The 43463-nt window shown below is 41.3% G+C and carries 37 protein-coding genes and 1 pseudogene; 20 read left to right on the forward strand and 18 right to left on the reverse strand.

The annotated features are described in order from the left end of the window. Window positions 1-245: 245 nt before the first annotated feature. The 7 genes and pseudogenes from RRG12_RS30605 to topA form a co-directional block, all read right to left on the reverse strand. Window positions 246-329: pseudogene (locus RRG12_RS30605) on the reverse strand (toxin-antitoxin system HicB family antitoxin); the annotation flags it as partial. An 86-nt stretch (window positions 330-415) separates the two neighbouring features. Next, a complete protein-coding gene (locus RRG12_RS30610) occupies window positions 416-3028 on the reverse strand; it encodes an HD family phosphohydrolase (protein WP_420761800.1) in 2613 nt (870 codons plus the stop codon). A 58-nt stretch (window positions 3029-3086) separates the two neighbouring features. Next, window positions 3087-3212 carry a hypothetical protein gene (locus tag RRG12_RS30615; protein ID WP_256090762.1) on the reverse strand — a complete coding sequence of 42 codons (126 nt, stop codon included), beginning with the start codon at window positions 3210-3212 and terminating at the stop codon, window positions 3087-3089. A 420-nt stretch (window positions 3213-3632) separates the two neighbouring features. Then, entirely contained in the window at window positions 3633-4577 is a 945-nt protein-coding gene (locus RRG12_RS30620; RefSeq protein ID WP_420761801.1) for an ADP-ribosylglycohydrolase family protein, read from the reverse strand. Window positions 4578-4669: 92 nt separating this feature from the next. Continuing rightward, complete coding sequence (gene aroQ, locus RRG12_RS30625; RefSeq protein WP_069067805.1) at window positions 4670-5137, reverse strand: type II 3-dehydroquinate dehydratase; 468 nt, start codon at window positions 5135-5137, stop codon at window positions 4670-4672. Window positions 5138-5144: 7 nt separating this feature from the next. After that, complete coding sequence (locus RRG12_RS30630; RefSeq protein ID WP_012410890.1) at window positions 5145-5285, reverse strand: hypothetical protein; 141 nt, start codon at window positions 5283-5285, stop codon at window positions 5145-5147. Between the two features lie 250 nt (window positions 5286-5535). Then, window positions 5536-8187 (reverse strand): type I DNA topoisomerase, encoded by a 2652-nt coding sequence (gene topA, locus RRG12_RS30635; protein WP_420761802.1) that lies wholly within the window; start codon window positions 8185-8187, stop codon window positions 5536-5538. Window positions 8188-8688: 501 nt separating this feature from the next. Between topA and RRG12_RS30640 the strand changes: the two genes are divergently transcribed. Together RRG12_RS30640 and RRG12_RS30645 are read left to right on the forward strand one after the other, a co-directional pair. Beyond that, a complete protein-coding gene (locus RRG12_RS30640) occupies window positions 8689-8982 on the forward strand; it encodes a hypothetical protein (protein ID WP_069067803.1) in 294 nt (97 codons plus the stop codon). After that, the gene (locus RRG12_RS30645; protein WP_420761803.1) at window positions 8969-10057 is read left to right on the forward strand and encodes a DUF6745 domain-containing protein; all 1089 of its coding nucleotides are present in this window, start codon (window positions 8969-8971) and stop codon (window positions 10055-10057) included. Before RRG12_RS30640 ends, RRG12_RS30645 begins: the two co-directional genes overlap by 14 nt. A gap of 33 nt (window positions 10058-10090) precedes the next feature. On the opposite strand, the gene RRG12_RS30650 is transcribed toward RRG12_RS30645, so the two are convergent. Next, window positions 10091-10783, reverse strand: coding sequence for a Uma2 family endonuclease (locus RRG12_RS30650; protein WP_420761804.1), 693 nt, complete (start codon window positions 10781-10783; stop codon window positions 10091-10093). A gap of 666 nt (window positions 10784-11449) precedes the next feature. Here RRG12_RS30650 and bchB point away from each other — a divergent pair. The 5 genes from bchB (at window position 11450) to RRG12_RS30675 (ending at window position 19071) form a co-directional block, all read left to right on the forward strand. Continuing rightward, window positions 11450-12976, forward strand: coding sequence for a ferredoxin:protochlorophyllide reductase (ATP-dependent) subunit B (gene bchB / locus RRG12_RS30655; RefSeq protein ID WP_069067799.1), 1527 nt, complete (start codon window positions 11450-11452; stop codon window positions 12974-12976). A gap of 517 nt (window positions 12977-13493) precedes the next feature. After that, a complete protein-coding gene (locus RRG12_RS30660; protein WP_420761805.1) occupies window positions 13494-15356 on the forward strand; it encodes a response regulator in 1863 nt (620 codons plus the stop codon). Beyond that, window positions 15353-17905 (forward strand): ATP-binding protein, encoded by a 2553-nt coding sequence (locus RRG12_RS30665; RefSeq protein ID WP_420761806.1) that lies wholly within the window; start codon window positions 15353-15355, stop codon window positions 17903-17905. The genes RRG12_RS30660 and RRG12_RS30665 overlap by 4 nt, the downstream gene beginning before the upstream one ends. 59 nt (window positions 17906-17964) lie before the next feature. Further along, on the forward strand, window positions 17965-18342 hold the full coding sequence (locus RRG12_RS30670) for a response regulator (protein ID WP_420761807.1): 378 nt from the start codon (window positions 17965-17967) through the stop codon (window positions 18340-18342). A 309-nt stretch (window positions 18343-18651) separates the two neighbouring features. After that, window positions 18652-19071 (forward strand): response regulator, encoded by a 420-nt coding sequence (locus RRG12_RS30675; protein WP_069067796.1) that lies wholly within the window; start codon window positions 18652-18654, stop codon window positions 19069-19071. 817 nt (window positions 19072-19888) lie between these two features. Here RRG12_RS30675 and RRG12_RS30680 read toward each other — a convergent pair. From RRG12_RS30680 to RRG12_RS30690, 3 genes are all read right to left on the reverse strand, one after another. Then, window positions 19889-20503: a hypothetical protein gene (locus RRG12_RS30680; RefSeq protein ID WP_420761808.1), complete on the reverse strand. Its 615-nt coding sequence runs from the start codon at window positions 20501-20503 to the stop codon at window positions 19889-19891. Between the two features lie 275 nt (window positions 20504-20778). Continuing rightward, entirely contained in the window at window positions 20779-21279 is a 501-nt protein-coding gene (locus tag RRG12_RS30685) for a DUF1772 domain-containing protein (RefSeq protein WP_420761809.1), read from the reverse strand. Beyond that, window positions 21280-21474 carry a hypothetical protein gene (locus tag RRG12_RS30690; RefSeq protein WP_069067794.1) on the reverse strand — a complete coding sequence of 65 codons (195 nt, stop codon included), beginning with the start codon at window positions 21472-21474 and terminating at the stop codon, window positions 21280-21282. Window positions 21475-21920: 446 nt separating this feature from the next. Between RRG12_RS30690 and urtE the strand changes: the two genes are divergently transcribed. Then, window positions 21921-22619: an urea ABC transporter ATP-binding subunit UrtE gene (gene urtE, locus RRG12_RS30695; protein WP_109007390.1), complete on the forward strand. Its 699-nt coding sequence runs from the start codon at window positions 21921-21923 to the stop codon at window positions 22617-22619. Between the two features lie 32 nt (window positions 22620-22651). Here the strand turns inward: urtE and RRG12_RS30700 are convergent, their stop codons facing one another. The 3 genes from RRG12_RS30700 to RRG12_RS30710 form a co-directional block, all read right to left on the reverse strand. Then, window positions 22652-23458 (reverse strand): hypothetical protein, encoded by an 807-nt coding sequence (locus RRG12_RS30700; RefSeq protein WP_420761810.1) that lies wholly within the window; start codon window positions 23456-23458, stop codon window positions 22652-22654. Window positions 23459-23466: 8 nt separating this feature from the next. Then, entirely contained in the window at window positions 23467-24780 is a 1314-nt protein-coding gene (locus RRG12_RS30705) for a cytochrome P450 (protein WP_420761811.1), read from the reverse strand. Between the two features lie 308 nt (window positions 24781-25088). Beyond that, a complete protein-coding gene (locus tag RRG12_RS30710; protein ID WP_420761812.1) occupies window positions 25089-25871 on the reverse strand; it encodes an ABC transporter permease in 783 nt (260 codons plus the stop codon). Window positions 25872-26148: 277 nt separating this feature from the next. Between RRG12_RS30710 and RRG12_RS30715 the strand changes: the two genes are divergently transcribed. Further along, window positions 26149-26772 carry an exopolysaccharide biosynthesis protein gene (locus RRG12_RS30715; RefSeq protein WP_069067790.1) on the forward strand — a complete coding sequence of 208 codons (624 nt, stop codon included), beginning with the start codon at window positions 26149-26151 and terminating at the stop codon, window positions 26770-26772. A 148-nt stretch (window positions 26773-26920) separates the two neighbouring features. Next, complete coding sequence (locus RRG12_RS30720; RefSeq protein ID WP_420761813.1) at window positions 26921-27460, forward strand: hypothetical protein; 540 nt, start codon at window positions 26921-26923, stop codon at window positions 27458-27460. Here the strand turns inward: RRG12_RS30720 and RRG12_RS30725 are convergent. Next, window positions 27450-28007 (reverse strand): hypothetical protein, encoded by a 558-nt coding sequence (locus RRG12_RS30725; RefSeq protein WP_420761814.1) that lies wholly within the window; start codon window positions 28005-28007, stop codon window positions 27450-27452. The two genes, RRG12_RS30720 and RRG12_RS30725, sit on opposite strands and share 11 nt — an antisense overlap. Window positions 28008-28437: 430 nt before the next feature. On the opposite strand from RRG12_RS30725, the gene RRG12_RS30730 reads away from it, so the two are divergent. Beyond that, complete coding sequence (locus RRG12_RS30730; RefSeq protein WP_420761815.1) at window positions 28438-28899, forward strand: tellurite resistance TerB family protein; 462 nt, start codon at window positions 28438-28440, stop codon at window positions 28897-28899. A gap of 270 nt (window positions 28900-29169) precedes the next feature. Here the strand turns inward: RRG12_RS30730 and RRG12_RS30735 are convergent, their stop codons facing one another. After that, window positions 29170-29769, reverse strand: coding sequence for a hypothetical protein (locus RRG12_RS30735; RefSeq protein ID WP_420761824.1), 600 nt, complete (start codon window positions 29767-29769; stop codon window positions 29170-29172). Between the two features lie 213 nt (window positions 29770-29982). Between RRG12_RS30735 and dacB the strand changes: the two genes are divergently transcribed. Both dacB and RRG12_RS30745 read left to right on the forward strand, forming a co-directional pair. After that, window positions 29983-31452: a D-alanyl-D-alanine carboxypeptidase/D-alanyl-D-alanine endopeptidase gene (gene dacB, locus RRG12_RS30740; protein WP_420761816.1), complete on the forward strand. Its 1470-nt coding sequence runs from the start codon at window positions 29983-29985 to the stop codon at window positions 31450-31452. Window positions 31453-31482: 30 nt separating this feature from the next. Continuing rightward, window positions 31483-32388 (forward strand): S66 peptidase family protein, encoded by a 906-nt coding sequence (locus RRG12_RS30745; RefSeq protein ID WP_420761817.1) that lies wholly within the window; start codon window positions 31483-31485, stop codon window positions 32386-32388. 228 nt (window positions 32389-32616) lie between these two features. Here the strand turns inward: RRG12_RS30745 and RRG12_RS30750 are convergent, their stop codons facing one another. Continuing rightward, on the reverse strand, window positions 32617-33396 hold the full coding sequence (locus RRG12_RS30750) for a class I SAM-dependent methyltransferase (RefSeq protein ID WP_420761818.1): 780 nt from the start codon (window positions 33394-33396) through the stop codon (window positions 32617-32619). Window positions 33397-33790: 394 nt separating this feature from the next. On the opposite strand from RRG12_RS30750, the gene RRG12_RS30755 reads away from it, so the two are divergent. From RRG12_RS30755 to RRG12_RS30770, 4 genes are all read left to right on the forward strand, one after another. Beyond that, window positions 33791-34897: a class I SAM-dependent methyltransferase gene (locus RRG12_RS30755; protein WP_420761819.1), complete on the forward strand. Its 1107-nt coding sequence runs from the start codon at window positions 33791-33793 to the stop codon at window positions 34895-34897. Between the two features lie 32 nt (window positions 34898-34929). Next, complete coding sequence (locus RRG12_RS30760) at window positions 34930-35898, forward strand: glycosyltransferase (protein ID WP_420761820.1); 969 nt, start codon at window positions 34930-34932, stop codon at window positions 35896-35898. A gap of 112 nt (window positions 35899-36010) precedes the next feature. Beyond that, on the forward strand, window positions 36011-36664 hold the full coding sequence (locus tag RRG12_RS30765) for a glycosyltransferase family 2 protein (protein ID WP_420761821.1): 654 nt from the start codon (window positions 36011-36013) through the stop codon (window positions 36662-36664). A gap of 18 nt (window positions 36665-36682) precedes the next feature. Continuing rightward, window positions 36683-38002 carry an ABC transporter substrate-binding protein gene (locus RRG12_RS30770; RefSeq protein ID WP_420761822.1) on the forward strand — a complete coding sequence of 440 codons (1320 nt, stop codon included), beginning with the start codon at window positions 36683-36685 and terminating at the stop codon, window positions 38000-38002. A 183-nt stretch (window positions 38003-38185) separates the two neighbouring features. On the opposite strand, the gene RRG12_RS30775 is transcribed toward RRG12_RS30770, so the two are convergent. Beyond that, the gene (locus RRG12_RS30775; protein ID WP_420761823.1) at window positions 38186-38923 is read right to left on the reverse strand and encodes a hypothetical protein; all 738 of its coding nucleotides are present in this window, start codon (window positions 38921-38923) and stop codon (window positions 38186-38188) included. Window positions 38924-39570: 647 nt separating this feature from the next. Between RRG12_RS30775 and RRG12_RS30780 the strand changes: the two genes are divergently transcribed. From RRG12_RS30780 to RRG12_RS30790, 3 genes are all read left to right on the forward strand, one after another. Beyond that, window positions 39571-40257 carry a PEP-CTERM sorting domain-containing protein gene (locus RRG12_RS30780; RefSeq protein WP_420758827.1) on the forward strand — a complete coding sequence of 229 codons (687 nt, stop codon included), beginning with the start codon at window positions 39571-39573 and terminating at the stop codon, window positions 40255-40257. Between the two features lie 665 nt (window positions 40258-40922). Continuing rightward, on the forward strand, window positions 40923-41984 hold the full coding sequence (hemE, locus tag RRG12_RS30785) for a uroporphyrinogen decarboxylase (protein ID WP_420758826.1): 1062 nt from the start codon (window positions 40923-40925) through the stop codon (window positions 41982-41984). A 189-nt stretch (window positions 41985-42173) separates the two neighbouring features. Next, window positions 42174-43130, forward strand: a complete 957-nt coding sequence (locus tag RRG12_RS30790) for an NAD-dependent epimerase/dehydratase family protein (RefSeq protein WP_069073091.1) — start codon at window positions 42174-42176, stop codon at window positions 43128-43130. Window positions 43131-43463: the final 333 nt, after the last annotated feature.

The raw sequence follows: 43463 nt of genomic DNA on the forward strand, positions 1-43463 counted from the left end.
TAATGTGAAGTTGCACATATCTCGATCCCCCTAAATCCCCCTTTTTAAGCTACGGTGTACACACAAGTCCTAAAAACCTAGCTTGATAAGCATTTCCTCGTTCCTATGCAGAGCATAGGAACGAGATAAAACGAGATAAACGAGAGAACAATGAGAAATTGATCTTTTTTCGACTTGTGTGTACACCGTAGCCGAGTCGGAGAGGGAAAGACTTGAACTTTAGTTCAAAAGCTAATTTAAGTCAGATTTACACTTATACCTTTGGCTTGAGCAAGTTCTTTTAATCTGTTGTGTTTTTCGTCTGGTAAACAAATAGTTAAAGTAGCCATTTTTGTTTAACTCCTAATAATCTCTTCAGGTTTTAAGATTGATTATCAACAGATATGCGTAGGTGTAGCCAGTCGGAGAGATCGCATTACGAATTACGCGCAGTGCTACCAGCCTTCAACTTCGGATAAGCAATCCGTTTGTGATGAAATTGCTGCCAAACATCCACAAATATTTGAGCAATTTGTGACATTTCTTCTCGTGTTAGCCCTGAATCTACGAGTTGATTATCTTGCCATTTGGCACGCAGGATATTATTTAGCATTGTTAAAGCTTGTTCACTGGAGACATCTTTAACTGATCGCTTTCCTTCTCCAGAGAGAGACGAGCCGCGAAGGGGACGCTTACCTGAATCTGACCCTTGGAGCGATCGCAGCGCCGCTTCGCAAGAATCTGCTAACATCACAATTCCGGTTTCCCGTGATTGGGGAATTGGGCCATCGTAGCGAAAATCTGCGTCGTCTACCGTTAAACTTGGATCTTCCTGAGCCATTTGCTGGGCTTGGTGATGGAAATAGGCAATTAGCATCGTTCCCTGATGCTCTGGAATAAAAGCTTGAATCGCTGTCGGTAAAAGGTGTTTTCGCGCCATCACCAACCCTTCAGTTACGTGCTTTTTGATAATTTCTGCACTCTTCCAAGGATCTTTAATCTCTGTATCATGTTTATTCGGCCCCCCCATTTGATTTTCAATAAAGCCAAGGGGGTCGTGCATTTTACCAATATCGTGATATAGTGTGCCAGCCCTGACTAGCTCAACATTGCAGCCTAGTTCTTTGGCAGCAGCTTCCGCAAGGGTAGCGACAAGCAGTGTGTGCTGAAAAGTTCCGGGAGTTTCAGTAGCAAGTCGTTTTAATAAAGGGCGGTTAGGGTTCGCCAGTTCTGCTAGGCGGATTGGGGTAACTAAATCAAAAACTTTTTCTAGATAAGGACTCAACCCTAAAGCAACAACACTCCAGCCTAAACCGGATAAAGCAAATAATCCGGCTTCCCGGAGGACGATATACCAAGTTGAACCAAATGCTTGACCAATTAAGATTTTAACAGCCAGGTAAATACCGCCCTGAGTTAAAGCGATCGCAATACCCAATAATGCCAATTCTTCACGCGATCGCAATCGTTGTGCAATGTAACTACCTAATATTCCTCCGCCTACACCAGCTAAAAGGGCAGCCTTGCTCATATCCAAGCTAATTCCTAATATCGGCAACAGCAGTCCGACAACTGTCAACCCTAAAGTGGGGCCGTAGAAACTGCCCAACAATAGACCAAGGGCGCTCCAGGTGGTATAGGGCAATCCGAGTGTGATTACTCCTGGCACACTTAGAGTTAGCAATAATACTAATAGGCGATCGCGTTGTCGCAATTCGTGATCAATATGCCGTTCTACCCAGACAAAAATGCCAATAGCGATCGCAATAACAGCTGCTAACTTCACTAACTCGTGCCATTTTACCTCCCGACGAATTAGGTGATAATGCTCCAGCACCTCAAAGTTCCATGCACTAATCTGCTCTCCTTTTTTGACAATTACCTCACCACGCTGTACTTTTACCATCACCGGTGGGATACCCGCAGCAGCCTTTTGAGCATTTTCTCTCGTTTGTTCCTCATCGTTTTGTAGATTCGGCTTGAGTACAGCTAACAAAAGTTTGCTTGCTAAAGGTTCAGCGGATTCTGGTACAAAAGTCTGCACTTGTAAGCTCACCGCATCTTGTATGATATTTCGTGGCAGTCCCAGTGGGATGCCTTGGGTAAGAATTCGCTCTATACTCTGATAAATTCCCATTTGTGTTTTTTCCCACTCCGCATCTGACAAATCCAAAAGGAGAGATTCTTCATATACTGCTTCTGGGCTAACACTCTCCAACTGTAAAAGTTTGGCAGTGGCTTGGGTAAATTTTTGGCGGGTTTGGGAAATTTTGGCAATCAGTAAAGACAAGTTTTTCTCAGAAGTGGCGATGCCGTAAGATTCTAGTTCTGCTTTTGCTTGAGCAAAGTTAGTGTTTTGAGAAAAATCAACTGTCTGTGTCTCTTCTGGACTCTGGGAATCAGATTTAGGTGGTGTTGTGTGCGGCTGGCGTTCCTGATTAGGAGCGGCTATCAATGATGAACGGAATGAGGTGGTAGTTTGTCCTATTCCTTTCTTCTGCTGATTTTTACTATTTTCTAGAGCCAATAGCAGTGCTTGCCATTCTGGGTTAGGACAGGAGCGGAGGTAATTCTGGATAGAGATGGACAAAACTAGAGGATCAAAAAAAGGAAAAGCTCCAGCAACGGCACGAATTTCGTTGCCATCATTGAGAAATTGTTGCAATTTTTCCTTGATTTGTTCGTTTATTCGCACATTAACCATCAACACTTGTAAGGAGCTTTTACTGATGGCTTTACGCTCGGCTTCTGTTTGTTTCTGATCTTCGATGCTAGCTGTGTAAGGCGCTGTAAATGTTTGGGGCGCGGGACTTCCTACTTGGAGTTGAGTTTGATTGTATAATTTATATCCAATAACCCCTGTGAGGGACACTACAGCGATCGCTAAAATCACCAAGGAACGCTGTTGATGTAACCATTCTAAACCGACTGTATAAATACCACTCTTAGTTTTGAGCGATTTTGCCTTTAACCTTAGTGCTCTTTCTTGTTTTCGGCGTTCACTTTTTTCATTGGTTTTTGATAAGAACAGGAATAAATTTGTGGCCATAGTCCTGATAAGTTCCCTTCTATGGCTTTTACTTTTGGGACTTCTCATTAACTTTCCCTTACGGCGTAGTGCTTTGTACTGTCGCCGCCAGTGAGTCAATTGCTGGGTCAATAACTGCAAAAATTGCTGCATTTTCATCATCTTTGCCTGCAATTGCCGACTTTGATAGCTCAAAAAAAGACAATTATCAGGGAAGTTTGCTCTGTGGCTGCTGCAACTATGGTGGTGGGGCTTTTTTGTTGCCGATTTACCACAATAGCTACCTACAGAATCAGTCCGAGAGTTTACTGAAAAATTCTAGTATATAAGACTAGTGCACTATGGCAGAAATTTGCTTACCTTGAATAAGGTCTTAAGCCCCTTATTTGTCATTGAAGGAGGCAGGAGGCAGGAGGCAGGAGGCAGAAGGTTTTTTCACTTATAGGATTCAAACCCCTCCTGAAAAAGAGCCACCAAATTGAAAATTTGGAGTTCTTGTCTTAAACCCTTGCTCCATTAGGTCGCGGGCTGTTACAGATAGCGCAGCGGTAGCGAGTCTGCGAGCGTCGGGCAGTTTTCCTCCTGCCTCCTGCCCTCTGCCTCCTGCCTTCCTCGATAATTGAGATTAACGCGACCGAATAACGCGAGGAGCTGCATAAACTGAAAGCAGAGCCACCTCACATTCTTCCTCTGTTAACTCCGTTGGATTTAGAGCTAGATTATACACTCCTGACCACACCGCCACAAATGCATCGGTCAATTCTAACATTTGAGAAAAGCTAGTTAGTCCCCATGCTGGAGAATTCCTCTGCAAGAGCAAGACTTGCCAATTTACGGGAATTCCACCTGTACCATTATATGCTCCTGATAAAGCACCAGTAATTGCACCTGTAGCCTGTGAGATTAGAGGCGTAGCATCTTGCATTTTAGTATTGCCATTGTGAGTAGCCTGCAAAACTGCAAGGCGAAAGTCTTCCAAGGTACTTAAAAAGCAGTAAAACGCCATAGCAATAGTGTTACTGAGTTTTTCTTTCTTAGCAAACTCAGCTTGCGCCCTTGACAATCCAGCCCCTTGTTGCAATAAATTCTGAACTCTTAATAATTTTGTTGGTATTGATGTCGGTGTTTCTCCGAGAAAAGAAACCGTTTGCGGGATTAGGGTTAAGGGGTCGAGTTTTTCGGTTAGGGCAAGAGCGATCGCATATCCTACTGCTAGTGTTCCATCCCTTACTACTGGGTCATCATCCCAGATTTTTAGCACACGCAACAAGTTTTGTCGTAGCTTAATTGGATTTTCGTGAAAAAAGAGTGCTACTGGTAGTGTGGAAATAATTATTTTTATTGATATGTCATCAGTTTCTAGTAAATGAGGAGATTCTTGTTGCTGACGCCTTATCCAATCATCTAAATCTAACCTACCCAATGCTATCAAACTCTGGGTACCCAGAACCGCCATTCTGCCCAAATCTAGGTAATTCTCAAACTGTACTTTACCATTAGAGACTAAATTTCCCCCCAGGAATGCTCCGAGTAAAGTACCTTTAAACCGACTTATAGGAGAGTAACGCATAGAATTTTGGATTTTGGATTTTGGATTTTGGATTCTGTATTGAAGAATTTAATCCAAAATCTAAACTCGAAAATCGATTCATTTTTCATTCTTTACGTTTTGTCTTTTCTTAAATGATTCACTAAAGCTTGTAAGCCCAACAAGTAACTTTGGACGCCAAAACCACTTATTTGCCCAATCGCGACTGGAGCGATGTAAGAATGATGGCGAAAATCTTCCCGGCGGTAAATATTGCTCAGATGTACTTCTACTGTGGGCAAGTTAACAGCAGCGATCGCATCTCGCAATGCCACACTTGTATGGGTGTACGCCCCTGCATTAATCAAAATTCCCTGATATTGCCCTAATGCCTCATGAATAGTATCTACTAAAATTCCTTCATGATTTGACTGCAAAGGAAAAACTTTCGCCTGTAACTTGAATCCTTCTTCTTCTAACAGGCGGTTAATTTCGGCTAGTGTCAAGGAACCATAAATTCCTGGTTCTCGCTGTCCTAGCAAATTTAAGTTTGGCCCATGCAATGCCAGAATGCGTAAGGGTTGTAACGTCGAGTTTACCACTGTGATTTTAGTGGCGACGACGCGAGCGATCGTTTACAGGAATCGGAATCAGTTCCGGTTCCGGTTCAGCCTCTGGCCCTAATAGGCTCTCAATAAGCCTACGAGCTAATTCCTTAAGCTTTTCCAGCACCTTTTCTATATAGTCCATGAACTGACCGCTCCTGAGATACTACCTCAATTTTGATTAACAGGTACGCAGAAAATAGTATACTTTCGCACCTCTGGCTTCCAATCGGGCTGATACACAATCCCGCATTTGGGACATAAACCACTTCTAAAATTTGGCGTTGTGTTTTCCCTTACCTTTTAGACTATCACACTTGCAACCTATCGAACTGTATCCTATCAAGGATGAATATTAAGGGTCAAGAGTCGGACTTTGGACTCTTGACTTGCAACTAGCTTTCTGTCGCCTTTTTTTTCGCAGCAGTGGTTGATGATTTAGCAGTTGACTTAGATTTGGAACTCGTTGATTTACTCGTTTTACGAGTCGATTTTCCAGTCGATGCCTTAGCTGCTAACAAGTTCAGCGCCTCAGCCAGGGTTATATCTTCTACTGTTTGACCTTCTGGGATACTGACATTAGTTTTGCCATGCTTGATGTAAGGGCCATAAGGGCCATCGTAGATGTTAACTATTTCTCCGTCCTCTGGATGCGTACCCAATTCGCGTAAGGCTGCCTTGGACTTGCTGTTGGTGGAACTGCGCCCTTTTTTTGGTTCGGACAATAATTCTAAAGCCCGTTCTAAGCTAATTGCCAATACATTATCAGCAGCTTTCAGGGAGCGGTAATCTTTCCCCTCCTTACCTTGGTCATGAACAACATAAGGGCCAAAGCGTCCCAAACTTGCTTGGATTTTGCCGCCTGTAACTGGATGAACTCCCAATGTTCGGGGTAGTGCCAACAGACCAACAGCCATTTCCAGGGTAACGGTTTCTGGGGTGACACCTTTGAGTAGGGAGGCTTGTTTCGGCTTGGGGTTTTCATCGGTTTTGTCACCCAATTGGACATAAGGCCCATAAGCGCCAATTTTTACATAAATCGGTTCGCCAGTTTCGGGATGCCTACCTACCTGGTCAGGGCCAGTGATTTTTTGCCGCAGCAATACTTCTACCTGTTTGGGGTCGAGGTCAGATGGTGTCAGGTCTTTGGGAATTGAAGCGGTGATAACTCCTTCACCATTTTCGACTTCAATATAAGGGCCATATTTCCCAATGCGGACTTTGGCATCTAAATTTTCCAGTTCCACAGTCCTAGCTTTGGTGGCATCAATTTGACTTTCCCGTTCTTTTACCAGGGTTTCTAGCCCTTTTTCTCCCAAATAAAATTGCTGCAAGTAGGGCAGCCATTTGGCTTCACCTGTGGCAATGTCATCAAGGGTTTGCTCCATCTTCGAGGTGAAACTGGGGTCAACGATGTCTGGAAAATGTTTTTCCAGCAAGTCGGTGACGGCGAAAGCAGTGAAGGTGGGAATGAGGGCGTTAGTCACCAAATGGGCATAACCCTTGTCGATGATTGTGCCAATGATGCTGGCGTAGGTACTGGGACGACCGATACCTTCGCTTTCTAAGGTTTTCACCAAAGAAGCTTCGGTGTATCTAGCTGGCGGTTGAGTTTCGTGCCCGACAGCTTCCAATTCTGTACAATCGGGATGATCTCCGACTTTCAGATTTGGCAAAATTACTTCCTGGTCTTCCAGTGCTGCTTCCGGGTCGTCTGAACCTTCGACGTAGGCGCGTAAGTATCCTGGAAATTCAATTCGTTTGCCAGAAGAACGGAATCCAGCATCCTCGACTTGCAATTGCACGGTAATTTGAGTTTGGCGGGAATCAGCCATTTGACAGGCGACAGTCCGCTTCCAAATTAAATCGTAGATAGCAAGTTCTCGACCGCCCAATGCAGTTTCTTGGGGTGTGCGGAAGGTGCTACCCGCTGGACGAATTGCTTCGTGCGCCTCTTGTGCGCCTTTGGATTTGGTAGTGTATTGCCGGGGTTGGGGACTAAGGTATTGTTGACCGTAGAGCTTTTCTACACAACTCCGAGCAGCTGCGATCGCTTGATCTGACAAATGTACCGAATCTGTCCGCATATAGGTAATATACCCTTGCTCGTACAAATTCTGGGCAACCCGCATTGTGTCACGGGCTGAAAGGCGCAGTTTCCGGTTAGATTCTTGTTGCAGTGTCGAGGTGGTAAACGGTGGCGACGGTTTGCGCGTCACTGGGCGTTCCTCAATGTCGTTAACATTCCAGGTTTTCCCAGTTAGGCGTTCCTTGAGGGCTACCGCTTGTTCTTCATTGAGCAATAAGACATTGCGACCTGCGGTAATTTGTCCGGTCGTCGCGTCAAAATCGCTACCGTTAGCGATTTTGGTTCCTCCCAGTGTGATCAACTGGGCAGCAAAGGGGGTTTTTTCCTTTGACAAACTGGCTTTCAAATCCCAGTACGTACCTTCATGGAAAGCGCGGCGTTGGCGTTCTCTAGTGACTAAAAGTCGCACGGCTACAGATTGCACTCGCCCAGCAGATAATCCCCAGGCGATTTTTTTCCATAGCAGAGGAGACAAGGTATAGCCCACCAGCCGATCTAAAATCCGCCGCGTTTCTTGGGCGCGAACCAACTGCTCATCAATATTGCGGCAGTTTTTCAGAGCTTTTTTGATCGCTTCTTGGGTAATTTCGTGAAACACCATCCGCTTAGTGGGAACTTTTGGCTTCAGCAATTGGTATAAATGCCAACTAATGCTTTCACCTTCCCGGTCTTCGTCCGTTGCCAGAATCAGTTCATCTACATCTTTAAGGGCTTCTTTAAGCTGGGTGACAATTTTCTTTTTGTCTTTCGGGACAACATACACCGGTTCAAAGTCGGCGTCCACATTTACCCCTAGCTGCGCCCATGTTTCCCCCTTGACGGCGGCGGGAATTTCACTAGCCGACTGGGGTAAGTCACGCACATGACCCATAGACGCCTCCACCCGATAGCCTGCTGGCAGGTAGTTGCGAATGGTACGAGCTTTGGTTGGAGATTCGACGATGACGAGAGTTGACATGGAAATTTCAATAAAAAGAAGAGCTACTAAGCCAAACAGTCAAATTGAGTTAACTTTTGCAAATTGTCAAGATAAATGGTCACGCTTAGGGCGGTGATTTAATCCTCACATAAACTGCCTGCTTGGGAGAAAATCCGCTGAACTTAATGCCCAGTCTGTCCCAGAGGATAAATGAGGGTACGCTGGGTCTGAATTTCCAGCTATTTCAATCTTTAACTTATCTAACGCATAATTGGCGACTACAGTTTTTAAAATATTCCAATTGGGTATTGGGCATGGGGCATGGGGCATGGGGCATTGGGCATGGAAGATGAGAAAGCAAGGAACAGGGAGACAAGGGGACTTGAGTGAGTACTTGTAACAAGTCTTTCTCCTTGTCCTCTTCACAATGCCCTATGCCCTATGCCCAATTCCCAACTTTAATAGAGCTTGTGCCAAAATTAAATCAAACTTGAGAGCAAAAGCGAAGTGGGTTTGTACCCATGTCAGGAAAGCAAAACTATGCAACCAATTCGTCAGGGTGATGTTATCTTACTACCTGTGCAGCAGGTTGAAGGACAAAAAATACCTCATTTAACTTTGGCAGAAGGCGAAGTTACGGGTCATAAACATCGTATCACTGAGGGTAGAGCGGAATTATCTGAAAAAGATGGCACACTCTATTTACGTGTTTTTTCAGAATCGGCATTGCTAGCTCATGAGGAGCATAAAGCTATTTCTATTCCCCAAGGTGACTGGATGGTGAAAATTCAGCGAGAATACGAGCCTGAAGGTTGGCGTTATGTCGCTGATTGAAAAGTTAACGCCTGAGCAAGAGGCTTTGATTCCAGTTTATCGGGACAAGTGGAGAGCGATCGCGCTTTCAACTGAGCGAATTGATAGAGAGAAAGCAGGGGAAGCTGTAAAAATAGCTTACGAAGTTCTAGGCTTACCTAAGCCGAAAATTTTATTTTTTGATAGCCCTCTTGCAGCTTTTAAAAGTGTTAATACTAATTTAAAAAATAGCTACAGCAATCTTGAAAAATATTGGTATCGATGGAATTTACCAGATAATCTGCTAAAAACATACCATGACTTGTTTAATAAAATACTTAATTTTTTAGGAGAGTTATTGTCTGAAGATTTATTTTCCTCTATATCCAATGAACTCTACTTTGACTTAGATATATGTTTTTTATTCTGGCAACAGATCATACAGCATTTAATCACTCAAGAAGATATTCCTAATGAAGTTTTGAGCTTCTTAGAGAGCGATATGCGAGTGGAGCCTGAAGAATGGATACAAAGATGCTGTTTGATTGAAATTGGTTTTGTTTTATTCAATGCACCTTACAATTCCAAAGGATGGCAGTTATTGCGAGGACTGGTTGAGAATTGTGGTTGGGTTTATCCTTTTAAGGAAATTTGTATAGTATGCGATCGCCCCCTTCACCTGCGCTTCGACAATGAAAACCGCCTCCACGCTGAAGGCGAACCCGCCATTGAATTTACCGATGGATATAGCCTCTACTCCTTCCACGGTGTAACCTTACCTGAAAAATACGGTAAAATCCACCCGAAGCAATGGCAAGCTAACTGGCTTTTAACAGAGCATAATGCCGAACTACGCCGAGTGTTAATTCAAGGTATTGGTTACGCCCGAATTTGCCAAGAATTACAAGCTATTGAATTAGATGGTTGGCAAGAATACACGTTATTAAAAATTGATGCTGATGTTGATGAAGAATCAATTTATTTATTAAAAATGACTTGCCCTAGCACAAGCTTTATTCATGCCTTGCGAGTTCCACCAAATATGAATTCAGCGCGGGAAGCAATTAGCTGGGTAAATTGGGATGTAGATCCAGAAGAATTTGGTGTGCAAACATAATTACTTAAGAGACTTTTCCCATTTATAAATTGTTCAGCGATCGCTACCTAATTTCTTGATAAAATCTTCATGTTCAGCAGACTGCAAACCTGCTTGTAAAACCTTCAAGACACCCTGCATATTACCTGCTAATAATTCTGTCGCCGCTAACCACAACCCTGAAAATACCCGACTTCGCAAAACGCCTTCATTGTCAGGTACTAATTCTAGATATTCACCCTGTTCCAGAGAAAACCAAGTCAATTTTTGGTCTAAAACTTGCCAAACAATATATTCTTTGACACCGTTGCGACGATAAGCCTGTTTTTTGCCATGAAGATCGATAGCCGCACTACTAGCAGCAATTTCCACAACTAACTCTGGCGCACCTTCAATATAATCATCTTCACTCAGCCGCGTTTGACCACCTGCTTCCGGTTCAATCAACAGAACAACATCGGGTTGAGGTTCGTTATCTAAGTCTAAGCGGACGGTAGGTTCAACTCCCAACGCTACACCAGGAGTTGCAGCTTCGTAAGCAACTAACCAACCAATAATCCAACCATGCGGTTGACCGTGACTTCGGAAACGCAGAGCAGCAGGCATAATATAGACAATCCCTTCGGTTAATTCAGCTTTTTTTAGGTTAGGGGTGGCATTATAGCGACGCTCAAATTCGTAGCGGGTGAGTTTGTCGCCATTTTCCAAAGGAGGAATTGTCGAAGGCTGGGAGGGTGTTTTCACCATAATTGTTGTGAAAATGAGCTTGTGTACATCTTAGCGAATTAGGTAAAAACGCAACCGACTAGGGAATGAGGGACTTCTGATCTCTCTCCTAAAAGGCTACGGTGTACACATAAATAGAATCACCCCCCTTAATCCCCCCTTGTCAAGGGGGGAAACCGGAAAATCTTGTTCCCTCCCCAATGCATCGGGGAGGGTTAGGGTGGGGTAAAACCTTGCTTAATCAGCTATTTCAGATTTGCGTGTACACCGTAGCCTTTCTAAGGGGAGGGTTAGGTCTAATTTCCCGAAATATTAAGATTTTTTTACAAAAATAACAGGTAATGTTGTTTAAATTTATAGCTGCATCCAAAGTAGGAAATAGGTTTCAGCTATATCGTCTCTCCTAAAACCCGCAACAAACCTTATTTTTTTTCAGCCAGTATGTTTGAGAAAATCAGAAACGATTTAATAATTAAAGACTTATAAGTAGATCGGCTGAATTAAATGTAAGACCTCTCTCCAAACATCTCTCCTTGGCTTTAATCCTATTCCCCTTTCCCTGCCAACGGCAGCTGTGCGATGCCTACGGCGGTAAACTACGCACCGAAGGGGTTGATGGTGAAGTCCATCTTATATTTTTTTACGCCCACTTACTTAGTTATTTGAGTTGAAAAGGGAGACACAAACATGAAATTGGCTTACTGGATGTATGCTGGCCCAGCCCACATCGGCACTCTGCGAATCGCTAGTTCTTTTAAAAATGTTCATGCGATCATGCACGCTCCCATTGGCGATGACTACTTTAACGTCATGCGCTCCATGCTATCGCGGGAGAGGGATTTTACTCCGGTGACAACCAGTGTTGTCGATCGCAACGTTTTGGCACGCGGCTCCCAAGAGAAGGTGGTAGATAACATCGTCCGCAAGGATGCCGAGGAACACCCAGATTTGATTGTGTTAACTCCCACCTGCACCTCCAGCATTTTGCAAGAGGATCTACACAACTTTGTGGAACGGGCGCAGTTGGAAGCGAAAGGAGATGTCATGCTGGCGGATGTGAACCACTACCGCTACAACGAACTGCAAGCCGCCGATCGCACTTTGGATCAAATTGTCCAATACTACATCGAAAAAGCTCGGAAACGGGGCGAATTACCAGAGGGCAAAACAGCAAAGCCCTCGGTTAACATTATCGGTACTACCACCCTCGGTTTCCACAATAATCACGACTGCACCGAACTGAAACGGCTGATGGCTGATTTAGGAATTGAGGTAAATACCTTAATTCCTGAAGGTGCTTCGGTGAATGACTTGAAAAAGATGTCCCAAGCCTGGTTTAACCTAGTGCCTTACCGTGAACTCGGTTTGACTACAGCTCGTTACCTGGAAGAACAATTTGGCACACCTTATATAGACATTACTCCAATGGGTGTAGTGGAAACTGCCCGTTGTATTCGCAAGATTCAGCAGGTAATTAATGCTCAAGGTGCAGAAGTTGACTACGAAAACTTCATCAATGAGCAAACCCTCCATGTCTCTCAGGCTGCTTGGTTCTCCCGTTCGATTGACTGTCAAAACTTGACTGGCAAAAAAGCTGTGGTTTTTGGTGACAACACCCACGCCGCCGCCATTACCAAGATTCTGGCGCGAGAAATGGGGATTCATGTTGTTTGGGCTGGTACTTATTGTAAATATGATGCCGATTGGTTCCGCGAACAGGTGAGCGAGTATTGCGATGAAGTGCTAATTTCCGAAGATCATGGTGAAATTGGGGATGCGATCGCTCGTGTCGAACCCTCTGCCATTTTCGGTACGCAAATGGAACGTCACGTTGGTAAGCGTTTGGATATTCCCTGTGGCGTAATTGCTGCACCAATCCACGTCCAAAACTTCCCCATTGGTTACAAACCATTTATGGGTTACGAAGGCACAAATCAGATTACAGATTTGATCTACAATTCCTTCACTTTAGGAATGGAAGATCACCTATTAGAAATCTTCGGTGGTCATGATACCAAAGAAGTAATTACTAGAGGAATTTCGGCTGATTCTGATTTGAATTGGACAAAAGATGGTCAAGCAGAATTGAATAAGATTCCGGGATTTGTTCGCGGGAAAGTGAAGCGAAATACTGAAAAATTTGCCCGCGATCGCGGTTTCAAAGAAATCAACGCTGAGGTGTTATACGCTGCGAAGGAAGCTGTCGGGGCGTAGATTAACAGGTTAGAGATTTTTAATAATAAAGGGCATATCTTAAGGAATGCCTTTTATTATTACTTATTCTGACTTCAGCAGACCAAGAAAGCCAGCTTGTTCATAGCAAGTGGAAGAAAGCCTTTGTCTAGCTTGAGAACAATCACAACTATTTGTAAAATGTGAATTATAAGTTTGTACGTGCTATTCAGTAATAATTTCAGTTAACAGAATATAACTCTAGTGCAGCACTAATAAATTTAATTGCGATCGCGGTTTCAAAGAAATCAACGCTGAAGTTTTGTACGCCGTGAAGGAAGCTGTCGGGGCGTAGGTTAACGAGTTAGGGATTTTTAATCATAAAGAGCATATCTTATATGAATGCCTTTTATCAAGATTTGTAAAAAAAAATATCAGACTGCAAAAAAATAATGAACTTGTTGTAATGTTTGTAACAATATATTAAAATTACACAGGAGTTTGACCACGCAGATAGTGTGCGCTGCGATCGCGGAGGTGTCATAAGCATCTTCTTTAGATGCAACTTATGAAAATTTTGTTGGTAGAGGATGACGTATTATTGAGTACAGCACTCTTCGAGTTGTTGAGTGCAAATCGTTATACTATCGATATCGCAAGCAATGGACAAGCTGGATTAGAACTAGCACTATCGACTGAATATGAGTTGATTTTGCTGGACTGGTTAATTCCAAAACTGGATGGCATTAGCTTATGCCGGCAACTGCGAAAGCAAGGCTACCGTAAATCTATTCTGTTGCTAACTGGGAAAAATTCTAATGCAGACATTGTTGCTGGGTTAGATGCCGGAGCAGATGATTACGTCATTAAGCCATTCAACTCAGAAGCATTACTAGCCAGAATTCGCTCTTTATTACGACGCAATGAGGCAATCTCATCATCCACGTTAACCTGGGGAAATCTCTGTTTAGATCCACATGCTGGCAGAGTAACTTGTAATGATCAGGAAATTCCCCTTACCGCCACTGAATACAAACTGCTGGAATTGTTTCTGCAAAACCCAGATCGGATCTTTAGTCGTGCAGTCATTCTAGATCGGCTCTGGGGATTTGGGGATGCACCAACTGAAAGTGCAGTTACGACTCATATTAAAGACTTGCGAAAGAAGCTGAAAACAGCAGGACTAGCAGAAGAATTTCTAGAAACTATATATGGTATGGGCTATCGCATCAAGCCTGCACCTAATCATTCCATCTCTGTTATGGCAACAAATCCCGATGGAAAGAAAAAAACCGGCTCCAAAGATATGACTTCTGTAAATCGGGTGCTGGAGCGATTTCGTAATTCCTTTGTTGGACAGGTTGGAGTGTTGGAACGGGCAAAAACTGCACTCTTAGCCGGGAATTTTAATGAAGATTTACACCAGCAGGCATTGCATGAAGCCCATAAGCTAGCAGGTTCGATGGGGTCGTTCGGTTATCCAGAGGGTTCCCGGCTAGCACGAAAAATAGAGCATTTACTGCTTCAATATTCCTCGCTATCTCCAGATAAAATCTCTGATTTCTCGCAACTGGTAACAGCATTACAGCAAGAGTTAAGCAAGCCTGTTGTTACTTCCACCGCTCAAAGCGTCCCGATGAACCAAACTTATCGTCTGTTAGTCATCGATGATGATGCGATGCTGACGGAACAGTTGCAGGCAGAAGCCGACTCATGGGGAATCAGAATGAAGGTTGCACCAAATTTAGCAACAGCCCGATCGCTTTTTTCCTTAAAAACTCCTGACGTAGTTTTACTGGATTTGAGTTTTCCTGGAACCGAAGAAGATGGATTAGTATTGTTGAGCGAGATAGTACAGCGATCGCCAAATATCCCAGTGATTGTTTTTACAGGAAGAGATACCCTAGTAGATCGACTGGCAGTATCGCGTTTAGGAGCTAGACAATTTTTGCATAAACCGGCGACAACCGAGCAGATTTTTCAGGCGATCGCTCGTGTCTTACCTCAACCTAAAACTTCCGAAGCCAAAGTTTTAATCGTAGATGATGATCCTGTAATCCTGGCTGGACTATCGGCGTTACTAACTCCTTGGGGGCTGGAAGTAACAACTCTCTCTCTATCACAACAATTTTGGAAGGTGCTGATTGCAACATCTCCAGATTTGGTGGTGCTAGATTTAGAAATGCCGATAGTTAATGGTTTAGAGTTGTGCAAAGTTGTGCGCCAAGATGCCCAGTGGGGAGATTTACCGATTTTAGTAGTGACAGCCCATACTGATGCAGAATTTCTTCAGCAAGCTTTTGCTGCCGGAGCCGATGATTTTATCAGCAAGCCAGTGCTAGGGCCAGAACTTGTGACACGGGTACTGAGCCGCATTCAAAGAACGCGCTGGCGCTCTCAGCTAGGCAGAAGTCAAGCATGATCGGAAAATCACGATTATTGAAGTACGGTGTGGCTATTGCCTCAGCTGCGATCGCCACCTTCTTGTCAGTCTGGCTAGAACCGCTGATTTCTCGAACCATTGGTGGATTTTTCTACATAGCGATCATCGCCAGTACTTGGTATGGTGGCTTTCGACCAGGAATTGTTACAGTTGTTCTTTCCACACTGGCAATTGATTATTACTTGATTCCCCCTCGATATCAACTGGGGATTAATCAATCAGAAGATGTATTGCGGTTAGGAATTTTCTTATTGGTTGCCTTGATAATTAACTTGGTGACAGGCAATCTTCAATACAGCAGACGGAAGATTCAACAACTCAACCAACAATTGTCTCAGGAAAATGCCGAGCAATTGCGGATAACTCTTGACGATCGCAAACAAGCACAAGAAACGTTGCAACAGCAATTTGAGCAACAGCGCTTAGTGATGGAAATGACTCAGCGTATCCGGCGATCGCTGAATTTACAAGATATCTTGCAAACTACTGTCGATGAAGTGCGGCATTTTCTAGAGTGCGATCGCGTCACTATCTTTCAATTTTATCCAGGTTGGGGTGGAACAATTGTTGTTGAGTCTGTTGCACCGGAATGGATGGCTCTTTTACCACTCCAGATTTACGACCCTTGCATTGGTGAAGAGAACGTTGAACCCTTTAAACAAGGCTTAGTCACTGCGAAAACTGATATTTATACTGCCGGAATTAGTCCCTGTCACGTTCAATTTTTGGAAAGTCTCCAGGTGAGGGCAAATCTCGTCGTTCCCATTTCTTTGGGAGATGAATTGTGGGGATTAATGGCAGCTCATCAATGTGCGGCTCCTCGTGAGTGGCAATCTTCAGAAATTACTCTGTTGCGGCAGTTAGGAGCGCAGGTAAGCATTGCTATCCAGCAAGCAGATTTGTTTAAACAGTTACAGATAGAACTAACGGAGCGCAAACAAGCAGAAATTGACCTACAACAACTAAATGCCGAACTTGAGCAACGGGTGCAAGAACGCACTGCACAACTGACAGAGACGAATGATCGCCTGCGAAAAACAGTGATAGAGCAGCAACAAACCCAACTCACACTTTTAGAACAGGCGCAAAAGCTGGAGCTTCAGGCTGTAATCACCCGAAATATGGGGGAAGGCATTTGCTTAGTGAGAATTGATAATGCAGTCATTATCTATGCCAATCCTAAATTTGAGCAGATGTTTGGCTATGACTCTAATGAACTCAACGGTCAGCACGTTTCGATTGTGAGTAGTGTCACCAAATCGGTAAATACTGAAGATGTAAATCAAGCCACTTTGTCTGCTGTCTTACAAAATACTGAAGCCAACTACGAAGTCCAGAATCTTAAAAAAGATGGTACACCATTTTGGTGTAGTGTGACGACTTCTGTATTTAGGCATCCCGACTACGGCGACGTTCTGGTTGCGGTTCACCAAGATATCACCAAGCGTAAAGGCATCGAAGAAGCTTTACGCGAGAGCGAAGAAAAGTTTCGTCAGCTGGCAGAAAACATCCAAGCAGTATTTTGGATGACCGATAATCAAAGTCAACAAGTTCTATATGTGAGCAACGCATACCAAACCATCTGGCAAAGAAATTGTGAGGACTTGTATCACAACTATTCAAATTGGTTAGATGCAATTCACCCAGAAGATCGCCAGCGCGTCGAAACTGAAGTCATTGAACAGCTTAAACCAGGGCAATACGATAAAAAATATCGGATTATCCGCCCTGATCGTTCAATCCGTTGGATTCGCGATCGCGCATTTCCAATCAAAAATGAATTAGGCGAGGTAGTTCGGATTGCTGGTATTGCCGAAGATATTACTGAACTAGAGCAGATTAACCTGATGAAGAGTGAGTTTATTGGCATCGTTAGTCACGAACTTCGTACTCCCTTAACTGCTATTCGCGCCGCACTCGGCTTACTACAAACAGGTATCTACGACAAAAAACCAGACAAATTCAAGCGGATGATTGAGATTGCAGCCATCGACAGCGATCGCTTAGTGCGTCTAGTTAACGATATTCTCGATTTGGAACGCTTAGAATCGGATCGCGCTGTCCTAGAAAAAGCCACCTGCAATGCAGCCGATTTAATTCAACAAGCAGTAGCAGGAGTGCAGGCGATCGCTAATCAACAAAATATTATCTTTAAGATCCACCCCAGCAATGCTCAAGTTTGGGCGGCGGCTGATGCCATTGTGCAAACACTCACCAATTTGTTAGGTAATGCGATTAAATTCTCGCCTGCCGATTCTACTATTACCCTGAGTGTCCAACAGCAAACAGACCGCGTACTTTTCCAGATCACGGATCAAGGACGAGGTATCCCAGCAGATAAGTTAGAAGCAATCTTTGGAAGATTTCAGCAAGTAGATGCATCTGATTCTCGCACCAAAGGCGGCACAGGCTTGGGATTAGCAATCTGTCGTAGTATTATTGATCAGCACGGTGGGCAAATCTGGGCTGAGAGTACTCTTAGTGTCGGCAGCACGTTTTTCTTCACTCTGCCATTGCCGAGAAATTAGGCAGAGGGCAGGGAGCAGGGGAGAACAATTAATGACAAATGACAAATGACAAATGACAAATGACAAAAAGATTGTTAGTTGTAGATGATGAAGAACGAATCCGCGAATTAGTACAAGCTTGTTTAGAAGATTTGGGAGGATGGGACACCCTGACTGCTGCATCAGGGGCAGAAGGACTAAAAATCGCCCAGACAGAACCCATTGATGCCATTCTACTTGATGTCTCTATGCCTGATATTGATGGCTTTGCAGTATACGAAAAACTTCAGGCAGATTCAGCAACCCAAGCTATACCAGTGATTTTGTTAACAGCGAAAGTCCAAGGGAGCGATCGCGCCCGTTTCGCCCAGATGGGAATTGCCGGGATTATTACCAAACCCTTTGAACCCACCTCTATTTGCAACGAAGTTACTGAGATTCTGGGGTGGGACAATTAATTCTTGAAGAAGAATTCAGAATTCAGAAGTCAGAATTCAGAAACGAAGGCTTAAGAGGACTTTTCAAACATCCTCTAAGGAAGGAGTAGAGAGTAGGGAGTAGGGACTTAAACCCATTTATTCATGCAGCGATCGCACAGAATTCAATTCTGTTAGCGGATAGCTAAGGTTTAGCCCATTCTGGCTCTTGACTCCTGAATTCTATTTTTTAAGATTTGTAACAATTTTTATATCTTTATTAGTTTTTTATTTTTGTAATATATATTTTTTGTTTGCAGATAAAAATAATTTATCTCACTGAAAAAGTGTATGAATATGCTATTGGAGGTAAATATAACTGGCAAAACGATATTGCTCATTGACGATGAACTGAATGTACGTGAGATAGTAAAATTTTGCCTCCAAGATTTAGCTGGTTGGGATGTGGTGACAGCAGATTCTCCATCAGAAGGATTGCAGAATGCAGTACGCCATAGTCCTGATGCGATTGTATTAGATATCTCAATCCGTGACATGGCTAGTTTTGAGTTTATGAGTAAGCTAAGAAATAATCCAGAAACTCAAGCTATTCCAGTAGTGCTGCTCAGTGCTAAAGCGCGATGGCTCGATTCGCAAATTTTGCAACAGTATCAAGTTGCAGGTGTAATCCTCAAACCCTTTAATCCAGTTACCCTCCCGGCTCAAGTTGCTCAACTGCTGGGTTGGGATTTTACTTCACTAATGGAGTGAACCAGTCACCAGTCATCAGTTATCAGGCGTATAAGCGTCGGTTTTAAACCAGCCACTAACGCCTACCACTAATCGTTACACTCTGTTAACACGCCACTACAAGACTACTGAGATTTTTTAAAAGTTGTTAACTACTTTCATTTCTTCATTAGTTCTTTATTTTCTATTTATAAATTAAAACTGTTGGTAGTAAAGCCAAGAGCAAACTACTTATTTCTGTTTAACTTTTTTAATAAAACAACAATTTTATGACAAACTGCCCTTGCTGTTCAAACCAAATGCTCCGTCACATTCGCTTACAAGAAACCTACTGGTTCTGCCGCCACTGCTGGCAAGAGATGCCTAACCTAAGTTCAGAAAGGAACAGGAGTAGTTTAAATTTGACGAGAAAAAGCCCATCATTAGTTAAACAGGCAATTTACTCATTTTGAAATCTCAAAATCGCTGTTTTTATATTACCAATTTAACTCGCAAATTAACTCATTAGGTTATCCATCGTCATTAGTCATTTGTGTTTACAGAGGACAAAGGACTAATGACGATGTTCATTCAAAGCGGCGTGAAACTCCATCCCAAGATTTGGTAGGTTAAGGTTGCTTAGTTAGGGCATTGGTAGCTTTTTCCCCATATTTTCCCCATGCCCGAATTTCACGCTTGTAAAGCTGAAACATCGTCAGGGCAGGGTGTGGGAGGTGTGGCAGGTTTGCTGCTTTTTTCTATCTCCCCACACCCAAAAAGCCAGTTATATCAGGGCTTTGTGATTAACTTAGTGCCATCCCGCAAGTGGCGTGGAGTTTTTCATTACAGCTATACATCCTTACTCACAATAGTTTTCGCTTAAGGGGGAAAAGGGAACTATGGATGGTGAAAACATTTTCAGTGATGGATAAAATTCTAATCTCGCTGCATAATCATCTGTTTGTGATACTTCCAGTTCAATTGTTGGCTGCTCTTTTTCATCAAAAAGCAACTGGATTTGATAATGTGTCCAGAATTGCTCACCTAGTTCATCTTCTAATTCAAGAAGACGTTCTTCATCACCCCATATATTCGACCAAAGAACTATCTTATTAGCCCGAAAATGATTTTGACCTGTTGTATCTGTAATTACAAAATACGCTTCGACATTTAAATCAAATCCCAAGTCATCGACCTCTACCTCTGCTAGCTGACAGTTAACCACTATTAAGGTATCTGGGTTAACGTTTATTACCTCCTCTTGGCGCTTTAATAATTCTTGAAGCACGAAATCAGGCAACAACTGGGAACTCTCCTCAAGTAGGATTTTTTGAGTTTCTGGGGAATAACGAGTTTTTAATTCTTGCGTGATTAAAGTTAAAATATCTTCACTAGCTAAAGTGACAACTATATTTTTATCTGCGGGATTGAGGAAACTTCCTTGATTCAGATTAATGTGTTTTTTAATTGGCATAGTTCTGTTAAATCCTTTTAATACTTTCCATTGCAGTTTAACTCTATCATTCGTTAGCTTATTGTGTAATTATGACCAATTATCGTATGCGGATCTAACACTAATATTGACTCAAAAAAATACCTACATTTTCATGAGTAGAATTATCCTATTTTTACTCTGATACTTAACATTCCTATAGGACTCATATTTGATTTTTGAACAAAACTCAGTACAACTAAGAAGCCTTCTTGACTGTTGCCTGTTGCCTATTGCCTGAAATCAAAGCGGATTCCTTATTGCACTGTTTGTTTACAGAGTGCGATCGTCAACAATGCTGCTGCCCCAAACGCTGCTATCGTCCGAACATGGTTCCAGAGCGTCCAGTTGGTCAGATATCTAGCCCACAAGTCTGCGCCCTCAGTGCTATCTGCTTTGGCGATCGCCAGAGCATCATTCAACGGCACATTGAAGGCGATCGTCACCACAACAGTGCCAACGAGATAGAGTAGGCTACCAACTAGTAAGTAAACAGCATCGGGTTGATGCCACTTTGACAGCGAAGCGATCGCCAGAAAGAGGCAAGCCAAAGCGGTTCCAAAGAGCGCCATCATAAATAACGGATTGATCGCTGTGATATTAATCGACTGCATGGCGGACATGCCTTCTCTTGGCTGAAGTCGAGCAAGAGCATTCATTACAAAAGTCGAGAAGGCAAAGAAGACTCCCGCCACAAGTCCGCAGCCCAAGGCAGTAAAAAGTTTCAATGCAAAAAGTAAGTGGTCAGCAGTTGTCATCTAATTCGTAACCTTACTAATCCACAAATCGTTAAAATTACTTGTTAATACTTTTGAAGATTTAGATTTCTTGCCTGAAAAATATTTTTCTTGCTCATTATTATACACTTGAATGTTGCGATCGCTTTGCTCATCATGGGTCAACTCTGTTACTTCAACAGCACTAACCTTGACACTATCCGTAGCTTTAGCCACGGAGATTCTTGGATCTATGACAGAACTTGCTCAAGCAGGTTTTCACCAACCGGATTGAGGTTGCATTTTAAATGCTGATTAGCTGATCACACCCCCAGAGGTATTATCACGGCAAGAGATGTCAGAGAAAGATGCTCAAAGAGCGATCGCTGTACAAGATTTTATAGCTCTGCATTCAGATGCGCGTGAAGTCAAGAAACAACAAAATTGAATCCTAAAGCTTTATAACAAATTGAATAAATAGACGGATAAGTTCTGGTATATTTCAATATACTTAGAAAAGTTTTGTATGTTATAAATTTAAGCAATATATTACAAGTGATGCAGAGATCATCAGTATAATTAGTTATCTTTTTGAACAAGAAGGTTTTACTTGTTTGTTGCGGTCAGGAGGCTAATATTACTCTGTAGCTCTGCGTGAAATTTTAATATCTAGGTAATTTATAGTGCTAAAAATCTCTAACCTCAACGTTTACTACGGCGAAAGCCACATTCTCCGCAATGTAGATTTAAGCGTACCATCTGGGCAAATGGTTTGCCTAATTGGACGCAATGGCGTAGGGAAATCTACTTTACTCAAAACAATTATGGGTTTACTCAAACCCCGTAGCGGTACTATTAACTTAGCTGAAGAATTAATCAACTCAAAATCCCCAGACCAAAGGGCAAAGTTGGGAATTGGTTATGTCCCCCAAGGACGAGAAATTATCCCCCGGTTGACAGTCAAAGAAAATCTGCTGCTGGGATTAGAGGCTAGACGCAAACCAGTAAAAAAAGCAGAAATTCCAGAGGAAGTTTTTAGCTTATTCCCGGTGTTAAAAACCATGCTTTCGCGGATGGGTGGCGATTTGAGTGGTGGACAACAGCAACAATTAGCGATCGCACGTGCTTTAATGGGAGAACCTCAATTACTCGTCTTAGATGAACCCACGGAAGGGATTCAACCCTCCATCATCCTAGAAATTGAAGCCGCAGTCCGTCGCATCGTCGAAACCACAGGTATTTCTGTATTATTGGTAGAGCAACATTTGCACTTTGTCCGTCAGGCTGATTACTATTACGCCATGCAAAAAGGTGGTATTGTCGCCTCCGGTTCCACAGCCGAACTCAGCCAAGATGTGATTCAACGCTTTTTAGCTGTTTAATAAAATAGAATTCAGGAGTCAGGAGTCAGAATTCAGAATTGAATTGGAATGTGACTGGCGGATGTAGCTTGCTTCTCTATAGGAGTATAAACGGGTTTAATTTCTCCACTTTCTTGTTCTGAATTCGGAATTATAAATTTTGTATTGTCTCTATCAATTGTGTCAGAAGCAATCAAGTCTGCTGCTTCTTGTAAAAGCTCATGCTGTTCCTTTTGAATTGCTTCTAATCGACTAGAAATTTCTGCTAATCGTTGTTGTTTATGTGGTTGAAAACTTTCAGGTAACAAAGCTGGCAGATTATCGGTTGTTTTAGTCGCTGTAATTTGTTGAACAGCAAAACTGCCAAATTTAGTTAAGGATAGAAAGCTAACTTTAATAAAAGCCTGAAGCAATTTTAACGGAACTTGGAGTATTGACCAACTAGCTGTTTCAATCAACCGGACAATTGCTTTGATGATGCTCCAAATAAGAGCGATCGCAAACACCAAAATCACTATACTAATAATTGGGTGATTAGTCGCCCAACCTAGTATTTGAACTAACCGAAAAAATATCGGGTGTTGTGTCAGCCAATCACTTACAGAAGATGCCATTACATCTTTAACTGCTCCCGATGTTGTACTTTTAAATTTATCAGCAGTTTGCCAAGTTTGCTCTAAGCTTGTCGTAACTGTATTAATTGCTTTATCGGTCGTTGTAGTTGCTGTTGCCTTCAAAGATTCTCCAGCTTGTTGTGCTGAGTTACTTAAAGAGTTAACGCTTCCACCCACAAAATCTTTCGCAGTTTGCAAACGTTCTAAAACTCTGTTAGGCAAGTGTATGTCTATTTGGGATGCCATAAAACATTTCACCGAGGTTGAAATCTAACCCGTAACCCATCTTTAGGGCGATTGCTAGGAACTAACACTGTTTCTAAACTTTGATTGGGTAATATCTCCCAATGATAATCGCGTAGAAGGTGGGCAGCAATAATCTTCATTTCCATTTTGGCAAAGGCTATACCAATACAGATGCGTGGCCCACCACCGAAACCAACTAAACTAAAAGGATATTTTTTATGTTCTTGACGCTGGGGACTGAAACGATCTGGATCAAAACGCTCTGGTTCAAGGTAAATTTCTTTTAGGCTGTGAGTGATCATAATTGAATACAACAACTGCCAACCAGCCGGTACGTGATAGCCTTTAAACTCAAAGTCTTTAATTACACCACGAAAACCACCTCCGACAGGTTGATGCAATCTTTCGACTTCCCACAAAACCTGCTCTAAATAGGGCATTTTGCCCAATTGTTCTAAATCTAAATCACCTTTACTTGCAAGTTGCAATTGTTCAACTCTTGCTTTTTCGAGTACTTCTGGATGACGGGCTAACTCTACACACAACCAAGTCAGCATTGAAGTAGTTGTTTCATGTCCAGCAAAAAGTAACAGCACCGCTTGGGCAATAATTTCTTTTTCACTTAAGCTATTACCATCTTCATCTCTAGCTTTTATTAACAAGCTGATGGTATCTTGAGTTGGGTTTTGCTGACGTTCTCTGACAACTTGAGTTAGATGTTCTAAAATTTCATTACGAGCGGCTATAGCTTTACCAAATGTAGTAAATGGTAAAGACAACGGGTTAATAGCAAACAGCCCATTTGTCAAGGTTGTAAACAACTGACTAAGGCGCACACATTCAGGCCCAGGACTCGTACCCAACAACAATTGACTAGCAATATCAAATGTCAGCTGTTTAAACTCTTGAAACCAAGTAAATTCCTGTTTTTTCTCCCACTTTTGGAGATAGCCGCGCGTAATATCTTCCATTGTGGAGACATAATTCGCCAATGCGGGCCCATGCAATGCCGGCATCATTAAACGGCGATTTTTGCGGTGTTCCTCTCCATCTTGCAAAAAAAGTGATTCACCCAGTAATGTCTTGAAATTATCAGGCCATCCTTCCCGCCAAGAAAAATTCTCGATATGGCTGGACAAAACAAACTCTAATGCCTCCGGTCCTGCCATTACCACAGTTGGTCTGCCAAGAAGATGGGTTTTGAAGATAGGCCCATACTGGTGATAGCGCTTTTTAGCAAAATCGCGGTCGAAAACAAAGGAAAGTGTTTCACCTAATACAGGTATACCAAAGCTTCCAGGAGGAATTTGATTACTTTTCATAAGTAGTCGGACACAATTAAATTCATTGGTGGAGATAGGGAACAGGTTACAGGTTACAGGAAAAAACTTGTGTAATTAATTCTGTCTGATTACCAAATAATTGGGTCTATAAAGCCCCGTGCTTCAAGCAATGCTTTAAAGTAATGAGTAATGAGTAAGTAGTAATGAGTGGATGAAAAATGGGTATTTACTCATTACTCATTACTTATTACTCATTACTTATTACTTATTACTTATTACTCATTACTTATTACTCATTACTCCTTCTTAAGAGCGCCTTTAAGTCGGTGAGGATGTCAATTATCTCGTTAACTCGAAGCGCTAGTATAAAACCGCAACGCAAACCGCCAAAACCAAGTAGAAACAAAAAACAGCGCTACCGCTAATATTGCTGCACCTATCAACCAGCTAATTTCACTCCGACCCAACAACACTTGGGCTGGTACGGTTGTTAAAAAAGCTACTGGAATTACAAAGGTGAAGAAAAAGCGGTAAGCCGTGGGATATGCGGCAATGGGATATCTTCCAGCATCCAATAAACCACGCAACACTTCAGTAACGTTGTATATTTTGACGAACCAAATACTTGTCGCTCCCAGCATAAACCACAGGCTATACAAAATCACCAAGCTGAACAATAACGGCAGCACACCCAGTAAATAGCTGTCTATTCCTACACCCAGGCGTTGACCTGCGTAGCCAATAATAATACCACCAAAAACTAGATCCGGCATTCCCCAAGGTGAAAGGGTATGAGTGGAAAGCCAAAACTGACTGCGGATAGGTTTTAATAATATAAAATCCAAAGTGCCTTCCTGGACATGGCGGACAATACGATTTAAGTTCGATGCCAGAAAAGTAGCAGAAAATCCTTGCAGTAAGGTAAAAATTCCTAGAACTACTAAAGCTGCTTCCCATGACCAGCCACTAAAAGTATAGCCAGTGCGGTAAAACAAGAATAGTCCAAAGAGGCTACCGGCAACATTTCCCAAGCTGCTGAGGGTAGCTATGAAAAAATTAATCCGATATTCCAACTCAGCTGCGATCGCAGCACCCCAAAATAGTCTTAGTACTTTCAAATATCTTTGCATCTTGCACCCTTAACTCAAAACCTGCTATCTGTCACTACGTTTCCCAGGATTACATCATAACTTTATGTAAATTTAATATTACTTTTTATTCAGGAAAATTGCTAAACGTTAAGATGTTGTGGATCTACTGTTGAGAGGTAAGAAGTTCTATACATCTGGATTTACCAGAACTGATGAAATCACTTCGCTACTTTGGGGTATGAGCAATTGTCTTTACTGAATCTGGCTTTTTAATTGGTATATTTATTTACTTAATTTTGCGGAATATTGGTAATCTATGGCTAAACTGTCTAACGAATTACAACGCTATTTTTTTGAGGAAGAACGACCCTCAAAGGTAACATTGGCAGAGATTTTACTGTTAGCAAAAGAAAGAGTTTTTGGATTTTTGCTAGTTATTTTGTCTCTACCTTCCGCTTTGCCAGTTCCAGCGCCGGGATACTCAACTCCTTTCGGCATCCTGATTTTTCTATTGGCTATACAGCTGATTGCCGGTGCAAAAATCCCCTGGCTACCCAAGCGGATGATGAATCATCCTATGCAACTTACAACAGTTCAGGGGTTTTTGAAGGCAGGAATTCCTTGGTTAAAAAGAATTGAAGCGATCGCTCGTCCTCGTTTGAGCTATATCTGTACTACTTTACCAGGTAGAGTGACCATTGGAATAGCGATCGCCTTGATGGGAATTTCCATGATGATTCCCATTCCAGGAACTAATACCCTGCCAGCAATGGGAATTTTTGTAACTAGCTTTGGCTTATCGGAAGATGATGGTGCTATCAGCTTGGGTGGTCTAGTTATGTGTGTGATGGGGGCAGTTTTAACTACTTCCATACTAGTGGCACTGGTTTGGGGAGGTTCTAGTCTTCTTGATATCATCAAGACTTGGTTAGGTCGTTGAAGAAGGCAGAAGGCAGGAGGCAGGAGGCAGAAGGCAGGAGGCAAAAGGCAGGAGGTCGAACGCAAGAACGTGTCGTAGACAAGGCAGGATAGCAAAAATACTACTTCAGGAGAATGACACACGAACACCAGAACTTGATAATACCCTCATGACTTCCTTAAACATCAACCTCTATCTGCTCCTAGAAAATCTCCTCTTTTTCCTAATTGCCACACTTTTTATTGTGGTTGTTAACTGGGGATGGAAAAACACCAAGCCCTACACTCTACCTTTACCATTTCCCGGTTGGTATAAAATTTGGTTTGGCTCAGTGCAACTGCTAGGAGTATTGCTGCCATTAGTGGTCATGCTATTGTGGGGTGTATTGTGGGGCGATCGCAGTGTATTAACTGTACTTGGTTGGTATTTTATCGTATTAGGGTTGCAAATCATCTCTGAAAGAGTGACACTTAGGCAGTTGCAAAATGTCGTATGGGTAATGGTTCCTTATATATATCTGCCTTACCGCTTCTGGCAGTTATATGAGGGTTTGACACTTTTGGATTCTACAAGTGAGTTGCAGTGGGTACGATATTTATTGATTTTTGAATTAGTGCTATGGATTGTTAACTACGCCATAGATGTATCTCAATTGCCACGGCTGTTTCGCTGGGAAGTACAATCAAACTCTGACGTTGCTAGGGATTAATCGCAGAATTAGCCATTTTTACTAAAGAAGTGCGATCGCCTGCTTTTAGCCCAACAACATATTGCACACCCTGTTGTCTCCAAGTCAAGGTAGCATCTGAACAATTAGCACCACAACTAAAATCCACAAAATAGCCAGTAATACCCTTAGCTAAAGATACAGGTTTACCAGTCAGGCGCGGTGTTTTGCGCGTTACTGCTTCAGCAGAAAGCACACCCAAACGACAGGCAGTTCCACCCGTACAGTCAGGACTGAAACCCAGTAAAATATCGTACTTCTTTGGCGTAGCAGCTTCTATAATTGCGTAAATTGGATTTTCCCCATCCAACTCAGGAATAAACTTTGGCAATAAAATCTTAATCTGAGTCTTTCGCTTTAATTTAGGCAGAATAGATTTAAAAATTGGGTGTGGCTGGGTTTGACTCTGCTGTGCTATCAGTTGGGACTGGTTGTTGATAGTAGCTATGGCTGACTTGTGAAAGCTGCTAACGCCGACTGATAAAAATACAGCACACACAACACTGATATTTCTGAAACTTAAAATCATCTTTAAAAACCTATTTTATCTAAAGTACTTATTTGTAATACCCAGTTTGGGTATCAAATTACGCATTTAATAGAAGAAGCGATCGCTGGTATGCAGCATCAAGCATCAAGCGCTACTTTATCCTTCTTCAAAACTATACATATCAAAGGTTTCAGTCTGCTGAATTTTTATTGAACAGAATTCAGGAGTCAGGAGTCAGAATTCAGCAATGTTTTCTGTATGACTGGCGGTAGCGAGTATTTTCGAGTCGCGTCTTTATTCTGACTCCTGTTAGCGGATAGCTAAGGTTTAGGCCATTCTGACTTCTGAATTCTTCTTCAATCATTCCAATGTATATTTCCGCATTCTTTTGGGAATCATAAATCGAGGAAGAATTATACACCACAAGGTATTACTTCCTGAAATATCACGTAACTTTTAGAGGATAATTATGTCTAAACGCAAGTTGCCCAAAGGCCGTAGTGTTAGTTCAGTTGCTCTAGAACCAGAAGTTGCGATCGCAATTCTTGGACTTTTCTCCGCTGCGGCTGATGGTGAAGGTATTTCTTCCACAGAAGAATATGCTTTGAGTGAATTTCTCGGTCGGGTTGACTTATTTGAAGATTACTCTGAAGAAGACTTTGAAGAATTGACCGAAAAAGTCGTCAGCTTGATTGAAGAAGAAGAACCAGAAGATTTAATCGCTCAATCCATCGAATCCTTACCCAATAGAGGTTATCGTGAAGCTGCATACATCACAGCTATCTTAGTTGTGGGAATTGACGAAGAAGTACCCGAAGCAGAACAAGATTATATCTCTGAGCTTCAGGAAGCCTTAAAAATTTCAGACGAACGCGCACAAGAACTTATAGATGCAGTGTTCGGAGAAGACGAAGAAGAGGAAGAGGAGTAATCTTTATTGAATTGCAACCTCAGTCATCTACCATCATTAATTTGGGGTTGCTAATTTAGAGGATTAAATAATTTTGTTTGAGTTAAGTTGTACAGATTCCCGACTTCATGAAGAAGTTGGGAATCTTGCACATTATCAAAATTAATCCGATAGAGCAATACAGTTCAGAATGAGCAACAAAACCCTTATTGTAGAGACGCGATTTATCGCGTCTGAATTTACCGCGTCTCGATTTATCGCGTCTTCTGAACCGTATTGTCCAATAGAGTACTAATTAGAAATTGGTACATTTTTAAATGCAGCTGTATCTGGCACAAAAATGTCCAAATTATTGATACCGTCGGGAACTCTTAGCCAGATATAAGCATCTGCGGAAGCTTGTGGACGTACTTGGAACAAAGAAACGCTTCCTGTTGAGCGATTAAGAGCAACTCCTTTGTAGGTTACGCTAGTCTCAGGATTGCGGGCTGTTGTACTAGCAACCGATATAATATCGCCACCAACAACTCCGTCTGTGGCAAGGCGACGAATTCGCATTTGCACATTCACCACATCACGGTTTCCGGTTTCTGGATCTTTAATTCGTTTTGCTGAAAGTAACTCAACTTCTGCCTTTTTGCCAAAAGCAGGCTGCACAAATTGACCAGGGCTAATTGCTGAAGTTGTAGCACTGACTGGGGATGGTGAGACTGTTGCTTGTGGAGAAGTTGCAGCTGTAGGACTTGGCACTTGAGTAGGAATGGTGTTGCTGGCTGTATTGGTAGCATTTAGTGTCTGCCGCAACGTGAAAACTTCATAAGCTACATAGCCGCTACATCCCAAAGCCAAAGTAGAGAGTAATACAGCTACACCAGATAAAAATGTACTCACACCATTGCCTCGATTTCGTATTTCTGTATATGCAGGTTGATTTAGGTTTCTATTTCGTAGTCCCATAAATTATGTTTGTGCGATCGCCCACGTATGAAACATGTGAACATCTTCCCTATACTAGTTAAGTAACTTTACTGATCAATTACTTCTCTCTCCGGAAAGAAGTCTTTGGCAAAGTCAAAATATCTATCTTTGGGATAAGGAAAATTTGTGAGACTTAAGACTTTAAATCAACCACTGGGTGTTTTATTAATATTTTTGACTAGCCAGATAGGATTTAGTTCTATTGCAAAAGCACAAACACCAGTTGCACCAAGAATTACCACAAAATCAATTTGCTCTACCCAACTGGGAACAGCTATAGATGCTGTAATCAATCGCCCCTTATTTAGTCGGGTGCGCTGGGGAATTTTGGTACAACCCCTGTCAACTGGACAAACTCTTTACAGTCGAGATGCTCAGAAATATTTTACTCCCGCGTCTAACCTCAAATTGCTGACAACAGCAGCAGCATTGCAGCAATTGGGTGCTAATTTTCGGATTCGCACCTCTGTTTATCAAAATGGCAATGGTGTTTTACGTGTTGTCGGTAGGGGAGATCCTAGTTTAAGTGATGCTGAACTGCAAAAATTGGCACAGCAGCTAAAACAAAAAGGTATTACTCAAATTCAGCAATTGATAGCTGATGATAGTTATATTCAAGGTGATATTGTTAACCCAACTTGGCAATGGGAAGATGTGCAGTCAGACTATGGCGCACCAGTCAACAGCTTTATTCTGAATCAAAATATTTTTAGCTTAAAACTTATACCACAGGCTGTAGGTAAATCTTTACAAGTCGTATGGACTGATGCTGGCGAAGCGAGACAGTGGCGGACGATTAATCAGTCAGTAACCGTTGCCCAAAATCAACCAAGCTACATCAATGTTACCCGCGAGTTATCTGGGACAGTATTACGAATTCAAGGACAACTGACAACAAATTCAGAACCGTCTTTAATAGATTTACCTGTAGTTGACCCTAATTATTACTTCTTACGACGCTTCCGTACTGCTTTGGCAACAGAAAAAATTACCTTGGGACAAACATTATTACTAAATGGTGGTGTTAATCAAGAGGAAATAGCATTTGTAGAGTCGCCACCTTTAGCTGAGTTATTAGCAGAGACAAATCTAAATAGTAATAATCTTTATGCTGAAGCACTGCTGAGAGCATTATCTGTGAAAAAACTCAGAGTGAAAAATCAAACTAGCGCTGATGTAGGTTTAGAAGTTGTCAAAGCGAGTTTAACTCAATTGGGAGTTGATCCAGCAAATTACATTTTAGTGGATGGTTCAGGTTTATCACGTCGTAACTTAGTGACACCAGAAGCTTTTGTACAAACTTTACGGGCAATAGCAAGAACACCAACAGCATATTTATATCGTGCCTCTTTACCAGTGGCGGGTAAAAGTGGAACTCTGAAGGGCCGCTTTCAAGGTACATCTGCTGAGGGCATTGTGCAAGCAAAAACAGGTACGTTAACGGGTGCAATTTCTCTATCTGGATATATGAATGCGCCGAAGTATGAACCGTTAGTTTTTAGTATTATCGTGAATCAATCAGAGCAACCTGCAAGTGTTGTGCGACAGGCAATTGATGAAGTTGTTGTGTTGTTAACGCAGTTGCAACGTTGTTAGTATTATGCTTTACCACTCCTAACTTTTTTCATGCCAGCCAAAATCTTACCACCGCCCCTGAAACCTGGAGACTTACTGCGAGTAATTGCCCCTAGTGGTGCTTTGCGAGAATTTGAGGCATTTGAACGGAGTATAGAAATTTGGCGATCGCGCGGCTATAAACTAGAAATCAGTCCCCAGATAGATGATAAATGGGGTTATCTAGCCGGAACAGATGAAACCCGCCGTCAACAATTAGCGGCAGCATGGCAAGATCCTGATTGTCGTGGTATCCTTTGTGCCAGAGGCGGTTTTGGCAGCACCCGTATCTTAGAAAATTGGAATTGGTCAAACTCAGCGCCTCCCAAGTGGCTTATAGGCTTTTCTGATATCACAGCTTTATTATGGAGCCTTTATACAGCAAGAATTTCAGGCGTTCACGGCCCTGTCATGACAACTTTAGCAGATGAGTCAGATTGGTCAATTCAGCGATTATTAGATTGGGTAGAAGGTGGTTCTTTCACCCCTCTCAAAGGTTGCGGTTGGGGTGGTGGTGTGGTTAATGGTACTTTGTTACCAGGTAATCTCACCGTGGCTACTCACCTTTTGGGTACGCCAATCTTGCCACATCTAGATGGTGTAATTCTGGCGTTTGAGGATGTTACGGAAGCACCTTATCGCATCGACAGGATGCTGACGCAGTGGCGCTTGAGTGGTGCTTTGTCACAAGTCTGCGGTATTGCTTTGGGGGGTTTTACTCGCTGTGAAGCGCCACCAACTATATCTAGTTTTAGTGTAGAAGAAGTATTGCGCGATCGCTTGGGTGATTTGGGTATTCCGATTGTCTCTGATTTGCCTTTTGGCCACGATAGTCCCAACGCAGCATTACCAGTGGGTGTAGAGGTAACTTTAGATGGGGATGCGGGAATATTAGCGATCGCGCATCCACATGATTAAATAATTGATGGATAAATTCCTTGTAGAGACGGCGATTTATCGCGTCTCTCTAACCGTTTATCGCGTCTCTCTAACCGTAAAAATGAATTTGACAGACTACTAATACCGCAAGGCGGAATTCGTAATTCGTAATTCGTAATTCGTAATTCGTAATTAATTGTTTGCAAGGGTTTCAGACGTTTAAGATGGGTGGCTTATTTACGCCGTGCGGTACTAGTTAAACAGTCGTCATAATCCACTCACAGAATAATCTTCTAAATGCTTTGGTAAATTCCAATTAACCTTCGGATCTGGTTGATGTTTTACTGGCTCAACATTCCCACGCCAAGCAGCGCCCATAATTTGCATAGTTTGGTAAATAATTGTATTCCAACCTTTTTCCTTTAAGTAGTCTAAACCTTGTGCTACATCAGGGGAAGTTAAATCATGGAACAAAATTAAAGCATCGTCCTCTGCCAATGGTTCACAAACAATCGTATCATTGAGTGGAGCCTGTGCTTCATGATCGCCATCAATGAAAATCAATGACCACTTGCATTGTAATTGTTTAGCTAACTCCTCTACCTTTTGTGGACTATAACCAGCTACTAAATTAACTGAGTCGATAACACCAGCAAGTCGTAAAGAAGTACTTACATTTTCATAAACATCTTCTCTGGCTAAAGCAGGATCAATTACATCTAATTTCACTCCGCCTAATGCCAGATGACACGCAGACCAACCCCGCAAACAACCAATTTCTAAAGCTTTTTTCCCAGCAAATTTGAGTGCTGTATTATATAAAATATGCGTCTCATCTCGATTCAGGAACCCTATAAATGGCTCATCTTTATCCACATACCAGTTATGGGGAATCTCTCGACGTAAATAAGACCAATAGCAATTATTTATGTCTCCAATAATCATATTGGGGAAAGATGAATCAGGATGAACTACCTCAAGTTCGGGTGAAATATAGTCCCAACTAGACAATGAGATATTTGGAACAACTTCATTAGTTTTTGTCATTATTTCTTTTTCTCCAAAGATTCATTATGTACTAGTTTTGTTAGCTTTACCAATTCAATTACGTAATTGCACGATTAACAGTAACACACTATGGTTCAATAGTTAATACTGAGATCAAGTCCAATGCCAGCAAAAGGTAATCGTCCCTAATACTGCCCTGCGGTAACTAGAGACATCTAGGCGCGGGAGAAAGTAAGGCGATGCCTATGGCGGCAAGCTACGCAGGGCTTTTACTAAATGTGAATCAACTCCACCAAGCTGTACTAGATTTAGTGTAGAGAAACATAAAATCTTCTTTGCATAATCTATGAACTGTCAGTATAGATAGATTCCAAAATAGCTTATAATGCCTAAGTCATCCTCCTTATTAAAATTTTTTGAGTGATTTACTTGTATGCCCAAACAATATGTACCTAACGTATTCTTAAAAATTGAAGATTCACAGTTATATGCAATTTTTGCTTGGAGTCAGCGAACAGCAGAAATTGTTACATCCAAATCGTGGCTGACAATACTAGAAATATTCGTTCACGAACATTCACTAGAGAATGCTTACCAAATCTTTCAAAAAGTTAAATACGCTTCTACAGCAGATAAGGTAATTCAGGAATTAGAAGAATACGAACAACTTCTTCAAGATGCTATAGTTTTTTTAGCAGATAGCAGCCTGACAATTTTTGGTAAAGGCTTTCGGAGTTTTATCGAAAAGGAAATGCAATTTGAACTTGGTTCATTAAGTAGAGAAACTTACCAAGTCCTGCCACAATTATTTTCTAAATATAAATTAGAAGATGACCTAAAATCTATTGAAAATATAGAAGACTTTCGGAAATTAGTAGAACACCTAGAAAATCTTGGTTTCCTATCTCCTGCGACAGGTTCAATAGATTGGGGTGACTTAAAAAAAGCAGTTCCCATTTGTCAAGCATTTGGATTGACAAGAGGAAAACCCGTCGATAGATACTATCTCAGCAAATTTCTTGAAGAAATTCAAACCCAAATCGGGGGTAATATCTTAGAAATAGGAGGAACACCAAAAGATAAAGATTTTTATAAAATTAATCCAGGCGCATCATATCAGATTCTCAACTTAGAAGCAGGCCCAGGAGTAGATATAGTTGGGGATGCTCACGATGTATCCGTTATCAAACCAGAATCGCTTGATTCAGTCATAATTTTTAACGTCTTAGAACACTGTTATGCTCCCTGGGTAGTAGTGGAAAACATTTACACTTGGCTAAAACCTGGTGGTAAATGTTTTGCAATGGTACCAAGTGCGATTAGAGTTCATGCTACTCCTGTTGATTATTGGCGTCCTTTACCTGATGCTTTCGCCTGGATGTTTAGAAACTTTTCACAACAAAAGTTGTATGTCTATGGCAATCCTACTACTGTAATAGCTAGTTATCACGGAATAGCCGTAGAAGAACTAACATCTGAAGAACTAGACGCTTATCATCCAGATTATCCTGTCGCAACTTGTATTTTGGCTGAAAAGTAAATTTAAAAGTGTGAGGAAAAATTCAATTATTTATGAAAATTGCTCTTGTTGCTTGGGGTTATGTCCCTAAACCTCCCCTATCACATTCTGTTTTAACTGTGATAAATGAATACAAAAATTTTTTAGAGAAAATTGGACATCAAGCCGATATCTTAAACGAGAAAGATGTTAACGAAGTCATAGAATATATTAATAATAATAATTATGATTTTGTGCATTTACACGCCTATAGTTTTGTGAGCGAATTTAATCGGAACCTTAAACAGAAGTATTGTTTTACCTGCCATGATGGTTATTTGTTTAAAACAGATAAATGGAATCAAGAATTTAGAGAAGCATATCAACATTATTTCAATGCACCTGGGATAATTGCCCTTTCTCACTTAACAAAAGATTGTTTACTGAAAGCAGGCTACTCTGGATACATATCAGTGCAAGTAAACGGTATTGATACTCAGAAAGTAAATTTTCAAGATAAAGGGAATAATAAAGCTATTTGTTTAGGTTGGATTCAACCAAGAAAGCAGCAGAAATTATTGGCAAAAATCATAGATGGAAAGATTGGAATAGATTTTGTTGGCCCTTTAGATGATCCTGATTTTGTTGAAGGAACAACGACAAAACATTTAGGTGTATGGAGTTTAGAACAAGTTTATTCTCGGCTCACAAATTATAGCTGTTTAGTTTTAATTAGTGAAGGAGAAGTTGCACCACTCGTAGTATTAGAAGCAATGGCAGCAGGTTTATGTATCGTTGTTTCCGAATCTGCTAGCGCCAATTTACATCACAAAGAATTCATTAGAATTTTGCCAGATAATATCTTAACTGATACCACACCAGAAGCTCAAAAAATTGTTACCGATACAATTAGCGAGATGATTGATAAAAACCAATATTATCGCCAAGAAATTTTAGAATATGTCCGAGAAAACTTTGATTATAGCCGGATAATTTATAACTATAATGATATCATGCATGAATTTATAAACTTACACAGCTAATGTTAATAACTTTATTATGTTAAACACAGCTTAATACTTTACTCCTCAATAATTAAAAATCTCTCTTTTGTTAGTGGGATTTTTGTGTGAACAATACGATGATGATTTAACAATGGAAACTGTAGTTTTTGATTTCGATTGCGAAGTATCAATTATCCTCTGTACCTACAATCGGGCAAAATATCTAAACAATTGCATTGATAGTGTTATTGCTCAAACTTTTAAAGATTGGGAACTGATTATAGTTGATGATGGCAGCCAAGATAATACTTTTGAAATTGTCAATCCTTATCTTCAACAATTTCAAAATATCCGGTATTTGAAACATCAAAATAGGAAGCTATGGTATGCTAAAAATGCTGGTATTCAAGCATCTTTCGGCAAATACATAACATTTCTGGATAGTGATGATGCTTATAAAGTCAATCATCTGGATGCGCGAATTGAATATATGAAAGCTAATCCAGAAATTGATTTGATTGAAGGTGGATTTGCAACTGAAGAAGAGATTTTGGTTGCAGATTATTTTCAACCCGGTGAAAAAATTAATCTCCGAGAATGTGTTTTAGGCCCAACATTTTTTGGGAAGAGACAGGTATTTTTTGAGGTGAAAGGGTTTAATCATATTGCTTATGGAGAGGATACAGACTTTTGGTATCGGGCTGCAAAAATATTTAGAACCGAAAAAATAACCGAACCTGAAACCTATATTTACACAAGAGCAGAAACTAGCATTACTAAAAGTGTTTTAGAGAATATTTCTTAATTTAATTAACTACCTGGAATGAAAATTATCCTTTTTCTATCCCAAATAAGCCATTATTTTCGCCGGGTTATTACTTCTATTTGGCAGATGTTACTTCTAGGGGTTGTCCTAAGTTCGTTTCTTATATTTTTATCTGGTTGTCAGGGAATAGGACAGAAAGATGATGGAGTAATTCATTTAACCCTATGGCAAGCTATCAATCCCCCTGCTAATCGAGATGTGTTTGAAAAATTAGTAGACAAATTTAATCAGACTCATCCTGATATCAAGGTAGAATCTGTCTTTTTAGCTCAACCCCAATTGCCAAAAATATTAACAGCGGTTGTGGGTAATGCACCTCCAGATATCCTGGCATTTTATCCGCAAATTACAGGTCAGTTGGCAGATTTAAGGGCAATTATACCTTTAGAAGATTGGTTGGAAAAATTGCCCATAAAGTCAGAAATCAGCCCTAACTTACTTGAAGAATTGAAATTAGATGGTCATCTTTGGTCAGCCCCGTTATACACCAGCAATATAGGCATTTTTTACAGACCTAAACTTTTTGAAGCTGCGGGAATTACGCAAACACCTAAGACTTGGGAAGAATTGAGGGAAGTTGCCAAAAAATTAACGATAGACCGCAATGGCGACAATCGACCGGAACAATACGGAATTGTACTGCCTTTAGGAAAGCAAGAATGGACTGTTTTTAGCTGGTTTCCTTTTTTATTGAGTGCTGGGGGAGAAGTATTAAAAAATAAGCAGCCGGATTTAACGAACCCTGGAGCGCTGAAAGCCTTACAATTCTGGCAACAGCTATTAAAAGATGGTTCAGCAATGCTTTCTTCTCCAGAACGAGGTTATGAAGAGGATGCTTTTATTGCAGGTCGCGTTGCTATGCAAATTACAGGCCCTTGGACTTATATCACTAAATCTACAGTTGATTACGACGCATTTCCCATACCTGGAAATGTTGGTCAAGCTACAGTGACAGGTGGCGGAAATCTATATGTGATGAAGACTACAGCAGCCAGAGAGAAAGCTGCACTCAAGTTTTTAGAATATGTTTTGAGTGAAGAATTCCAAAAAGAATGGAGTATCGGCACTGGGTTTTTACCAGTTAATCTCAAAGCTGCACAAAGTGAAGCTTATCAGCAATTCATCAACCAAAAACCTTGGTTAAAAGTGTTTATGGAACAAATTCCTCTGGCTGGCGCTCGACCGATTATTGCTGGATATAGTCGTCTTTCTGACAGTCTTGGTCGAGCTATAGAGGCGACATTGTTAGGTGAGTCTCCGGAAAAAGCACTCAAAATAGCACAAGAGCGTTTAGAAACTATTTGGGACAGTAATTAATAATTCGTAATTCGTAATTCGTAATGACGCTCTCTACGAGACGCTAAAAGCGTAGCTTGCAACTCTTACAGAGTACGCGGACTTGCTACCGCGGCGCTAACGTAATTCGTAGGGTTTTTGTTTTCCAAAACTAAAGTTTGTTGCTCTGAAAAGAGAATTAATTAGAAATTACGAATTATTTGGTCATGCAGAAACTTCAGTTTTACGATGTACATTTCTTTTCAATGTACACAAACCAATTGCTGGGATGGCTCCCAAAATTATAGCAGTAAGTCCTTGTCCACTCCAATATAATATGGGAGTTCGGTAGGTTTCTGGAATCAAATTTTGCATAACAAAAAGCAACCAAACCAAAATAGTAATTAATAAAAAAGAGATTGAGGGTAAAAAATTCCACCACCAAATGCCGGCTGTATATCGCCTCAATACCAGCCATTGGCAAATACCTAGCCAAATTCCAGAAATTATATATGCGATCGCAGACAAAAATCCTAAAATCAAAGTATCTTCAGGAGATGATGAGGCAATAGTTGAAATGTAGTTAATCCAGGCTGTAGAAACGCCGTTGGCAATCAGCCAACCAACGGTAGTAGCAAATAGCCACTGCAAACCTGGTAAATATCGGTAAAGAACAAGGCTCTGGTCAGCAGCAAAAATCACGGCAAATACAACGTTACTGAGACTTCTGACCAAAATGCTCCAGCTTTGTGGTTGGATAGCAACGCTAGATGAGAGACTTTGAAGAATAATTTTCTCTAAGGCGATACTGGCAACGCCACCCACAACCCATCCGATGAGGGTCATTAAGGTAAACTGAATAAAGAACTGCTGTCGCTGCGATCGCGGAATCAAAAACTTTCCTAGATTAGGCTCATTATTAGCAGATGCAATACGATCGGGACTGTTAGAGTCAGTTTGCATAGGAAGTTAGGGGAGTGAGGGAATAGGGATATCAGGGAGATAGGGGAGCAGGGGGAGAATAACTAATGCCCAATGCCCAATCCTCAATTAAATATTGATTCTTGTTTTACCCTATTTCTTACTCGCCAGTCCCTATTTTGCATTCCCCACTCCCCAAGATGGACATTTTATGTCAATAACAGCAGTCTATTATCAATAGATTCCAAATTAATCTCATTAACTTATACTTTTTGCTAAAGGTTTAGGGGTAGCCTGTCGTAGACATCGCTTTGAGTCTTGGAAACTAAACCAAACGAGAAATAGTGATTTTTTTGTTGCTTCTTAACCTTGGTTGCAATCAAGAGTAATTTAGATGCGTTTGTGCTGCTTACTAAAATTGCACCAGAACTTCACTTAATCTTTAAAGATATTTTAGTATATACACCGTATCTTTTACGGGTTAAAAAAATCAAAATAGGATTACAAAGCATCAAGATAAACTTACATCTTCGAGCTTGTTGTACCCAACAAAAGTCATATTTAAAGACCTAATAATCTTTGCGATTTTCTTCTAGGTTGTTGGAGTCAGGAAACCAAGTTTTTATGGCTAGGTTTCAATAAAAGTTCAGTCTTAATTCTCTTTGTGTTCTTTGAGGTTTATAACTATAATGTTGCAAAAATTATCCTTGGCTCTACTGGGAACAACTGCTGTGATCATGAGTGCAAATCCAGCTAGTGCCGTAACTCTACAAGTCAACAGTGGCCCGTTTTCTAGCTATGCTGATGCCAAAACTGTTACCTTTGACGATGGCACAGCAAATGATCCTAATGGATTTGTTACTTACTCTAATATTACTAGTAACATTGTTCAAGGTAGCGTATCTGGTCAATACGCCTCACCTTATGGAGATAACACCAAATTTCTAACAATTGCTCCAGTAGGTAGTAATGTTGCAGGCGACAGTGGTTTTGTCAATATTAACTTCAAGGAAGCTGTTAATTACTTCGGTTTTTATGCAGGTTCATTAGATGATTACAACTTTGTTGACATTTACAAAGGCGATCAGAAGTTAAAAACTTTTAGTGGTGCAGATGTGCCAACTGCTATAGCTAATGGTAGTTGGACTAGCTCTCAAGCTAATATGTTTATCAATCTTGTAGCTGATACAGGAGAAACTTTTGACCGGGTTGTGATGCGCTCAAATGGTGTTGCCTTTGAAACAGATAATCACGCCTATAGACTAGCCCAGAGCGTTCCCGAATCTAATGCGATCTTAGGTGTGTTAGCAATAGGTGCTTGTGGTATGACTTCACTCTTCAAACGCTCACGACATAAAGTGACAGTGAAAGGATAAATTTTTCCAGCGTTAGCGAGTATTTTCGAGTCGCGTCTGAATCAAATGGTTTAATACCCCCACTAAATCGAAAATTGAGTGGTCTTCTCTACGAGACGCAAGCGCGAACAATCAGTGGTGGGTCTGAATCTCCCACTCATTGATTCTGAATTCTGACTTCTTCTTTAATTGATTTTCTCTCTACTAAAAGGTTTAGATCCCCCACTTCTTCGAGAAGTCGGGGATATTTTTGTTGATAACCCATTTAGGATTGCTATATATAGTACGTTATGATGGCAAAAATTAACTGACCATCTGGAATGGGTAAAAAGTTTGCTATACAAATTTCTTTGATTTTTACTTTTGTCTTTTGTACTAGTTATCTAAATGTTCCGTACCAAAAAATTTAGTTTACCACAGCTTTTTTGTAAACTCTTTAATTTTTCCGTTTCAATTCTGGCGGTAATTACTGTTTATCGGTATCCGCTGATATCCCTGCAATTGGGGACACTTTGTAAAGAAAGATTGCAAATAATGCTTTATTAATTTACTAACTTCCTCAAAATTGATAAAGAGCGAATCAAGCCACTGCGCGGAGTCACTCACTTTTTCCTGATAATCTAATGGAAAAACGTAATCCCAGAATGATAAGCTAAACAGTGGCATAAAGTAGGATGAAATAATAAATGGGTGTTTATTCAACGACTCCTCATCTCTTACGGGCTGCTCGTGGTGAAGTAGTAGATCGTCCCCCTGTATGGATGATGCGACAAGCGGGACGATATATGAAAGCATATCGGGACTTAAGAGATAAGTATCCTTCGTTTCGCGATCGCTCGGAAATTCCAGAAGTAGCAATTGAAGTTTCCTTGCAACCGTGGAAAGCCTTCCAACCAGATGGAGTAATTTTATTTTCTGATATTGTCACCCCCTTACCTGGTTTGGGCATTGACATGGATATTGCCGAAGGTAAGGGGCCAATCATTCACTCACCCCTCCGCACTCAAGAACAAATTGATCTTCTGCATCCCTTAGAACCAGAAGCAGCTCTACCATTTATCAAGACAATTTTGCAAGCGCTACGTTCTGAAGTAGGCGATAAGTCAACAGTGTTGGGCTTTGTGGGTGCGCCGTGGACGTTAGCAGCTTATGCAGTAGAAGGAAAAGGTTCTAAAACCTATTCCATCATCAAAAACATGGCATTTTCAGATCCGACGATATTGCATCAACTGTTAGCTAAATTAGCAGATGCGATCGCGATCTATGCCCGTTACCAAATTGACTCTGGCGCTCAAGTTATCCAAATGTTCGACTCTTGGGCGGGCCAATTGAGTCCTCAAGATTATGACACCTTTGCTCTCCCCTATCAGCAGCGAGTTTTCCAGCAAGTCAAGCAAACCCACCCCGATACACCTTTGATTTTGCTAGTTAGCGGTAGTGCCGGTGTGTTGGAAAGAATGGGACAATCTGGCGCTGATATTGTCAGTGTAGACTGGGCTGTGGATATGGCAGACGCACGAGCCAGATTGGGTAAACAAATGAAAGTTCAAGGAAATCTTGACCCAGGCGTGCTATTCGGCTCTAAACAGTTTATCCGCGATCGCATTCTCGATACCGTTCGCAAAGCTGGTAATTGGGGTCATATTCTCAATCTCGGTCACGGTGTATTACCAGAAACTCCCGAAGAAAATGTCGCTTTCTTCTTTGAAACGGCGAAGGAACTTAATCTTGCAGGAGTTAAGAATTAGGATTTATGAGTTATGAGTTATGAGTCAGGAGTTATAAACTATAAAGTTATCAGTTACGAGGTGCAAAGTTATCTTTTATTCTTAACTCCTCACTTCCAACTCCTAACTTTATTAATAACTCCTGATTCGGAACTTTTAACTTTATTCTTAACTCTTTAGTTGTAACTCCTAAATTTTGAAAAATTTTCTATGAGCCAGAAGCGAATTTTAGTAACTGGTGCAAGTGGTTGTGTAGGTCATTATTTAACAGAAGCCTTAATTAAAGAAACAGATCACGAACTGTATCTACTAGTTAGGAACCCAAGCAAACTGCAAATTGATACTAAGGCACGTTCAGGTATCAATATTTTACAAGGTGATATGCAAAATATTCGCCAGTTTGCCGATTTGCTATCCACAATTGATACGGCGGTACTCACAGCCACAGCTTGGGGTGGTGATGAGACATTTGATATTAATGTCGTTAAGACTTTAGAGTTGCTCGAACTACTAGATCCAGAACGTTGCCAGCAGGTGATTTATTTTTCCACAGCTAGCGTTTTAGATCGGTATAATCAACCATTAAAAGAAGCCGGAGAAATTGGGACAGATTACATCCGTTCTAAATATGAGTGCTTAGAGAAAAAAGAAAAATTAGCGATCGCACCCAAAATTACCACAGTATTTCCCACTGTAGTATTGGGCGGTGATGCGAATAAACCCTATTCTGCTGTCACATCTGGTATTACAGAAGTTACCAAATATATTAATGTGATTCGCTTTTTAGAAGCAGATGGTAGTTTTCACTTTATCCACGCACAAGATATTGCCACCGTCGTGCAATATTTAATCGATCATCCTCCCGAAAACGATCAACCACGTCGGCTGGTTTTAGGTCAAGCAAAGTTAACTGCTAATCAAGCAGTGAAAGAAGTTTGTGCTTATCTGGGAAAAAAGATTTACTTTCGCATTCCCATATCTATAGCATTGGCTAATTTAATTATTATTCTGTTCCGCATTCGGATGGCTGCTTGGGATCGGTTTTGCATGAACTATCGGCATTTTACTTATGAAAAATCCATCAATCCCGATAGTTTCGGCTTGCCAAATTATTGTGCAACCATGAGCGATGTTTTAAAAAATAGTGGTGTTGAAAGTGTGAAGTAAGGTATTTGACATTTTTAACGTTAGGGCAAACACATTTTATAGCAGGAGGCAGGAGGCAGGAGGCAGGAGGCAGGAGGTAGAAGGCAGGAGGCAGGAGGCAGGAGGCAGGAGGCAGGAGGCAGGAGGTAAAAGTATTACTATTCCTAGCATTGGGGTTTTCAAAATGTCCTAACCTATGTGACTACGGCTATAGTTAATTTTTTTACACCAGTTTTGATTTAATTGGAAGTTCCAAAAAACCCCACCCTTGTACGGATCGTGGTTTATACGGTAAATAAGGCTATTTACACGTCAATAGATCAGTTCAGAGACCACTCAAATTTCATAAAGGAC

Source organism: Nostoc sp. CALU 546 (assembly GCF_048836525.1).

Excerpts from the sequence above, each read along its gene's own strand:
- RRG12_RS30675 (WP_069067796.1), top strand. The coding sequence starts at position 18,652 with ATGAATATGCTATTGGAGGTAAATATAACTGGCAAAACGATATTGCTC.
- RRG12_RS30790 (WP_069073091.1), top strand. The coding sequence starts at position 42,174 with ATGAGCCAGAAGCGAATTTTAGTAACTGGTGCAAGTGGTTGTGTAGGT.
- RRG12_RS30685 (WP_420761809.1), bottom strand. The coding sequence starts at position 21,279 with ATGACAACTGCTGACCACTTACTTTTTGCATTGAAACTTTTTACTGCC.
- hemE (WP_420758826.1), top strand. The coding sequence starts at position 40,923 with ATGGGTGTTTATTCAACGACTCCTCATCTCTTACGGGCTGCTCGTGGT.
- RRG12_RS30755 (WP_420761819.1), top strand. The coding sequence starts at position 33,791 with ATGCCCAAACAATATGTACCTAACGTATTCTTAAAAATTGAAGATTCA.
- RRG12_RS30610 (WP_420761800.1), bottom strand. The coding sequence starts at position 3,028 with ATGGCCACAAATTTATTCCTGTTCTTATCAAAAACCAATGAAAAAAGT.
- RRG12_RS30720 (WP_420761813.1), top strand. The coding sequence starts at position 26,921 with ATGACTTCCTTAAACATCAACCTCTATCTGCTCCTAGAAAATCTCCTC.
- RRG12_RS30730 (WP_420761815.1), top strand. The coding sequence starts at position 28,438 with ATGTCTAAACGCAAGTTGCCCAAAGGCCGTAGTGTTAGTTCAGTTGCT.
- RRG12_RS30645 (WP_420761803.1), top strand. The coding sequence starts at position 8,969 with ATGTCGCTGATTGAAAAGTTAACGCCTGAGCAAGAGGCTTTGATTCCA.
- RRG12_RS30780 (WP_420758827.1), top strand. The coding sequence starts at position 39,571 with ATGTTGCAAAAATTATCCTTGGCTCTACTGGGAACAACTGCTGTGATC.
- RRG12_RS30745 (WP_420761817.1), top strand. The coding sequence starts at position 31,483 with ATGCCAGCCAAAATCTTACCACCGCCCCTGAAACCTGGAGACTTACTG.
- RRG12_RS30640 (WP_069067803.1), top strand. The coding sequence starts at position 8,689 with ATGCAACCAATTCGTCAGGGTGATGTTATCTTACTACCTGTGCAGCAG.
- RRG12_RS30650 (WP_420761804.1), bottom strand. The coding sequence starts at position 10,783 with ATGGTGAAAACACCCTCCCAGCCTTCGACAATTCCTCCTTTGGAAAAT.
- RRG12_RS30665 (WP_420761806.1), top strand. The coding sequence starts at position 15,353 with ATGATCGGAAAATCACGATTATTGAAGTACGGTGTGGCTATTGCCTCA.
- RRG12_RS30775 (WP_420761823.1), bottom strand. The coding sequence starts at position 38,923 with ATGCAAACTGACTCTAACAGTCCCGATCGTATTGCATCTGCTAATAAT.
- topA (WP_420761802.1), bottom strand. The coding sequence starts at position 8,187 with ATGTCAACTCTCGTCATCGTCGAATCTCCAACCAAAGCTCGTACCATT.
- RRG12_RS30680 (WP_420761808.1), bottom strand. The coding sequence starts at position 20,503 with ATGCCAATTAAAAAACACATTAATCTGAATCAAGGAAGTTTCCTCAAT.
- RRG12_RS30670 (WP_420761807.1), top strand. The coding sequence starts at position 17,965 with ATGACAAAAAGATTGTTAGTTGTAGATGATGAAGAACGAATCCGCGAA.
- RRG12_RS30715 (WP_069067790.1), top strand. The coding sequence starts at position 26,149 with ATGGCTAAACTGTCTAACGAATTACAACGCTATTTTTTTGAGGAAGAA.
- RRG12_RS30770 (WP_420761822.1), top strand. The coding sequence starts at position 36,683 with ATGAAAATTATCCTTTTTCTATCCCAAATAAGCCATTATTTTCGCCGG.
- RRG12_RS30620 (WP_420761801.1), bottom strand. The coding sequence starts at position 4,577 with ATGCGTTACTCTCCTATAAGTCGGTTTAAAGGTACTTTACTCGGAGCA.
- RRG12_RS30765 (WP_420761821.1), top strand. The coding sequence starts at position 36,011 with ATGGAAACTGTAGTTTTTGATTTCGATTGCGAAGTATCAATTATCCTC.
- RRG12_RS30710 (WP_420761812.1), bottom strand. The coding sequence starts at position 25,871 with ATGCAAAGATATTTGAAAGTACTAAGACTATTTTGGGGTGCTGCGATC.
- RRG12_RS30725 (WP_420761814.1), bottom strand. The coding sequence starts at position 28,007 with ATGATTTTAAGTTTCAGAAATATCAGTGTTGTGTGTGCTGTATTTTTA.
- bchB (WP_069067799.1), top strand. The coding sequence starts at position 11,450 with ATGAAATTGGCTTACTGGATGTATGCTGGCCCAGCCCACATCGGCACT.
- RRG12_RS30705 (WP_420761811.1), bottom strand. The coding sequence starts at position 24,780 with ATGAAAAGTAATCAAATTCCTCCTGGAAGCTTTGGTATACCTGTATTA.
- RRG12_RS30700 (WP_420761810.1), bottom strand. The coding sequence starts at position 23,458 with ATGGCATCCCAAATAGACATACACTTGCCTAACAGAGTTTTAGAACGT.
- RRG12_RS30750 (WP_420761818.1), bottom strand. The coding sequence starts at position 33,396 with ATGACAAAAACTAATGAAGTTGTTCCAAATATCTCATTGTCTAGTTGG.
- RRG12_RS30660 (WP_420761805.1), top strand. The coding sequence starts at position 13,494 with ATGCAACTTATGAAAATTTTGTTGGTAGAGGATGACGTATTATTGAGT.
- RRG12_RS30760 (WP_420761820.1), top strand. The coding sequence starts at position 34,930 with ATGAAAATTGCTCTTGTTGCTTGGGGTTATGTCCCTAAACCTCCCCTA.
- RRG12_RS30630 (WP_012410890.1), bottom strand. The coding sequence starts at position 5,285 with ATGGACTATATAGAAAAGGTGCTGGAAAAGCTTAAGGAATTAGCTCGT.